The 57,671-nt window shown below is 37.3% G+C and carries 57 protein-coding genes, 1 pseudogene and 2 riboswitches (1 of these 60 running past the window's edge); of the genes and pseudogenes, 11 read left to right on the top strand and 47 right to left on the bottom strand.

Annotated elements, in window-relative coordinates:
* Positions 1–114 precede the first annotated feature (114 nt).
* The 16 genes from LZ480_RS08150 to LZ480_RS08080 all read right to left on the bottom strand — a co-directional run bounded on the left by LZ480_RS08150 (position 115) and on the right by LZ480_RS08080 (position 11,957).
* Positions 115–516 (bottom strand): Asp23/Gls24 family envelope stress response protein, encoded by a 402-nt coding sequence (locus LZ480_RS08150; protein WP_241368914.1) that lies wholly within the window; start codon positions 514–516, stop codon positions 115–117.
* Positions 517–642: 126 nt separating this feature from the next.
* Complete coding sequence (locus LZ480_RS08145; RefSeq protein WP_241368913.1) at positions 643–1,713, bottom strand: mechanosensitive ion channel family protein; 1,071 nt, start codon at positions 1,711–1,713, stop codon at positions 643–645.
* A 258-nt stretch (positions 1,714–1,971) separates the two neighbouring features.
* Complete coding sequence (locus LZ480_RS08140; protein ID WP_241368912.1) at positions 1,972–3,273, bottom strand: NCS2 family permease; 1,302 nt, start codon at positions 3,271–3,273, stop codon at positions 1,972–1,974.
* Positions 3,274–3,467: 194 nt separating this feature from the next.
* Positions 3,468–4,832, bottom strand: a complete 1,365-nt coding sequence (gene accC, locus LZ480_RS08135; protein ID WP_241368911.1) for an acetyl-CoA carboxylase biotin carboxylase subunit — start codon at positions 4,830–4,832, stop codon at positions 3,468–3,470.
* A gap of 18 nt (positions 4,833–4,850) precedes the next feature.
* The gene (gene accB, locus LZ480_RS08130; RefSeq protein ID WP_241368910.1) at positions 4,851–5,330 is read right to left on the bottom strand and encodes an acetyl-CoA carboxylase biotin carboxyl carrier protein; all 480 of its coding nucleotides are present in this window, start codon (positions 5,328–5,330) and stop codon (positions 4,851–4,853) included.
* Between the two features lie 194 nt (positions 5,331–5,524).
* Entirely contained in the window at positions 5,525–6,061 is a 537-nt protein-coding gene (locus LZ480_RS08125) for a SpoIIIAH-like family protein (protein ID WP_241368909.1), read from the bottom strand.
* Positions 6,058–6,444, bottom strand: a complete 387-nt coding sequence (locus LZ480_RS08120; protein ID WP_241368908.1) for a hypothetical protein — start codon at positions 6,442–6,444, stop codon at positions 6,058–6,060. The genes LZ480_RS08125 and LZ480_RS08120 overlap by 4 nt, the downstream gene beginning before the upstream one ends.
* A gap of 54 nt (positions 6,445–6,498) precedes the next feature.
* Positions 6,499–6,633, bottom strand: coding sequence for a hypothetical protein (locus LZ480_RS19865; RefSeq protein ID WP_255731345.1), 135 nt, complete (start codon positions 6,631–6,633; stop codon positions 6,499–6,501).
* Complete coding sequence (locus tag LZ480_RS08115; protein ID WP_241368907.1) at positions 6,630–7,541, bottom strand: stage III sporulation protein AE; 912 nt, start codon at positions 7,539–7,541, stop codon at positions 6,630–6,632. Before LZ480_RS08115 ends, LZ480_RS19865 begins: the two co-directional genes overlap by 4 nt.
* On the bottom strand, positions 7,541–7,918 hold the full coding sequence (locus LZ480_RS08110; protein ID WP_241368906.1) for a pyruvate formate-lyase: 378 nt from the start codon (positions 7,916–7,918) through the stop codon (positions 7,541–7,543). The genes LZ480_RS08115 and LZ480_RS08110 overlap by 1 nt, the downstream gene beginning before the upstream one ends.
* The gene (locus LZ480_RS08105) at positions 7,918–8,127 is read right to left on the bottom strand and encodes a stage III sporulation protein AC (protein WP_241368905.1); all 210 of its coding nucleotides are present in this window, start codon (positions 8,125–8,127) and stop codon (positions 7,918–7,920) included. The genes LZ480_RS08110 and LZ480_RS08105 overlap by 1 nt, the downstream gene beginning before the upstream one ends.
* 105 nt (positions 8,128–8,232) lie before the next feature.
* Entirely contained in the window at positions 8,233–9,234 is a 1,002-nt protein-coding gene (locus LZ480_RS08100; protein ID WP_241368904.1) for an NAD(P)H-dependent flavin oxidoreductase, read from the bottom strand.
* A 162-nt stretch (positions 9,235–9,396) separates the two neighbouring features.
* Positions 9,397–9,954: an elongation factor P gene (gene efp, locus LZ480_RS08095; RefSeq protein WP_241368903.1), complete on the bottom strand. Its 558-nt coding sequence runs from the start codon at positions 9,952–9,954 to the stop codon at positions 9,397–9,399.
* A gap of 17 nt (positions 9,955–9,971) precedes the next feature.
* Positions 9,972–11,033, bottom strand: coding sequence for a M24 family metallopeptidase (locus LZ480_RS08090; protein ID WP_332844032.1), 1,062 nt, complete (start codon positions 11,031–11,033; stop codon positions 9,972–9,974).
* A gap of 18 nt (positions 11,034–11,051) precedes the next feature.
* Positions 11,052–11,477 (bottom strand): type II 3-dehydroquinate dehydratase, encoded by a 426-nt coding sequence (gene aroQ / locus LZ480_RS08085; RefSeq protein ID WP_241368901.1) that lies wholly within the window; start codon positions 11,475–11,477, stop codon positions 11,052–11,054.
* A gap of 81 nt (positions 11,478–11,558) precedes the next feature.
* Positions 11,559–11,957, bottom strand: a complete 399-nt coding sequence (locus LZ480_RS08080; protein ID WP_241368900.1) for a DNA helicase — start codon at positions 11,955–11,957, stop codon at positions 11,559–11,561.
* 160 nt (positions 11,958–12,117) lie between these two features.
* On the opposite strand from LZ480_RS08080, the gene LZ480_RS08075 reads away from it, so the two are divergent.
* From LZ480_RS08075 to LZ480_RS08065, 3 genes are all read left to right on the top strand, one after another.
* Positions 12,118–13,056, top strand: a complete 939-nt coding sequence (locus tag LZ480_RS08075; RefSeq protein WP_241368899.1) for a DUF1385 domain-containing protein — start codon at positions 12,118–12,120, stop codon at positions 13,054–13,056.
* 149 nt (positions 13,057–13,205) lie between these two features.
* The gene (locus tag LZ480_RS08070; protein ID WP_241368898.1) at positions 13,206–14,921 is read left to right on the top strand and encodes an ABC transporter ATP-binding protein; all 1,716 of its coding nucleotides are present in this window, start codon (positions 13,206–13,208) and stop codon (positions 14,919–14,921) included.
* Positions 14,918–16,717, top strand: a complete 1,800-nt coding sequence (locus tag LZ480_RS08065; RefSeq protein WP_241368897.1) for an ABC transporter ATP-binding protein — start codon at positions 14,918–14,920, stop codon at positions 16,715–16,717. Before LZ480_RS08070 ends, LZ480_RS08065 begins: the two co-directional genes overlap by 4 nt.
* A 120-nt stretch (positions 16,718–16,837) precedes the next feature.
* Here LZ480_RS08065 and LZ480_RS08060 read toward each other — a convergent pair whose 3' ends face one another.
* Together LZ480_RS08060 and LZ480_RS08055 are read right to left on the bottom strand one after the other, a co-directional pair.
* Positions 16,838–18,373, bottom strand: coding sequence for a hypothetical protein (locus LZ480_RS08060; protein ID WP_241368896.1), 1,536 nt, complete (start codon positions 18,371–18,373; stop codon positions 16,838–16,840).
* Positions 18,366–18,878, bottom strand: a complete 513-nt coding sequence (locus tag LZ480_RS08055; protein WP_241368895.1) for a sigma-70 family RNA polymerase sigma factor — start codon at positions 18,876–18,878, stop codon at positions 18,366–18,368. The genes LZ480_RS08060 and LZ480_RS08055 overlap by 8 nt, the downstream gene beginning before the upstream one ends.
* A 130-nt stretch (positions 18,879–19,008) precedes the next feature.
* Here LZ480_RS08055 and LZ480_RS08050 point away from each other — a divergent pair, with 130 nt between their 5' ends.
* The 5 genes from LZ480_RS08050 to LZ480_RS08030 all read left to right on the top strand — a co-directional run bounded on the left by LZ480_RS08050 (position 19,009) and on the right by LZ480_RS08030 (position 22,757).
* Entirely contained in the window at positions 19,009–19,707 is a 699-nt protein-coding gene (locus tag LZ480_RS08050) for a response regulator transcription factor (RefSeq protein WP_241368894.1), read from the top strand.
* Positions 19,697–21,049, top strand: coding sequence for a sensor histidine kinase (locus tag LZ480_RS08045; protein WP_241368893.1), 1,353 nt, complete (start codon positions 19,697–19,699; stop codon positions 21,047–21,049). Before LZ480_RS08050 ends, LZ480_RS08045 begins: the two co-directional genes overlap by 11 nt.
* Positions 21,039–21,557 carry a PepSY domain-containing protein gene (locus LZ480_RS08040; RefSeq protein WP_241368892.1) on the top strand — a complete coding sequence of 173 codons (519 nt, stop codon included), beginning with the start codon at positions 21,039–21,041 and terminating at the stop codon, positions 21,555–21,557. Before LZ480_RS08045 ends, LZ480_RS08040 begins: the two co-directional genes overlap by 11 nt.
* 91 nt (positions 21,558–21,648) lie before the next feature.
* The gene (locus LZ480_RS08035; protein WP_241368891.1) at positions 21,649–22,194 is read left to right on the top strand and encodes a PepSY domain-containing protein; all 546 of its coding nucleotides are present in this window, start codon (positions 21,649–21,651) and stop codon (positions 22,192–22,194) included.
* A gap of 107 nt (positions 22,195–22,301) precedes the next feature.
* Entirely contained in the window at positions 22,302–22,757 is a 456-nt protein-coding gene (locus LZ480_RS08030) for a cAMP-binding protein (RefSeq protein WP_241368890.1), read from the top strand.
* A gap of 396 nt (positions 22,758–23,153) precedes the next feature.
* Here LZ480_RS08030 and LZ480_RS08025 read toward each other — a convergent pair whose 3' ends face one another.
* From LZ480_RS08025 to LZ480_RS07970, 12 genes and pseudogenes are all read right to left on the bottom strand, one after another.
* Entirely contained in the window at positions 23,154–28,526 is a 5,373-nt protein-coding gene (locus tag LZ480_RS08025; RefSeq protein WP_332844025.1) for a S8 family serine peptidase, read from the bottom strand.
* 339 nt (positions 28,527–28,865) lie between these two features.
* Positions 28,866–29,045 (bottom strand): annotated as a pseudogene (locus tag LZ480_RS08020) (endonuclease); the annotation flags it as partial.
* Complete coding sequence (locus LZ480_RS08015; protein ID WP_241368889.1) at positions 29,024–29,215, bottom strand: hypothetical protein; 192 nt, start codon at positions 29,213–29,215, stop codon at positions 29,024–29,026. The pseudogene LZ480_RS08020 and the gene LZ480_RS08015, both read right to left, overlap by 22 nt.
* Positions 29,216–30,125: 910 nt before the next feature.
* Entirely contained in the window at positions 30,126–30,740 is a 615-nt protein-coding gene (kynB, locus tag LZ480_RS08010; RefSeq protein ID WP_241368888.1) for an arylformamidase, read from the bottom strand.
* Between the two features lie 12 nt (positions 30,741–30,752).
* A complete protein-coding gene (locus tag LZ480_RS08005; RefSeq protein WP_241368887.1) occupies positions 30,753–32,099 on the bottom strand; it encodes a sodium-dependent transporter in 1,347 nt (448 codons plus the stop codon).
* Between the two features lie 34 nt (positions 32,100–32,133).
* On the bottom strand, positions 32,134–32,991 hold the full coding sequence (gene kynA, locus LZ480_RS08000) for a tryptophan 2,3-dioxygenase (RefSeq protein WP_241368886.1): 858 nt from the start codon (positions 32,989–32,991) through the stop codon (positions 32,134–32,136).
* Between the two features lie 12 nt (positions 32,992–33,003).
* A complete protein-coding gene (gene kynU / locus LZ480_RS07995; RefSeq protein ID WP_241368885.1) occupies positions 33,004–34,263 on the bottom strand; it encodes a kynureninase in 1,260 nt (419 codons plus the stop codon).
* A gap of 98 nt (positions 34,264–34,361) precedes the next feature.
* Positions 34,362–35,249: a hypothetical protein gene (locus LZ480_RS07990; RefSeq protein ID WP_241368884.1), complete on the bottom strand. Its 888-nt coding sequence runs from the start codon at positions 35,247–35,249 to the stop codon at positions 34,362–34,364.
* Complete coding sequence (locus LZ480_RS07985; RefSeq protein ID WP_241368883.1) at positions 35,242–35,718, bottom strand: RNA polymerase sigma factor; 477 nt, start codon at positions 35,716–35,718, stop codon at positions 35,242–35,244. The genes LZ480_RS07990 and LZ480_RS07985 overlap by 8 nt, the downstream gene beginning before the upstream one ends.
* A gap of 125 nt (positions 35,719–35,843) precedes the next feature.
* The gene (locus LZ480_RS07980; RefSeq protein ID WP_241368882.1) at positions 35,844–36,026 is read right to left on the bottom strand and encodes a hypothetical protein; all 183 of its coding nucleotides are present in this window, start codon (positions 36,024–36,026) and stop codon (positions 35,844–35,846) included.
* A 68-nt stretch (positions 36,027–36,094) separates the two neighbouring features.
* On the bottom strand, positions 36,095–36,643 hold the full coding sequence (locus LZ480_RS07975; protein WP_241368881.1) for a hypothetical protein: 549 nt from the start codon (positions 36,641–36,643) through the stop codon (positions 36,095–36,097).
* A complete protein-coding gene (locus tag LZ480_RS07970; RefSeq protein ID WP_241368880.1) occupies positions 36,592–37,155 on the bottom strand; it encodes a DUF4085 family protein in 564 nt (187 codons plus the stop codon). Before LZ480_RS07970 ends, LZ480_RS07975 begins: the two co-directional genes overlap by 52 nt.
* A 191-nt stretch (positions 37,156–37,346) precedes the next feature.
* On the opposite strand from LZ480_RS07970, the gene LZ480_RS07965 reads away from it, so the two are divergent.
* Positions 37,347–38,108: an alpha/beta fold hydrolase gene (locus LZ480_RS07965; RefSeq protein ID WP_241368879.1), complete on the top strand. Its 762-nt coding sequence runs from the start codon at positions 37,347–37,349 to the stop codon at positions 38,106–38,108.
* A 39-nt stretch (positions 38,109–38,147) separates the two neighbouring features.
* On the opposite strand, the gene LZ480_RS07960 is transcribed toward LZ480_RS07965, so the two are convergent.
* The 6 genes from LZ480_RS07960 to LZ480_RS07935 are packed head-to-tail and all read right to left on the bottom strand — an operon-like array spanning position 38,148 to position 42,963.
* Positions 38,148–38,858 (bottom strand): response regulator transcription factor, encoded by a 711-nt coding sequence (locus tag LZ480_RS07960; RefSeq protein ID WP_241368878.1) that lies wholly within the window; start codon positions 38,856–38,858, stop codon positions 38,148–38,150.
* Positions 38,859–38,876: 18 nt separating this feature from the next.
* The gene (gene phoU / locus LZ480_RS07955) at positions 38,877–39,530 is read right to left on the bottom strand and encodes a phosphate signaling complex protein PhoU (RefSeq protein WP_241368877.1); all 654 of its coding nucleotides are present in this window, start codon (positions 39,528–39,530) and stop codon (positions 38,877–38,879) included.
* Between the two features lie 17 nt (positions 39,531–39,547).
* Complete coding sequence (gene pstB / locus LZ480_RS07950; protein WP_241368876.1) at positions 39,548–40,363, bottom strand: phosphate ABC transporter ATP-binding protein PstB; 816 nt, start codon at positions 40,361–40,363, stop codon at positions 39,548–39,550.
* 12 nt (positions 40,364–40,375) lie between these two features.
* Entirely contained in the window at positions 40,376–41,200 is an 825-nt protein-coding gene (pstA, locus tag LZ480_RS07945) for a phosphate ABC transporter permease PstA (protein WP_241368875.1), read from the bottom strand.
* Between the two features lies 1 nt (position 41,201).
* Positions 41,202–42,116, bottom strand: coding sequence for a phosphate ABC transporter permease subunit PstC (pstC, locus tag LZ480_RS07940; protein WP_241368874.1), 915 nt, complete (start codon positions 42,114–42,116; stop codon positions 41,202–41,204).
* 22 nt (positions 42,117–42,138) lie between these two features.
* Positions 42,139–42,963, bottom strand: coding sequence for a phosphate ABC transporter substrate-binding protein (locus LZ480_RS07935; RefSeq protein ID WP_241368873.1), 825 nt, complete (start codon positions 42,961–42,963; stop codon positions 42,139–42,141).
* 598 nt (positions 42,964–43,561) lie between these two features.
* On the opposite strand from LZ480_RS07935, the gene LZ480_RS07930 reads away from it, so the two are divergent.
* Positions 43,562–44,434, top strand: a complete 873-nt coding sequence (locus LZ480_RS07930) for a DMT family transporter (protein ID WP_241368872.1) — start codon at positions 43,562–43,564, stop codon at positions 44,432–44,434.
* A gap of 297 nt (positions 44,435–44,731) precedes the next feature.
* Here the strand turns inward: LZ480_RS07930 and LZ480_RS07925 are convergent, their stop codons facing one another.
* The 4 genes from LZ480_RS07925 to LZ480_RS07910 all read right to left on the bottom strand — a co-directional run bounded on the left by LZ480_RS07925 (position 44,732) and on the right by LZ480_RS07910 (position 49,592).
* A complete protein-coding gene (locus LZ480_RS07925) occupies positions 44,732–45,169 on the bottom strand; it encodes a GNAT family N-acetyltransferase (RefSeq protein WP_241368871.1) in 438 nt (145 codons plus the stop codon).
* A 113-nt stretch (positions 45,170–45,282) separates the two neighbouring features.
* The gene (locus LZ480_RS07920) at positions 45,283–45,747 is read right to left on the bottom strand and encodes an HIT family protein (RefSeq protein ID WP_241368870.1); all 465 of its coding nucleotides are present in this window, start codon (positions 45,745–45,747) and stop codon (positions 45,283–45,285) included.
* A gap of 244 nt (positions 45,748–45,991) precedes the next feature.
* A complete protein-coding gene (locus LZ480_RS07915; RefSeq protein WP_241368869.1) occupies positions 45,992–48,559 on the bottom strand; it encodes a vitamin B12-dependent ribonucleotide reductase in 2,568 nt (855 codons plus the stop codon).
* Positions 48,560–48,812: 253 nt separating this feature from the next.
* Positions 48,813–49,592: a lipoate--protein ligase family protein gene (locus LZ480_RS07910; RefSeq protein WP_255731366.1), complete on the bottom strand. Its 780-nt coding sequence runs from the start codon at positions 49,590–49,592 to the stop codon at positions 48,813–48,815.
* A 154-nt stretch (positions 49,593–49,746) separates the two neighbouring features.
* Here LZ480_RS07910 and LZ480_RS07905 point away from each other — a divergent pair, with 154 nt between their 5' ends.
* Positions 49,747–50,130 carry a rhodanese-like domain-containing protein gene (locus LZ480_RS07905; RefSeq protein ID WP_241368868.1) on the top strand — a complete coding sequence of 128 codons (384 nt, stop codon included), beginning with the start codon at positions 49,747–49,749 and terminating at the stop codon, positions 50,128–50,130.
* A gap of 142 nt (positions 50,131–50,272) precedes the next feature.
* On the opposite strand, the gene gcvPB is transcribed toward LZ480_RS07905, so the two are convergent.
* The 7 genes from gcvPB to LZ480_RS07865 all read right to left on the bottom strand — a co-directional run.
* A complete protein-coding gene (gene gcvPB / locus LZ480_RS07900) occupies positions 50,273–51,757 on the bottom strand; it encodes an aminomethyl-transferring glycine dehydrogenase subunit GcvPB (RefSeq protein WP_241368867.1) in 1,485 nt (494 codons plus the stop codon).
* The gene (gcvPA, locus tag LZ480_RS07895; RefSeq protein WP_241368866.1) at positions 51,750–53,096 is read right to left on the bottom strand and encodes an aminomethyl-transferring glycine dehydrogenase subunit GcvPA; all 1,347 of its coding nucleotides are present in this window, start codon (positions 53,094–53,096) and stop codon (positions 51,750–51,752) included. Before gcvPA ends, gcvPB begins: the two co-directional genes overlap by 8 nt.
* A gap of 24 nt (positions 53,097–53,120) precedes the next feature.
* Positions 53,121–54,224 carry a glycine cleavage system aminomethyltransferase GcvT gene (gcvT, locus tag LZ480_RS07890; protein ID WP_241368865.1) on the bottom strand — a complete coding sequence of 368 codons (1,104 nt, stop codon included), beginning with the start codon at positions 54,222–54,224 and terminating at the stop codon, positions 53,121–53,123.
* Positions 54,225–54,386: 162 nt separating this feature from the next.
* A riboswitch (glycine riboswitch) is annotated at positions 54,387–54,489 on the bottom strand.
* A gap of 3 nt (positions 54,490–54,492) precedes the next feature.
* Positions 54,493–54,586, bottom strand: a riboswitch (glycine riboswitch).
* Between the two features lie 129 nt (positions 54,587–54,715).
* Positions 54,716–55,228, bottom strand: a complete 513-nt coding sequence (locus LZ480_RS07885) for a shikimate kinase (RefSeq protein WP_241368864.1) — start codon at positions 55,226–55,228, stop codon at positions 54,716–54,718.
* 412 nt (positions 55,229–55,640) lie between these two features.
* Positions 55,641–57,095: a stalk domain-containing protein gene (locus tag LZ480_RS07875; protein ID WP_305037313.1), complete on the bottom strand. Its 1,455-nt coding sequence runs from the start codon at positions 57,093–57,095 to the stop codon at positions 55,641–55,643.
* Between the two features lie 122 nt (positions 57,096–57,217).
* Positions 57,218–57,505 carry a hypothetical protein gene (locus LZ480_RS07870; RefSeq protein ID WP_241368863.1) on the bottom strand — a complete coding sequence of 96 codons (288 nt, stop codon included), beginning with the start codon at positions 57,503–57,505 and terminating at the stop codon, positions 57,218–57,220.
* Positions 57,506–57,600: 95 nt separating this feature from the next.
* On the bottom strand, positions 57,601–57,671 hold the 3' end of the coding sequence (locus LZ480_RS07865; RefSeq protein WP_241368862.1) for a hypothetical protein. The gene runs 271 nt beyond the window's last position; only the last 71 of its 342 coding nucleotides appear in the window; its start codon lies beyond the right edge, outside the window; it ends in the stop codon at positions 57,601–57,603.

The following is a 57,671-nucleotide window of genomic DNA, read 5'->3' as shown; positions in this document are numbered from 1 at the left end:
AGATTTCAAACACACCTTTTTATAAAAACCTTAGACTTTCATATCCACCATGAAAAAAGGGCTGTACAAAAAGTAAAAAACTTTTTATACAGTGCCCTTCTCAAGTATATTAAATTATTCAGCTGTTGCTGTTTCGAATTGGATTCCTGTCACATGAATATTAACTTCACTAGTTTCAATTGCTGTCATGTTTAAAATGGCTTGGCGAATTGTTGATTGTACTTCTTTTGCTACTTTTGGAATGGCATAGCCGTATTTTACAGTACAAAAAACATCAATGACAATATTGCCTTCTTCAGACATCGCAGATTTAATGCCTTTAGAGTGTACCTTTTTTCCGAAGCGCTCTACCACACCTGTCGTAAAATTGCCGCGCGTTGCTGCAACGCCCTCAACCTCAGTTGCTGCGATACCAGCGATGACTTCGATGACTTCTGGTGCAACTTCGATTTTACCTAATTCTTCTTTACCAACTGGTGTTGGCTGCACAAATGCTACTGGTTGTTTTTCTGCCATGTTCAAAACATCCTCTCTTATGTAAACTAATCATTTAAGGCTTACTGTTACCTAAGCTCAGTATACTACAATTACTTACATAGTGTTGGTTCAAAGCGCACTTTTTCCGAAAAAACATCTAAGTTTTCAATCGTTCCACACAAATTGCGCCTGAACAGGATCAACTTGAACAATTTCATATTTTTCACAGTAATGCTTTGCTACAAGTAAAATATCTTGGCGCACTTGCAGCATCAGCTGAGTATCATTTGTCGCAACAAAATAACGAATTAATACGCGGTAAGCACTCGGTCGAATTTCATCCACCGCAACATGGATAACTGTTTTTAAAGTTTTAGGATGTAAGGCAATTTGTTCGCGTAGTGTTTCCACAAATTGTACAATTTCCGCTTCGTTATTCTCGGTCGATAAAAATAAATAATGCTCCACTTTACGCTGTGTACGCTTTGATAAATTATATATCGGACGATTCACTAAATAGGAATTCGGCACATAAACAAGCCCTTTATCCGCTGTTTGAATAAGAGTGCTTCGCAAATTTATATCTTCAATCGTACCGTCAATTTTTTCATCACCGGTCATAACCCAATCACCAATTTGAAATGGTTTATCTAGCACTACACTCATACCACTAAAAATATGCGCTAATATGTCCCGGATACCAAAAGCGAGAGCAACACCCGTTAAACCAATCGCCGTTAAGAAACCATTTAAATTAAAGTTCCAAAGTGATGCAATCGTAAACATCGCAAGGACCATTACGATTACTTTACTCATCCGCAAGAAAAATGGAGTCAATAAATCTTGATCTTTTCCCGTTTCAAAGCGTTCCGGGTTTTTCAAATAAAAGCCTAACACGTCATAAAGCGCTTTAAATGCAAAATATATATAGACAGAATCAATAAACCTACTTAATTTCACATGATCAAACAAATTCACTTCCACTAAAAGCGAGCAGGCAAGTACAAGTACCATAAAAATGAGCGCATTACGCATGGAAGGGAAAATATTTTTCGCGATATCACTCATAACCGGATGCCCGCGCTCTTCTAACATACGAGCGAATTTAAATATTATTGGACGAAAAATAAATTGAATGAACAATACCCCAACAATTACAATTAATAAAGCTGTTACGCCATCTGCCCATGTTGGTGGTTTAACGTTTGGAATTAACCATTTAATTGAGTCCCACAAAATCTTCACCTACTTTTTTTATTGCGAAAAAAATCATACCATGTAAGAAATTGTTTTGACTAGGAAAAGCATCTATTTTCGCTATCCCCAAAATATTTTCAACAACATCGAAGCAATTGAAGCATTTGGTCATTTTACCTAAATCTTTTTAATCGATGGTACAAATCTAGTTCTGAGGGAGCCTGCTGAGCATTCAACGCGCTTTAACGAGAAAAAACAGAAAAACCACCCAAAATTTGCTTTTGGGTGGTAAATACATTAGTGCGGCATATAAACAAGTTGTAACACAAATAATACGGCAAAAATATAAACTAGTGGATGTACATCACGTGCACGTCCTTTAAAAATCATGACAAGCGGATAGCTAATGAAGCCAAGTGCAATCCCTGTAGAAATACTTGAAGTCAATGGCATCGTTAAAATAACTAAAAATGCTGGGAATGCATCTTCAATATCATCCCATTTCATGTTTTTCACAACACCAATCATTAAGCTCCCTACAATAATTAGCGCGGGAGAAGTGATTGCAGCGACACCTGATAATGAACCAACCAGTGGACCAAAAAATGAGGCAATAATGAATAACACTGCCACCGTCAATGAAGTTAATCCTGTACGACCACCAACGGCAACCCCAGAACCCGATTCCAAATAAGCTGTCGATGGGCTCGTACCAAACATCGCACCAAAAGTTGTTGCTAAAGAATCTGATAATAGCGCTTTACGTGCACGTGGTAATTTATCATCTTTCATCAAACCTGCTTGCTTTGCAACTCCAATCATCGTCCCCGTTGTATCAAATAAAGTAACTAAAATAAACGAAAACACAACGCCATATAGTCCGTATTCAATAACTTCACGAATCGCATTGATTGGATTGAATACTATTATTCCCTCAGGTAAATGCGGCATTGCCACGACTTTCTCAATCGTTAGTTGACCTGTCAGTATAGCAATAACCGCTGTGACAATCATCCCGATAAAGATTGCACCATTTACTTTTCGTGCCATTAATGCAACGGTAACAAATAAACCAATAATCGTAAGTAGTGTAGCAGGTTCTGCAATGTTACCTAGAGCCACTAAGTTCGAATCATTCGCAACAACAATACCTGACATACGCAAACCAATAAATGCGATAAATAAACCAATACCCGCTGTAATGGCTAATTTTAAGTTTTCTGGAATCGCCGTAATTAATTTTTCACGGAACGGCGTTAAACTAATCAAAATAAAGATTAAACCTGCCACAAATACTGCTGAAAAGGCCGTTAAATACGTAATTTCTCCATTTGAAGCTAAAACAACGGTATAAGTAAAATACGCATTTAACCCCATTCCCGGTGCAACTGCGATTGGATAATTCGCACACAACGCCATCCATCCTGTACCAATCACAGCAGCAATAATTGTCGCCATAAATACTTGATCAATCGGCACGCCTGCATCTGATAATATAATCGGATTAACGATAATGACATAAGCCATCGTTAAAAACGTTGTTAACCCTGCGAATATTTCACGCTTCACCGTCGTACCATTTTCTTTTAATTGAAACATATTCATTCCTTCTTTCAAAAACACGAACATTATTTAAGAACTCAACTATAGTATTCGTTTTTGAGATGAAATGCAATATATTTACCACAAATAATAAATGTTATACTATTTCGCTTAGTCAGACTTTTTAGCAAATAGAAAAAATCCCTCTAACACCATGTGTTAGAGGGAAATAATTTATGCATAAATTACGATTAAGCCTTTGATTTAGCGTTTAAAATATCGTTCTCTTCAAGGAATTTCGTATTGAATTTCGCAGATTGGAACACTTCGTTGTTCATAAGTGCTTGGTGGAAAGGAATTGTTGTGTTAATTCCAGGGCCAGCTACTTCGAACTCAGATAAAGCACGGTTCATTTTTGCGATTGCTTCTTCACGAGTATCCGCGTGAACGATTAATTTTGCTACCATAGAATCGTAGTACGGTGGAATTGTGTAGCCTGCATATACCGCAGAGTCAACACGTACACCGTAACCACCAGGAACAACATAAGTTTCTACCGTACCAGCTGAAGGCATGAAGTTTTTGTATGCATTTTCAGCATTGATACGGCACTCAATTGCCCAACCGTTGATTTTAATATCTTCTTGTTTGAATGGTAATTCTGCGCCAGAAGCGATTTTTAATTGTTGTTGAACTAAGTCAACACCAGTAATCATTTCTGTAACAGGGTGTTCTACTTGGATACGTGTGTTCATTTCCATGAAGTAGAATTTATCTTCTTGGTAATCATAGATGAACTCAATTGTACCAGCACCTTCATAGTTACAAGCTTTTGCAGCTTTAACTGCCGCTTCACCCATTTGAGCACGACGCTCTTCTGATAAAGCTGGAGATGGTGCTTCTTCAACAAGTTTTTGCATACGGCGTTGTACGGTACAGTCACGCTCACCTAAGTGAACAACATTGCCATGACCATCTGCTAAAACTTGAATTTCACAGTGACGGAAGTACTCGATAAATTTTTCTAAGTACACACCTGGGTTGCCGAATGCCGCAGCTGCTTCTTTTTGAGTAATTTCGATACCTTTTACAAGATCTTCTTCTGTACGTGCTACACGGATACCTTTACCGCCACCACCAGCTGTTGCTTTGATGATTACAGGGTAACCGATTTTCGCAGCCCATTCTTTACCTGTTTCGATATTTGGAACAATACCAGTACCAGGAACTAAAGGAACATTAGCTGCTTCCATTGTGTCACGTGCAACGTCTTTAATACCCATAATTTTAATCGCATCCGATGAAGGACCGATGAATTTAATTCCCGCATTTTCACATGCCTCTGCAAATGCTGCGTTTTCAGCTAAGAAACCGTAACCTGGATGGATACCATCAGCACCTGTTTTTTGAGCTACACCTAAAACTGCTGGGAAGCTTAAATAAGAATCTTTAGATAACTTTGGACCAATGCAATATGCTTCGTCAGCTAATTTTACGTGTAACGCATCTGCATCAGCTTCTGAGTATACTGCAACCGTTTGAATACCTAGCTCTTTACATGCACGAATAATACGTACTGCAATTTCGCCACGGTTTGCGATCAATACTTTTTTCATTGGTATATTCGCTCCTTATTATTCAGCTTTAACTAAGAATAAAGGTTGACCATATTCTACTAATTGGCCGTCTTTTACTAAAATTTCTACGATTTCACCTTTAATTTCAGCTTCGATTTCGTTGAATAATTTCATCGCTTCTACGATACAAACGATTGACTCATCGCCCACTTTATCGCCTACTTTTACGTATGCCGGAGAATCAGGGTTTGGAGATTGATAGAATGTACCAACCATTGGAGAAGTAATTTTATGAAGTTCAGCTGTATCTGCTACTGGTGCAGCTGGTGCTACTTCTACTTTTGGTGCTTCTACTACTGGTGCTGGTGCAGGAACAACAGCTGCTGGTGCTGCTTCTTTTTTAGGAGCTACAACTTCAGTAACACCATTTTTCTTTTTTAGTTTAACTTTTGCCCCATCTGCTTCGTACACGAACTCGTCAATTGAAGACGCGTCCACTAATTTGATAATTTCACGAATTTCTTGAACTTTGAACATTCTTAACTCTCCCTTTTAAAAAGTAATCATGGATACAAACCCTATTTTATAATTTTTCCGACTATTTTAAAACAGTTAATTTTACTTTTTAGAAAAATCGGTATAAAACACAACATTTCAATGATAAAACAATGATTTTTTTATCATACTGCTATATAACACATACATACTTTTTGCATCTTTATTCAAGGTTTTCAATTGAAAGGCTCGTAGTTAACAGTTACTTTTACATCTTCATCCATTTCAGTGAGAACCGTATAGACAATTTCATTTATCTGTTGTTTGGATACCTCATCTGACATCACCGTTACTTTAACATCCTGATCTTCAACTCGTACAAGTGCATCATCATAGCCTAAAGATTTTACAACCATCTCAAGCATTGCTTCTGACGATTCTAACTTAATTAGCTGCTCCATCTCATTAAATGCTGTGTTTTTTTCTTCGGCTGTAAGTTCCGCTGAAGCAACTTTTTGAGTTAATTGCTCACGAAGTTGACTGCGTTTATTGCTTGCTTCTAAACGCATTTGCTGGAACATCTCACTTTCTGATGTAACCATTTGTGAGCCATCTTGACTCACGCCTAAAATTTCTGTTTCACTAATAGTATCATTTGTAAAAACCTTTAATAAATTCGGTGTATTGCGATCTTCAAAAATATAAAACACGGAAATTACAGCCACTAAACTCGCTAATGTAAAGAACCACACTGTTCGTTTTTTTACTTTCACTTTGCTTCCTCCTTGGGTTGCATCGCGACCACTTGTATACGATGCGTTGGTATTTGTAGTACATTGCCTACTGTTTGCTTTAATAACCGCTGAACATGTACATCTTGTGCACCTTGTGCCACGATAATGACACCAGTAATGTTTTGTTGTTGTGTAACAGCTAAAAACTGTTTCTCTTTTTGTTGTTCATAATGAAAATATACAAATACTTGTCCAACATCCTCCATTTCACTTAATATTTTTGCCAATTGTTGCTCAGGTATATCCGTTTGTTCAGATTGACCACTCAAGCTCATCACCATGAAAATCGACAGAACAACAATCAATACGAAAACTATAAATAAAGGACGTTTTGCTCGTGATTTATCCACATTTGTAAGCAACTGCGCCCCCTTGCCTCATCGAATTCATCATAATGTATGAAGGTATACTTCCACTTATGCTAACAGTGACGCAATCGATGTAGTAAAAATTATATATAATGCCAACTTGACATATGTTTGCCATTCCTTTTCCTCAACAAAAAATAATAGGCTACTTCCTAACAACACAAATAAAAATAATTCAATCATGTACTCCCTCCAATAGACGTTTGTACAAAAAATATGCAGAGCAGTACAATGAAAACAATCGCAAAGCCTAATAAACCACTCACTGCACATGCAACAAATAACGTTTTACCTACATCATCAAATAATGCACTCAATCTTGTATTCGTAAAAGGTTCAATGATTGCACCAATTACCTTAAATGTAAGTGCATGTCCTAATAACATAATTGCTGGCGCAAATGCCGCACTAAAAACAACAGCCAAAAACGAAACACCTATAAAGGATGAAACGATTGATTGAGACTTTTGAAAAAAGGACAAACCTTCAACGATTAAATTACCTATTAGTGGGATATTTTGTTCGATCAATTTTTTAATTGGGGATTTGACGGCATCATTTATTTGAATGAGTGCAGCTCCTGAAAACGTCAATATCGATGTTAACGCTACTATCGCCGCAATGATAAAACTTAATACCGAGCTTCGTAGCAAATCTGACGCTCTTGCAAAAGAGATTGCAGGGAAAATTTTAGTGGATATATCAAGTAATAACGCAATAATCAATGAAGGTATGAGCAACTTTGTTGAGACAAATAATAAAAATTGAATTACAACAATTACAATTGGATTCCAGGCGAGTAATGTAAAAATGGATTGCATCGTTAACAGCATCACCGAAAGAATTGGGATTACCGCGACAAAAAAACTTTGCAAAATCGAAATCAATTCATATAGAACAACAAATGCATCAATCACTTGCTGTGCAAAGCTTACAATAAACAATAAAATAAAAAGTTGCTCAATAATGGCCATTTCATTTGGTAATAGTGCAACAAATAATAAATAAGCTCCTACATAAAGCAAACTTAACAGTATAATAGAAAAAATAGATTGAAGTGGCGTAGCTAATAGCCCTAGGAAATCTTCCATTACGATAGCCTCTCTAATAACTGAACAAAGGTTTGAAATGGTGGTGCAAACTCATTAACCCAATAAACAATAACAGTTAAGCGGACCGAAAGTGTAACTAACGATTCATAAGCCTCATACTCTAGCTGTTTCAATAAGGCACAAAATAAATCTTTACTTAAAAATAGCAGCGCCGTATAGAGTAACCCTTTACTATAGGGAACGCTATGAAATAATGTGGCAAGCTGCTGCCAAAGTGGATAAACTTGAGTACGGAATATAAATTGCATGATAAAAAAAAAGATAATAATAACGATGATACTATGGAGCTTTTCAAATGATTGTTTAATAAGAATAAGCAACAATAATAATACAACACTAGTAAATAGAATAATCATTAGCTAATAGCCATTAACCACTGAAAAAACACGGCGATTTCTTGAAAAAATAGTTTCAAAAAACGTAGCAATTCAATTGTCATATACAAATACGCAACGAAAAATAAAAAATACGAAAATTCCTTTTTCCCAAGCTGTTCAAAAAATATATGAAGAAGTGCTATCACAATTCCCACACCTGCAACGCGTAGCACATCTTGTAGTTCCACTAAGCCCTCCTCCTTTACGACAAACTATATGCAACACCAAAAAAATTAAGACCAAAAAAGCTGAATGAAAAGTAATTAACTTTCCATTCAGCTTAAAGAATTCTATTAAAATAAACTATCAATAATTTCCTGTACCGATGCTTTCTTTGCTAAATAACTGTTTTCGCCCATCCAAAGTGATAAATATTCAGGTTTATTTTGAATGGCGCTTTCTTTGCGGATTTGTAATGTTAAATAATGCTGTATTGGATATGGCGCTACAACAGCATTTTGCAGCTGTTCTGTAAATTTGTTTTTTAAGCCGCGTGCATATTTACCTGTAAATGCTTTTGTTAAAGTAGTTGACTGTTGTTCAGAATTAATAATCGCATTCTTATGAGTGTCACTCGCATCACATTCATGTGCAGTTAATAATGCTGTTCCAATTTGAACATAATCTGCACCTCTGCTAAACATTTGCTCGACATGCTCTTTCGTCATAATACCACCCGCGGCAATAACAGGGATCGTTAGTTTTTCCTTTGCACCTGCTACGAGCTCGACTGTTGAGATTAACTCAATTGATTCTGTGAATGAGCCACGATGTCCCCCAGCTTCACAACCTTGTACAACAACTGCATCTAACCCAGCTTGTTGTACAGCTTCAGCTTCTTCTACCGTTGTTGCTGTACCAATTAAGTACACTTCGTTATTTTTCAAACGAGTAATTACTTCTGCAGAAGGCAAACCAAACGTAAATGATACGATTCTTACTCCTTCATCTAATATAGCTTGCACTTGCCCTTCAAGCACTTCTGTTGATACAACACGCTGTGTATCTGGAATCCCTAATTCTTCATAGATAGGCTGCAATGCCCCGCGTGCCTCTTGTAAAATATTAATATCAATTCGTGGCTCTTCTTGTATAAATAAATTGACACTAAAAGGCTTGTCTGTAAGCTCCTTTACTGCCCGAATAAAATCTAGTGTTTCTACGCCATTTAAATAGCCTGCCCCGATTGAACCTAACGTACCCGCTTCGCTACACGCTGCAACAAATGCAGGTGTAGTAATTCCTGCCATCGGTGCTTGGATAATTGGTTTTACTAATTGAAATTTTGTAATCATAGCTGTTCACTCCTTTTCTTAATTATACTTAATCTCTACTTTCTTTGGGTGAAATTTGTAAACGTTTTCTATATTTTTCCCATATGTCCTAATAAGCCGTTTTCAAAGAGAATAAAAAAAGATAGAAATGCCGAATGACACAGCATTTCTATCTTTAATCAATTACGCACGTGATACGTAAGAGCCTTCAGTTGTGTTGATGATTAATTTGTCGCCTTGGTTTACGAAGAATGGTACGTTTACGATTAAGCCTGTTTCCATTTTCGCCGGTTTTGTACCACCTGAAGCTGTATCACCTTTAATACCTGGCTCCGTTTCAGCAACTTCTAAAGTTACTGTGTTTGGTAACTCGATACCAATTAATTCACCTTGGTAAGATTGGATGTGTAGCTCCATGTTTTCTAATAAGTATAATAACTCATCTTGAATTTGAGCTTCCGCTAAAGTTGTTTGGTCATAAGATTCCATGTCCATGAACACATGCTCGTCACCTTGTGCATATAAGTATTGCATTTTGCGGTTATCAATCATCGCTTTTTCTACTTTTTCACCTGCACGGAACGTTTTTTCTGTTACGTTACCATTACGTAGGTTACGTAATTTTGAACGAACGAATGCTGCACCTTTTCCTGGTTTTACGTGTTGGAATTCTAGTACGCGGAATAAGTTACCGTCTACGATAATCGTTAAACCTGTACGGAAGTCGTTTACTGAGATCATGAGTTATTTCCTCCAAATTATAAAATGATTAATTTTTTATCAGAATGATTTAGAATTTCATTTCCCGTTTCTGTGATTAAAATATCGTCCTCAATTCGAACACCGCCAACGCCCGGAATGTATACACCTGGCTCGATTGTTACAACCATATTTGGCTCTAACACAACTTCTGAACGGAAATTCAGTCCAGGACCTTCATGCACTTCTAAACCAATGCCATGGCCTAATGAGTGACCGAATGCTTCACCTAAGCCTTTAGATTTCAAATAATCACGAGACACAGCGTCTGCTTGTGCACCTGTCATACCAGGTCCTACTTTTTCAAGCGCTAAAAGTTGTGACTCTAACACAGCGTTGTACATTTCCACTAGCTGCTCAGAAGGTTGTCCTACAGCTACTGTACGTGTAATATCCGAAATGTAACCATTATAGTAAGCACCAAAATCAAGCGTTACAAAATCACCTGTTTCAATGATTTTATCAGTTGCTACTCCATGTGGTAACGCAGAACGTAGACCACTCGCAACGATAATATCAAAAGATGAGCTTGTAGCACCTTGTTTACGCATGAAAAATTCTAATTCATTTGATACATCAAGTTCAGTAATGCCTGGCTTGATGAAATTTAAAATATGTGTAAATGCATTGTCTGCAATTTCACATGCAACCTTAATAATATTAATCTCTTCCTGACTCTTAATCAAGCGAATTTTTTCAATAACACCTGAAAGTGGAACAAAATCAGCTTTTACAGAAGATTTATACACTTCGTACGTGCCGTAATGCATTGCGTCTTTTTCAAAAGCTAATGTTTTCACACCCATTATCGCTGCTTGGTTTGCTACTTCTTCAAAGATTGTCCCTTTATGTTGCTCAATACGGAAATCTTTTATTTGTGCTGCAGCTTGTTCTGTGTAACGAAAATCTGTAATAAAAACTGCATCATTTTGTGAAACGATAGCTACCCCAGCCGTTCCAGTGAAGCCTGTCATGTAACGACGGTTGTATTCATTTGTAATTAAAATTGCATCGACTTGGTTGTCGATTAATGCTTGACGTAATTTTGCTAGTTTCATAATTAGTACTCCCCTTTTCTACTATTGTAAAAACTTGCGTAATGCTAACTCATAGCCGAATGTTCCTAGACCGCATATCTGCCCAACACATTCTGCCGCTAGCTTAGATTCATGACGAAAAGCTTCACGTGCATGAATATTTGAAATATGTACTTCAATAACAGGTACATCCACTGAAGCAATGGCATCTCGTAGCGCAATACTTGTATGTGTATATGCGCCAGGATTAATTACAACGCCAGCAACTTCAGTATCTGCAGCTTCATGAATCCAGTCGATTAACTGTCCTTCATGATTGGATTGACGAAAATCTACTGTAGCCTCAAACTGTGCAACAAGTACTTCACATTTATGTTTTACATCATCTAGCGTTTCTGAACCATAAATTTCTGGTTCACGCTTGCCTAAACGATTTAAATTAGGACCATTTAAAACGAGATATTTCATTTTTAGCGCTCCTTTTTTACGTACTGCCCTTTATTTTATCACAGAGTTTTCAGACTTCAATACTTTCGAATTACGAAATAGTTATTTACGTATCGTAAAGGCGGTTTCCGATAAAAAGCGCATCGAAATAAGTAACAGTACAATAAATGGTACAGATAACTTTTTAATCGATGTCCATTCAATAGGAAGATTTCGAACTTGCCACTCAACAACTAATGCCATTACGAGTCCAAAAACGAGCGAAACAACTAAAGGAGAAACAAATATAGGTAGTTGAAATATAATTAATAAAACATACGCAACTGCAAACAGGATAAAAAATAGTACCATCCAACAAGCAAATGTCGTCCATTCAAACTTTTCGACTTTTTGTAAAAAGTGTATTGGATTCCACTTAATCAAATGAAATAAATGTAATCCTTTTAAACTTACCGTAAATACCAATGCTGCAACAACAGCAGTCATTAATCTTTGCATCATAACTCCCCTTCCATACGGACTAGTATGCACAATTCAAAAATTCCTATGCCGATACGTAGTGCTTTTCTACAAAATTTAGTACAATATGAAAATGAAACTTGCATGACGGACGTTAGTACTCTGCTGTGCAAAATAGAGAAAGAGAGTGGTGTACGTAAAAATGAGTAATAACGCGCCAGTATATGGTGGACAAGCACTCTTAGAAGGTGTTATGTTCACAGGACAAGATCATATGGTTACTGCAATTCGTCGAAATGACAATTCAATTGATTACTTCCATGTTAAAAAAGAGAAAAAGCCGATTTATCAAAAGCTGAAGAAAATTCCTATTGTTCGTGGGGTTGTGGCTTTGATCGAATCGGCAGGATTTGGTTCACGCCATTTGCAGTTTGCTTCAGATCGTTATGATGTAAACCCTGGTGAGGAAGAAGAAAATAGTGGTGAAGAGCCATCAAAATTAATGATGATACTAGGCGTTGCTGCAATTGGTGTAATATCATTTTTATTTGGGAAGTTCGTCTTCACGTTAGTGCCTATGTTTTTGGCTGAATTTTTTAAGCCATGGTTCCCTGGAAAAACGATACAAATTTTTATCGAAACCGGTTTTAAATTAATTCTATTATTAGCATATTTACAACTTATTACTATGACACCACTGATTAAGCGTGTATTCCAATATCATGGTGCTGAGCATAAAGTCATCAACTGTCATGAAGCTGGTTTAGAATTAACGGTCGAAAACGTACAAAAGCAATCACGTTTACATTATCGTTGTGGTTCAAGTTTTATTTTATTTACTGTTATTGTTGGGATGTTTACATATTTCTTCGTTCCAGTAGATCCTCTTTGGGTACGTTTAATGAGTCGCATTTTATTAATTCCTGTAGTAATTGGGATTTCATTTGAAGTGTTACAAGCAACGAATGCGGTGCGTGATGTTCCGGGGCTTCGCTTCTTAGGTTATCCTGGGCTTTGGCTACAATTACTAACTACAAAAGAGCCAAAAGATGAAATGGTTGAAGTGGCAATCGCGTCATTCAACAAGCTACACGAAGTAGAAAAAAATCCAGAAGTCGCTAAAACTTTAGCGCATGATTAATATGCCAAAGAGAATGTACAAGTTTGTATATTCTCTTTTTTGATTCTATAAAATTATTTAGCAACCCGAACTATTTACATTGAGTTCACAAAAATAATTTGGCATAATAAAAATAAAATTCAGTTTATTTCAAGGCAAGGAGTATTAACATGAAAACTGTTTTACAATTTGCGAGGCGTTATAAATGGCCCGCGCTGATTGCATTTTTCTTAATGTTACTAGAGCTTGCGAGCGATTTAATTCAACCGCTCTTTATGGCCAACATTATTAATAAAGGTCTGCTAGAGGATAACTTCAACAGTGTTGCATTTTGGGGTGGTAGCCTTTTTGTGCTTGCACTGTTCTCACTATTGAGTGGTGTCCTCAATTCCTTCTTTTCAGCACATGTTGCACATAGTTTCGGATTTGATTTACGAAAAGCACTGTATAGTAAAATTCAATCACTTACGATGGCGACTTACTTATCCTATCCATCGTCTAGTTTGATTACACGTTTAACAAGCGACGTTACGCAAACTATGAACATCGTCTTTATGATGCTTCGAATCGCCATGAAAGCGCCACTTATGGCCATTGGATCAATCATTATTGCATTTGTCATTAACGCAAAACTCGCATTTATTTTATGTATCAGTTTTCCTTTCTTAGTCATCTTTTTAGTATGGATGATTTCTATTGGAATTAAGTTATTTGCACAGGTACAAAATCGTCTAGATGGCGTAAATCGTCAGCTTCAAGAAGGATTACAGGCGGTACGTTTAATCAAAGCGTATATGCGTGGGAACTTTGAGGCTAGCCGGTTCCAAAGTGTCGCAGAAGACTTAAAATTCGATACAATAAAAGCGACACGCGTTATGGAAATTGCGCTACCAATTTTACAATTTGTAATGAATATTAGCTTACTAGTGGTCATTTGGGTCGGTGCGGATGCAATTCGAGCAAATGATATTTTAGCTGGGGATTTAGCTGCAATCATTAACTATGCATTCCGCATGACTTCAGCGTTTTCAATGTTTTCATTTATCATTATTGCTTATGCCCGTGCAAAGGCTTCAGCTGAACGAATCGAGGAAGTGTTAACTATTACGGATGGTACAGAAGAGATTCAAGTATCCAGCCCCCCCCTATTACAAAGCTTTAAAATTCGGTTCGACGATGTGTCGTTCCACTATCCAAAATCAACTGACGAAACATTACACAATTTATCATTTACAATTCAAAGCGGTGAAAAAATTGCCATTATGGGGGCAACCGGCTCAGGAAAATCAACAATCTTACAACTTGTTGAAAATTTTTATGAAGCAACCTCGGGAGCCATTTATATTAACGAGAAAAATATTCAGGATATTCCATTACAGCAACTACGCCATTCTATTGCCTATGTACCACAGCAATCGTTATTATTTTCGGGATCAATTTTAGAAAATTTACGTTGGGGGCGTCAGGATGCTTCATACGAAGAAATTATTGCCGCTACAAAAAAAGCACAAATTCACAATGCTATTGAATCATTTGAACATCAATATGAGACAATGATTGGTCAACGCGGTATTAACTTATCTGGTGGCCAAAAGCAGCGTTTAGCGATTGCACGTGCTTTACTAAAGCCATCATCACTTTTAATTTTAGATGATAGTACTTCTGCGCTTGATGTAAATACCGAGAAAAAACTTTGGCAAGCACTTGATGAAGAACCACTAACAATGCTGGTTGTTACACAAAAAATTCATACAGCCCAAACAGCAGACCGTATTTTACTAATTGAAGAAGGTAAACTAAGTGGATTCGGTACTCATGAGGAGCTTTTACAAACAAACAAATTATACAAGAAAATTGTGGCTTCTCAACAGGAGGTGCTTGCATGAGGAAATTTTTTAACTATGAACCGATTATTACGAAAGAACAAATTAAGCAAACAAGCGGCAAAAAGAAAAAAGGTGCTCGTGCGGAAAACTGGACGTACACGATTAAGCGTATTTTAGATTTCGTCGCCGAACAAAAAGCGCAATTAATGGTTGTTTTATTTTTAGTGGTGGTAAGTTCTGTACTGGCACTTATTGGTCCATTTATTATTGGCCGATTAATCGACCGTTTTATTGAAGGTGGCTCCCTTAGCACACTCGATCAATGGCTTTATGGCTTAGCGCTAACTTACCTACTTTATGGACTTGCAAGTTACTTCCAAAACTATTGGATGGTTAGCATTGCACAGCAAACCGTATATCGTATTCGTACGCAGTTATATGAGCATTTCTTTAAGCTGCCACTACGCTTTTTCGATAAACGCAAGCACGGTGAACTAATGAGCCGTGCAACAAATGATATCGAAACAATTAGCTCAACATTAAACAGTGCATTTATTCAAGTCATTTCTAGTATATTAACACTAACAGGTACTGTTGCCGTAATGCTTTGGTTGAGCCCACTGCTAACCCTTGTGACGATGCTTATAATTCCACTAATGTTTTATGGTATGCGCTGGATTACAAAGCGTACGAGCTTACTCTTTAAACAACAACAGGCCGCCATTGGGGAAATGAATGGTTTGATTGAAGAGTCGATTACTGGGCAACATGTCGTAAAGGCGTTTTCACAAGAACAAGAAATGCTAAGACAGTTTGATGAAAAAAATAACCGTATTCGAACAGTTGGATTTTGGAGTTTGACCTATTCTGGCTTCATCCCAAAAGTAATGAACACATTAAATAGTTTAAGCTTTGCTATTGTTGCCTGCATTGGTGGTATTTTCGCGTATTACGGACATATATCCATTGGAACGATTGTTATTTTTACGGAATATGCGCGTCAGTTTACACGTCCATTAAACGATTTAGCCAACCAATTTAATACCGTATTATCAGCACTTGCTGGGGCTGAGCGTGTGTTTTTAATTTTAGATGAAAAGCCTGACCAAATCGAAGGAAATAACGTAACCTTATCAGGTGATGTTCGTTTTGATAATGTATCATTCCAATACGATCAAGATGCTGTAAATCCTACCCTTTTAAACGTTTCATTTAATGTAGAATCCGGGCAATCTGTTGCGTTAATTGGCCAAACGGGTGCTGGTAAAACAACCATTATGCAGCTGTTAACAGGGCTATATGAAAAAACTGCCGGACGAATTTTATTTGATGGTGTGCCGATCGAGGAAATTTCGAAAGCCAATTTACGAAAACAAATGGCCTTTGTATTACAGGATCCGTTTTTATTTGAAATGTCGATTAAAGACAATATCCGTTATGGTAAGCTTGATGCAACCGACGAGGAAATTATCGAAGCGGCAAAAAAGGCAAATGCGCATAGCTTTATTGATAGGTTACCAAACGGCTATGATACCTTGATTTCGGGTGATGGCAGTCAAATTTCACAAGGGCAAAAGCAGTTAATATCTATTGCACGTGCCTTTGTTGCTAATCCGAAAATTTTATTATTAGATGAAGCTACAAGTAGCATTGATACTGTAACCGAACTGCATATCCAAGCCGCGCTTGAAAAATTAATGCAAGGTCGGACAAGTTTTATTATTGCCCACCGCCTCAATACCATTTCACAGGTGGATTACGTCATCGTACTAAACCAAGGGCAAATTGTAGAACAAGGTTCGCGTAACCAACTCATTGAGGAGCAAGGGATATTTGGTCAAATGTTGAATGTTTAACGATTTTGCACTACAAGAAGTCTAGGCTTATTAGAAAGTGCTTTCCTCAAATTACAATGGGAGTGCTAGAAATTAATTTTCTTGCACTCCCATTTTTGATTTCATTTTTAATAATTATTGCTAATCAAGATTTCCTGACACAGTTGTATAACCAACTCTCCATCCCTTATCAGTTTTAGAAACTTTGTATTGGTTAATAATGTTTTCAGACATCGGATCGGTAAATCTTAGCTTTGATTCGTCTTTTGTTAATTGTGCGTAACCCATTTCATAGATATCTTTTAATAAATGCTGTTTATTCGTCTTTACAACCTGTTTTTTCCATTGTTCATACGGCGGCACTTCTTCTGTAATGTCCATTAATGCGTACATCAATTGATAATCCTCTACATAATTTGCATATAAATACAAGCGGACAATAGTATTCACTGAGCTATCCTTTAACAATGCTTCTACATTTTCCTTGGAGCGCTGTAATTGAGCAAATAATTGTAGCTCCTCGACTGTTAATGTATTCGTTAACTGTGTTAAATCATAGCCAAGCACCGCACCCACTATTTGGCTCTTTTCGATGATGCCTTGATAGCCGTCACTCGCCCAGTTGTCTGGAATAACAAGAAGCTCATCACGATTTGGTTTATCATATATTTTTGATTGGCCTTTATAAATGCCGTTATCTCCGTCATATGTTGGCCACATGTAAAATGGACCGTCCAATGGTTGTATATATTCCCCTTTAATAAGAGTATCATCCACTAAACTAATGCTGCCCTCGTCCGTCGCTAAAATACGACTAATTTGTAGCTTCCCATCTTGTTTATATGCAATGACGTCCCCCATCTTATAGCTTTCCTGTACATAATAATATGGATCAATGACAAGTGGAAACTTTGTATATTCGTCATGACCACGATGCATCGTATTGTCCTCATATTGAACCGTTTGTAAATGTTCTTCGACTGGCTCAAGAATAGGAACTATCGAATCGACCCGTGCATTTATCGAACTTGCCATACGTGATTTTTTACCGTCAATTACTTCATAAACAGGTTTAAAAATGGAATCCTCAAAATGAAACCATATGCGCTGTCCAGCTGAATCTTCAACGATTGTTGCCTGTTTATCTCCTATACAAATAGCCTCAACCTGTTCATTTTCAATTAGTCCTATTTTTAATTGACCACTGTCGATTGCAAAATTTGTTACTGTAACCGGAAAATCTTCAAACAAAGTCATACGTTCGTCCGTCCACCAACGCTGTTCCTTTTCATTATAATGACCAAATGCAAATTGATATAATGATTCGCCATCAACAATTTCTTTCACAATGATAAACTCATCATTTTTAGAACGAACATCGTGCTGCTCATACAGTACTTCTGTATTTTGTAAATGATTATCTTGAATAAAGCTTTCGGCAAATGATTCGCTCGTCAACGATTGCTCTATTTCGGAAGTGACTGGTTGTTCTTGTTTTTGTTCAATCAACAGCAAAAACGAACTTGCCGCGACCACTCCTGCAACAGTCACTGCAGGAACCCATTTTTTTGATTTTCGATTCGGTGTATGGACTGCTTGAATGACCGCGCGTTTGCTTGCTTCACTTAATCCCTTTTTCGGCATTAACTTAGTACGTTCCTTTTGAAAGTTATTCATGTAATAATTCCCTCCAATCCTCATTTGTAATATGTATCTTTAACCTTACACGCGCTCGCCTTAATCTTGTTTTCACCGTATTGTCCGATAAACTAAGTAACATAGCGATTTCAGATGTCGTTAATTCTTCGTAATAGTAAAGGATGATCATTTCTCGGTACTTCATCGGTAAGTCTAAAACATATTGCATCAATTTACTTTGCTCTGCTAGATTTTGGAATTCATAACTAACCGGCTGTTTTTGTGCGATTACCTTCATCAGAGTCTTTTTTCGTGACGCGAAACTTCGTAAATAGTCATAACATTTATGAATGGTCATTTTCGTTAAATACGTTTTTACACTTGCACGCTGTTCATATTGATCAAATGTCTTAAAAAATTGAATAAATACTTCTTGTACAATATCCTCTGAACTGCTCCAATCCTTTACATACATAAAGCTCAGCTGCAGCAAGTAAGGGCTATGTGTATCCATATAGTGATGCATTTCTTCATTTGTTAACATGCTCTTGCCCCCCTTTCTCACCACTTAGACGAAACTTAGCAACATTTCCGGTTCAAAACCTGTCATACTTTCTTTGTATTTTTTCTAAACATCCACTACCATTAGATTAAAAGAAAGGCAGGTAAATGTCATGACGACTATATTAATCGTTGAAGATGAACAACAAATCGCGCGTGTACTCCAACTTGAGTTGTCATTTGAAGGCTATGAAACAATCGTGACGCACACCGGAACAGACGGTCTACTCGCATTTCATGATCAACCTGTTGATTTGATTTTACTCGATGTGATGCTTCCGGGAATGAATGGTTTAGACGTTTTGAAGCGAATTCGTAAACATAATGAAACAATCCCTATCATTTTATTAACGGCAAAAAGTGAAATCCAAGATAAAGTCAATGGGCTCGATTACGGAGCTAATGATTATGTGACTAAGCCCTTTGAATTTGAAGAACTGCTTGCTCGAATTCGTGTAGCGCTGCGTTTTACTACTAAAGCAGCACCTAAACAGGAGCAAGCTTTAGAATTTGAGGATATTACATTAAATGAACAAACACGTGAAGTATGGCGTGCTGGTCATTTAGTTGAGCTGACTGTTAGAGAATTTGATTTACTTGCACATTTTATGAAGCATCCAAGGCTTGTGCAATCACGTGAACAAATTTTAAATGCGGTATGGAGCTATGATTATTTTGGCGATACGAATGTCGTCGATGTCTATATTCGTTATTTGCGCCAAAAGCTTGACCAACCATTTCAGCTTCCGTCACTTCTTTATACAGTGCGCGGTGTTGGCTATGTATTAAAGGAAGCGGCGCATGAAGCTTAAAACAAAAATCAACATCGTCTCGATTTCCTTAACTATGGTTATATTAATTAGCAGTTTTACCGGCATTTATTTTTTATACGAACATTTTGCAATTACAACAGAAGCTGAGCACTTACAAACACGCGCGTTGGAGCTTACAACAGCAATTAGTGCACTAGAACAAACTGAAGGTATTGATATGGTATTTCGTGCTCATATTCCAACAGATGGTGCCATTATCGTACAAGATGCTAACGATAAAACGTTAATTCGTTTACAAACAACAGCCGAAAAAATTGATGTGGCAACACAAAAAAACGAGCTATACACAGTAAAATCATTTGGTAACATTCCATACATCGCGATTAGTACACCCATGATTTGGCCTGATGGGCAAATTGTCGAAGCAAAATTCATTCAACCGTTACCGACAATTACCGAAAATTTAAATCGCTTATTCATTATTTTACTATTAATGACCTTACTCGCCCTTGTACCAATCTTTTTAGCAAGCCAATTGCTCGTTCGATTAATCGTCAAACCCGTTACAAAGCTAACAACAACGATGGAACGAAATATTCAGCAATCTAGCTTCGAGCAATTAGCAGTAAACGAACGCTCAAAGGATGAAATCATGCAGATGACTTCAACGTACAATACATTAATGGCACAGCTTGAAGATTTGCATGACAAGCAGCAGCAATTTATCGGCAATGCGTCACATGAATTAAAAACACCTTTAACAGTCATTGAAAGCTACGCTAAGTTATTAAAACGACGCGGAACCGAAAATGTAGAAGTTACAGATGAAGCTCTACATGCAATTATTCAGGAAAGCGCTAATATGAAGCACTTAATTGAACAAATGCTCTCACTTGCAAAGTCAGCAGAAACGACAAAAATAACAGTTAGTAACTTCGAGCTTTCATCGTTTTTACAAACCATTGCTGCAAATGTACAAACCGCCTATCACCGAGAGATTCATCTGAAAGCACCAAATGTTGTTGTCATGACTGATGAATCGATGCTAAAGCAATTACTTTTTATTTTTATTGATAATGCGAGAAAATATAGTGATGGTTTCATTGAATTACATGCTTCTGTAGATGAGTATTTACACATTGAAATTCGAGACAACGGAATTGGTATTCCAAAGCAAGATTTACCACATATCTTTAACCGCTTTTACCGCGTTAATAAAGATCGGAACCGAAAAACAGGCGGTGTTGGTATTGGATTATCGATTGCACAAGAATTAGCGCTTCGCCTACACGCAACGATTCACGTAGAAAGTGAACTCGGTCAAGGAACAATTATTCAAATTACACTTCCGCTGCATGGAGGTAATCCGTATGAATCGTAAACGTGCTTTATTTATTGTTACTATGATTATTTTAACGATGTTTGTCGTCCTTGCCGTAAAGCAATTAACGACACCCAAACAATTGACTATTGCCGAAATATCGAAGCAAGTTGAACAAAGCTATAACGCAGAAATAGTATCAGTTGTTGAAAAGTCAGATGAATTTGTCACGTCATTTAAAAAGGACGGTTCAGTTTTTGAAGTCTCCGTAAACAATGAAACCGGTCAATTTTCTGAGCTAACGATCATCCAACAAAACAATGTACCCCCTACCGAAAATACAACCGAGGAACAGCCTAGTCAACCACAAATCCCAACAATCCTTACAGAGCAACAAGTGATCGAGATTGCACTAAATGAAATTTCTGGTGAAATCGATTCGGCTGATTTTGAGAATACAACAGATGGCGGGTACTATTTTGTAGAGATGGAGCAAGGCAATCAAGAAATAACGATCCAAATTCATGCCATTACCGGAAAAATTTTATCGATTCAATATGATGATTAATTTTCTCATCAAATTCTAATTTTTCTCTCATATTGTTCTCATCTTCATTTCTTATACTAAGCTTACAACCAAAACAAAGGAGAGAATAAATATGAAGAAAAAATTAGTTGTCATTCCTGCATTATTAGTAGCAATCGGCGGAGGTGTATTGCTTGCACAAAGCGATTACTTCGAGGCAGCTTCAGTAAATCCAGAAGTAACAGCTGGCGAGGCAAAGAAAATTGCGTTGAAGGAATTTACAGGCGATATCATAAGCTTTGACTTTGATTATGATGATGGTCAACCACATTATGAAATCGATATTGTAAAGGATAGTGAAAAAGCGGAATTAGAAGTGGACGCTATGAGTGGTGCGGTGAAAATTACAGAACGAGAAACAATTTCACAAAGTACAAACCAAAAAACTTCTTCTGTTACAAAGATACCTACAAATACAGCGACAATTTCGGAGCAACAAGCGCAAGAAATCGCATTAGCTCAAGCCAATGGTACAATAACAGAAATTGAATTAGATGACGATGATGACCATGGCTTTGTTTATGAAATCGAAATCCGCAACGGCAAAATGGAATATGATTTCAAAATTGATGCTACTACTGGCGCCATCGTTGAATACAAAGAGGATTTAGAAGACTAAAATATCACCTTTATGCAATGTTTCTGAGTTATTGTATTATGATAATGTCCTATTTTTTACCTTTCATTTTTGTTATGATAATACGAGAACATTTTAGAGGTGACAATATGAATGTAAAAAATATCAATCGTTTATTCGTACTGATAGGTCTTATTATTTTAGTGATTGCCGGGCGCTACGTTATTACGAGCCAAGAGGTGGTCGAAATGCCCAATGTACAGGTCGTTACACAAACGGAAGTTATCCCATCAGTTGCTGGGAGCTATTGCTGGCATTCCTCAGGTGAAGGAAAATGCGTAGATACAGCCGCGCCACACGAAATGTTTGAAGGTAAGCAGCTTCCTTACGTAAAAGTAGCACCAAACGAAATAATTGAATTTCAATATAGCCAAAAACCAACAAGTATCTCCATCCAACAATGGGTTCAAGACTTTGATTACAAGGAAATTTCCACTACTGCACGATTTACTGCCCCATCTGAAAAAGGGACGTACATCATTTCTGGAATGGCCCGCTTTAGTAATGGTGACCGAACAGATTCGATTGCGATTGAAGTAAAATAGGTGCAATTGGAAACAGGGTATTGATTTTGTGATCCCAAACTTTTGGTGTTAAGACAAATTAACTTGATAAATACGCATTTATCACCCTATATGTGAATAAAAATTGCTAAAATGCAATACTTTATAGCCAATACGTTTCGCGTTTGTATTTATACTATTTAAAATAGAAAACATACTATTAATAGTATGTTTTCTATTTTAGTTCAAATTATTAATTATTTTAAATTAGAGTTATTACGGATCTAGGTGTGAGAGAAGGTTAGTGGGATTAAGGAAAAGCCCCATGCAAGATTTTTCTCACATAGGGCTCTATCTTTCTAACTCCACTCAATATATTTTCATAAATTGTAGTGAATTATCTGATTTGTTTGTGCACCCGGTGCATGGTATCAACGATTAAATTCCGATCGGTGTAATACTCGAATGTAGCATAGAATCATTCAAAGAAGGCATAGTCGGAATAACGATTTCCTCCGTCAAGATTGGGTCCTCATTTAATAGATTTTCATTAAATAATGGATTGTCAAAAATATATGGACTATCCATTTTCACGAAATTCCCAACGTTCACATTCACAACTAATTCCATTTTCCCGTATTTCACCGTAATCGTTGTTGAACCTTCCGTTTTTCTCGGGCTGACTAAACCGTTAGTTACAGTTACGATTTTTTTGTCTGCAACAACATAATTTGCGGCTTGTGTTACATCTCTTTCGAAGACTGTTCCATCAGGCATTGTCGTCATCTCAGAGATATAAAGTTGCGCTTGTTGATTTAGGTTCAAATTAATGTCTGTTAAGTTTGTAACAAGTATCACTTCTGGTTGAGATACAGTCACATCTACAGTTACTTCCATTTTATTATATACTACCGTGATTATTGTCGTACCTGCTGCCTTTGCTCTTACCTTACCTTCTGAAACAGCCACAACTTGCCCATCTGCAACTTTATATTTCGCAGCCGTAGTTACATCTCTTTCTTTTACTTCTCCATCAACTGAAGTTGTTACTTCTTTAACCGTTAGTTGCGCTTCATCTCCAGCTAATAAATTTAGTTGTGTTTGGTCTACCGTAATTTCTACTTTCGGTTCTTTTACAGTGACAATTACAACAACTTCATTTTTTCCGTACTTCACTGTAACGGCTGTTTCACCTTCTGCTTTTGCCGTTATTTTTCCTTCTTTTACAGTAGCCACTTTATTATCAGCTACTTTATACGTAGCGTTTTGCGTTACATTTTTTTCTGTCGTTTGGCCATCTGCCGTCGTTGTAATCTCTTTTACTTTTAAGTTTGCTTCCTTACCAGCAAGCAATTCAACATGTGTTTTGTCTACTTCCAATGTCACTACCGGTACTATCACATTCACATCTACCGTTAGTTCATTGCCACCATATTTCACTGTAATTGTTGTATTGCCTTCATTTTTCGCTCTTACTAGACCCGTTTTTGATACAGAAGCGACATTCGTATTTGCCACTTTATACTCAGCAAAATTTGTTACGTCTGTTTGCTTCGTTTTGCCATCTGCTCCTGTTACAACTTCTTTAATTACCAGTTGTGCTTCTTTTTGAGGCTCTAAATCAAGTTGTGTTTTGTTTGCCGTCAATGTCACAGTTGGTTTTGTTACTGTTACATTCACCGATAGTTCATTTTTACCGTATTTCACTGAAATCGTTGTGCTACCCGCTTCTTTTGCAGTAATTAAACCGTTCTTAACAGTCGCTACATTTTCATTTGCCACTACATATGTTGCCTGTTTTGTTACATCTGTCTTTTTAACTGTTCCATTTGGTGCCGTTGTTTCTTCAGTAATTTTTAATTGTGATTCTTTGCCAGATTCCAGCGTAATATCAGTTTTGTTCGTCGTTAACGTAACGCCTTTTTCACTAACCGTTACATAAACTGTTAACTCGTTTTTACCATACTTCACTGTAATTTCTGTGCTACCGATATTTTTCGAAATGATTAAACCATTTTTAACAGAAACTACTTTAGAATCTGCTACTTTGTACGTTGCCGCTGTTGTTACGTCTTTTTGTTTTGTTGTGCCATCTGCTGCTGTTGTTACTTCCTTAATTGCCAACTGTGCTTCTTTTCCAAGCTCTAAATTGATTTCTGTTTTGTTTGCAGTTAGTGTTACAACGGATTCTGACACTGTTACATTTACTGTCAACTCGTTTTTACCGTATTTCACAGTAATTGTTGTCGTGCCCGCATTTTTAGCTGTAATTAAACCATTTTTCACAGACGCTACTTTAGAATCTGCTACTTTGTACGTTGCCGCTTTTGTTACGTCTTTTTGTTTTGTTGTACCGTCTGCTGCTGTTGTTACTTCTTTAATAACTAATTGCGCTTCTTTACCTTTTTCCAAATCAAATTCAGTTTTATTTGCAGTCAAAGTTACACCTGGAACAATAACTGCAGGATCCTCTACCGTTACATTTACTTTTACTTCATTTTTACCATGCGCAATCGTAATTGTCGTAGAACCTTTTGCAACTGCCGTTACCTCACCATTTACAACTGTTGCAACAGATTCATCTGTAACAACATACGTTGCTTCAGCCGTTACGTCTTTGTTTGTAGGATCTCCATTTGCAGGAGTTGTCGTTTCTGTAACCGTTACTTGACCCTTTTCCCCAGTTTTTAACTTTAATTCTGTTGGGCTAACGGACAATTTTACTTCTGCCTCAGGTTCTGGTTTTTCATAAATTAAAGCTTCTCCAACATTTCCTGCTTCATCTTTCACAATTACTTTCACAGCTTCTGTCTCATCTGTTACAGGGAATGCGAATGTACCATCTTGTGCTAAATTAAATGGAACCGCATCGGCTTCTTTTCCAGCAATTGTCGCAACATAAGACGCGTGTAGTTTTTCATTTAAATCAAAATCTAAATCATATAAATATAATTCTTCATTGTATTCAATATATTTATCAACGACTTTACCCGTTGCGATTTTTTCAGCAACAGAACCTGTAATTACTGGTTTTGTTGTTTTAACAACAATCGGCCCAACGTAATCTCCTATAACTGTTGAACCAGCCTGTGCTGAAAAGTCAATTGTATAAAGACCATCTGGAATCTTTGCAACACCTGTACCACCCCAAGGTCTGTATTGACCATTCACATTTAGTGTATACGACCCTTTTCCAAGAGAGCTACTCGCGTGTAAATACCCAATATAACCATCGCCATATTCTCCACCGTCAGGATTCATAATATCCCAAATCTCGATAAAGTTTGTTGTGACATCACCTGTCAGTGTGAATGAAAGCACCGCGGAATCTTTCACACCGTCCCCATTAAAGGATAGGTCTGTTCCAGTGATTGCCATATTTTTAATTTCTGTAGTAGGTGCTGCGGTACTAAAGTCAGCCGCGAATGGTAATGAAATTGCAGAACCTCCACCGTTAATGTGAATATAACCTAAAATTTCTGAACCACTTGGAGCTGTCGCTTTTGAAGCTGTTAATGTCACATTTAGCAACTGCTCTCCAGCTAAAGTAAATGTCGGTTTGTCAACAGTCACTTTAGCATCCCCAAATGACTTCGTAACATCAACTGTCACATCATAATTCCCGCCGATACCTTTCGTATCTTTTACTAAAATTTGTTTCGTAACCGATACGTTTTCAGTTAGAGGCTGAGGACCGAATGTCACAGTACCTTTCAAGTTATCAACAATTGTACCACTGCTATCTAGCACTGCTTTATCTAATGCATAAGCAAGTACATCTGGGCGAGCTGCAGCATAGGCATCTACGCGACCAGCACCTTGAGAGAAAACATCATATTTCGTTTTATCAAGTAGTTTTGCTGTATTTGAAAGTGCCACTTTTACATCAAATGCATTCCAAGAAGGATTTGCTTGTTTGATAAGTGCAGCAATTCCTGCGATATGCGGAGTAGCCATTGACGTACCTGTTTTACGATCATACGCTTCTGAATAAACTGCATCCGGAAAATCAGCTTTATACATTGGAATTGTCGACATAATGTTTGTACCAGGTGCCGATACATCTGGTTTAATATCAAAGTTTGGTGTAGATGGTCCGCGTGAACTTGAATCATTTACTTCATCGCCCGTTGTACGTGTTGAGCCAAAGTTGCCAAACGAAACAGTTCCAGCTCCTTGTTTTAATGCTGCTCGAATCGCCTCTCCATCTGTTTGAGACAAATCAAATGTTGGTAAAAGTTCAAACGAATCACCTAAAAATGCGCCCGATGGATTCGGTGCATTCGTACCACCTGCAAAGTTGTGAATAATCGTTGCCACTGCGCCATTATCTTTTGCGTGTGCAATTTTATCCACAAAGGCAATGCTACCACGAGAAATTAATGCCACTTTCCCTTTCACATCGATGCCGTTATAATCTTTTGCTTCCCCGTTTCCAGGAACAGCAACAATTTCAAACTCACCTTGAAGTTGTGTCGCTAAATCTCTTCCAAAAGTTGTCCCCATCAATTGCAATTGTTTCGTCAAATTATAACTTCCAACTGCAACATTGACTTTTCCATTATGCATTGTTTCTGGGTTCGATGTGTTACCTACTGCAATTCCTAAACGAGCTGTTGCTGGCGTACCCATTGTGCCACGATTAGGACCCTCATTTCCTGTAGCGATAACAGAAATTGTACCGGCCATCATCGCGTTATTAATCGCAAATGATCCACTATCTGTTTCTGTGTTCGCCCCTCCACCTAGTGAAAGGTTAATGACATCCATCTTTTCGATGACTGCTGTATCAATTGCTTTCACAATACCAGAAGTCGCACCACTTCCGTATGCGCCAAGCACACGGTAAGCATATAAATCTACTTTAGGTGCAATTCCTTTAATACCATATTCGTTCGCACCGATTGCAGCGATTGTTCCTGCTACGTGTGTACCATGTGACGTATAGAACGAATTTCCTTTCTCATTAATTTCAGGCATATGTGCTGGACGCTCAACTGGAGATGTTTCTGACGCATCATCATTTGCACGGTTTCTTGTGTAGCTAGAGGAATTTGGAATAAAGTTTTTTCCACCTTTATAAATTCCCGCAAACTCTGGATGATTAGCATCAATCCCTGTATCAAGTACAGCCACTTTAATGCCTTGCCCTTCAATTCCTTCGTTCCAAAGCTTTTCAATGCCTAGGAATGAAATACTTGTATTCATCATCGCTTCCATTTGCGTATTTTTCAGTGGATTCGATGGTGTAGTAGGTTTCGTTTTTAACGGTTTTTCTTCAGACGCATGAACAATAGTGTCAGGCTCAACTAGCGTAATCCCTTGAACTGTTAGTAATTTTTCTAAGTCATCCGCTTTAACTTTTGCTGAAAAACCATTTAATACCGTATCGAATGTGTATCCTTGCTGAATATTAATATTATTTAAAGCTAATTCCTTTAATACAAAATTTTGCTGTGCTTGGACTTTCGTTCTTACTTGTTTTTCCTGTGAAGAAGAGAACGCTTTTCCACTTAAGTTGTGTATGCCTTTTTCCAGTGCGACTGGTTTCTCAGACAAGTGAATAATTACGTCAACGCCTTGATTGCCAGAAAGACCTTGTAACTCTTTGTGTAGTTTTGGTCCTCCTTCTAACACATTTAATTGGTCGGCAATTGCTGCCTTTAATTGCATCGTGCTTTCGCTTTGTGTCGTTGGTTTAAATGGTTTTAGCTCGTTTGCTGATGCAGTTTGTAACGGACTAAACAACGAAAAAACCATCGTTAATACTAAGAACAAACTAAAGAATCGATTATTAAATTTACTCTTCACTAAATCTCCCCCAAATACAGATTTTTTGCTATATAGAATGAACGAAAGAATCCTTGCTATTTTTCTATTACGTATTCTTATAACGTAGGCACTCAATAGGCTGGTAAAGCACATTTTTGGTCACTTCGGCAAGAAAATAGATTGCTAAAGCTCCCTTGTTTAAGTGCGCTGTTTCTGAGGAAGGCGACGTTTTCTAGTATTTTTATTATTTTAATAAAGAGCTACATTCTTAAAGTTCAATTTATATATGAAATTATGAGTTTATTCAACTTCCTTACTACAAATATTTTTGTAGAATGAAAGCATCCTAAATAAGGCGTTTTACTAACGTATTTCGACTTAAGAAGCCTTTTGCAAAACGGGTAAGTCAGACATGCTCCAAATTAATTCAACCCATTCTGGATGATCGATGAATGGATTTCGATTGCCCTGCCATTTGAAGATGACTTCATTTCAATTTCTCTCAAACTCGTCAACAGGATCCAATTCATGCCATTTTAAAAGCACCGAAAGCTTCCCGCTGTCCCTGTTCCGTTATACAGCTCGAGCGCTTTATTGAAGCTGCTCCCCTCTACATATTCGGAAATAACTAAATCTGAAGCATTTGATGTACTCATAGCAGTTACTGTTGTTGCAAAGGCAGGTGTTATTAAACTCGCAACTAAGCTAATAGATAGAATAGTAATCATATATGCTTCAAATTTCTACAGCCCATTTAGGCTAATCTCCCTTCACTATAAACTTGCTTCAGTAGAAATCCTACACTTCTAAATGTGGGGGATGAATAACAAGTATTCACTGAATTCGTTGAGATTATTAAATCTCTGCTGAATCCAGTAATTTCCCCAACGGATGTCACAGATTTTTACGATGAGCTTTGGAACATGTTCCAATAAATCTGGACGCAAATACGTCGGACGTAATTGATCTTTAAAAAGCAGTTACTATTGGTTGTCAATACTCGGAAACCCAAATTAACGTGACAAATTACCATCGCTCCCTTGCCATTTACTTGCATCGAATCTACAGAAATTCAAATGCTCAATATTAATGGTAGCACCGTCATTAAATGAACTCCATAAGACCTTTTGGGGGCTAATGAGAGATTTTGTTGGATTTTAGGAATATGCTTAAATATTATTCGACTGTATTTTCTTGATCCTAGTATTCCTCGTAAAACTTCGACAAATTTAACTGAAAAAGTAAAAGCCTAAGATTTTATTTTACGGAAGCAAGCGCAATAAGTTAGTTGTGCAAAAGTATCTTCTTGCCCAAAGTTGCTAGTCCCCTTATCCCTAATTTAATTGTAAAAATTCCACTTGCTTCAAAACCCTGTCTGATTAGTTCTCTTCATCAAATCGCTTTTGAACTATTTAATATTTTGTATCCACATTTCGTGCTCCATTTTACATGGTGCTTTATTTAATTTTCCGCATGACTATGTTTTCCTTAGCCGTCCATACTTCCATCTCAATCTTTTAATATACAAGATGATAGAATACAATTATTTCCTACTCTAAAAATCGCCAATGTAAAAAATAGCCCTCCAAAGCATAATTGCTTGGATAGGCTATCTCTTATATAACTTGATATGTTGATTTACTTTTTTCGAATAACCGCACGAACTGGCGCACCATCAGCACCCTCAATTTTTAAGGGCAATGCTATAAAATCATAAAGACCAGGCTCAATACAACTTAAATCTAATCCTTCAATAATCTGTATTTGATGTGCATATAATGCATGATGAGCTTGCACTTCTTTACTCGTTAACGAATCAACCGATGGATTATCGACTCCGAGTAAGAAAACCCCTCGTTCTTTTAATAATGCGGCAACCTCGGCATCGATAATTGGAATATGCTGTGGAAAACAATCTGAAATTCGATCCACCGTCTTCAATAAAATGCGCTGTACACCTTGAAAGTCAATTGCTTGTAAAAAGGCCGCGCTAATAATTGAATGCGGTCGGCAATCAATTACTAAGCAGTCACCGATAAACGTATTGACGTCTAACTGATCGATGGTTGGCCCATTATTGTCAAAATGAAACGGCGCATCTGCATGTGTGCCTGTATGCAAAGACGTTTCGATTTTCCCTATATTCACAGAGCCGGTTTGCTGTTTCGTATAGGCTATTTCAAATGAAAACGGGGTGTCTCCTGGCCAATTTGGCATCCCCTTTTTCATTGTTTGTGTAATATCAATCCACACATTACATCACCTCTAGTATTGAATAATTAAATATCCAAGTACAACTAAAATTACTGTTGGTACTACGAAAGTCATTAAAAAACGATAAACTTTATAAAAACCTTCACCCATTTGACTTCCTTGTAAAAATTCCTTCTTTACTAGTTGCTTATCCATAATATGAATAATAAAAATCGCAATGAGTAAGTTGCCAATTGGTAAAATAACATTCGACACTACAAAGTCCGTAAAGTCAAAAATATTACGGCCAAAAATTGACACATCCCCTAACGTACTATACGTTAAAGTAGAAGGTATTGCCGCAATAAACACAAGAACCCCTATCACAATTGTAATTTTGGCACGAGAAACATTCCATTTTTCTACAGTAGCCGCAACAATAATCTCATACAAACTAAATGAAGATGTTAACGTTGCAAATAAAAATAATATTAGGAACAATGCTAAAAATAGTTCTCCGAATGGCATTTGTGAAAACGCAGCTGGAAGTACCATAAATAGTAATGGTGGCCCACTTGTTACTTCCATATCAAATGCGAACACAACTGGGAAAATCGCTAGACCTGCTAAAAACGATACAAAAATACTTAACCCTACTACTGAGCCAGCTGAATTTGGTAAGCTAACATCTTTCTTCAAATACGAGCTATATGTAACAAGACATGAAAACCCGACTGCTAATGCGAAGAACGACTGTCCTAACGCATATAAAATCGATTCCCCTGTAATGTTCGAAAAGTCAGGATATAAGAAGAATTTAATCCCTTCCATCGCCCCATCTAGCGTTACAGCACGCACAACTAAAATAAAGAACATGATGAATAATAGCGGCATCATAAATTTATTCGCTTTTTCAATCCCGTTTTGAACACCTAATGCAATAACGATAATGTTTGCAATCGTAAATAATGCAAGACCCACTAATGCGATCCACGGTGTACCTGTTACTTGTCCGAAAAATGCACCAGGGTCTAAATTCGGATCAATAACATTGCCAACAACTGACACGCCACTATATACAAAAATCCAGCCACCTACTACACTGTAAAATGATAGCAGTAAAAAGCAACCGATAATACCTAGCTTACCGATCCAAGCCCATGCTTTCGTATTGGGTGCTAATACTTTATAAGCGGTTACTGCTTCCTTTTGTGCTGCACGACCAATGATATATTCCGATAATAACATCGGTAAACCTATTAATAACGTTAATAGAACAAAAATTAAAAAGAATGCGCCGCCACCACTTTGACCGGCTACATAAGGCATTTTCCAAATCGCCCCGAGCCCAATCGCTGCACCAGCTGACGCTAATACAAACCCTAATTTACTTGACCATTGTCCTTTACTCTTCTCCATCTAACTCACTCCACTCTATCTATCTGTCTCTAAACTATAATGTTGTTCGTAAATCCCAAAGCTCTGGGAAAAAACGATGATCAAGCACTTGGCGTAAATAGTTCACACCAGAGGAGCCACCAGTGCCTATTTTAAAACCAATAATACGCTCAACCGTTTTCATATGACGGAAGCGCCATTGCTGTAATGCATCTTCAATATCTACTAACTTTTCTGCCAATTGGTATAAATCCCAATAGGTATCGATATTTTCATACACAGTTTTCCAGGCTGCCGCAACGGAATCGTCACCACTATATACTACAGAAAAATCACGATTAATCAATGCTGGATTTATTTCCAACCCTGCTTTTACGAGCGCTTCAATCGCTACATCGTATATACTTGGCGCTTCATAGGCCTGTTTTAATTCGTTTAATATCGCTTGATCTTTTTCATAAATTTTTAAGATATGCTTACTTTTATAGCCAAGTGCAAATTCGATTAGGCGGTATTGATAGCTTTGAAATCCTGAAGCTTTTCCGAGCGAATCACGGAACTGTAAATATTCAGCAGGTGTCATCGTTGCAAGAACATCCCATGCTTGAATAATTTGATGCTGGATTTTTGATACACGAGCGAGCATTTTGAACGCAGGTTGCATGTTCCCTTGCTGAATTGTTGTAATGGCAGCCTGTAATTCATGGATTATAAGCTTCATCCATAGCTCGCTTACTTGATGAATAATTAAAAACAACATTTCATCATGATGCTCTGATAAGCGCTTTTGACTCGATAATATGGCATCTAACCCTAAATACTCGCCATACGTCATATCATTTTTAAAGTCGGTATGAATGCCTTTTTCCGCACTGATTTTTTGTTCTAAGTCTGAAATCGATTTTTTGTCCATCAAATTTCCTCCTTATGCAATAACATCTCGTTTATTTTCAAATGATTCATACACTTTCTCATGCATAATGCGTTTTAAAATTTGAACAGCTTGCCACACTTCTGCAAATGAATTATATAACGCAACCGGCGCTAAACGAATGCCATTCGGTGCACGGAAATCAGGAATAACTCCTTCACCTTTTAGAGCCTTACAGATTCGTGCTGCCTCATCATGAACTAAAAATAAATGCCCGCCACGAGAATGATCTAGTGGGTTGCCGAAAGTGAAGCTATTTGGAATTTCCTGTTCAAGACAATCCATCATAAATTGGGTTAACTTCAGTGATTTTTCACGTATAGCATCTATCCCTACTTCACTAAACAACTCAAGTGAGCCTATAATAGGCGCTAAACTTAATACATGTGGCGTGCCAATTTGATATGCCCCCGCGTCGCTTGATTGCGTTAATGTAATGTCTAAATCAAATTGTTTATTTTTTTTCGATCCAAACCAACCCGCTAAGCCAGGTGCAGTGCCAAAATGTTTTTCATGCACAAATAGCCCAGCAACGGAACCTGGCCCACCGTTTAAATGCTTATAATTACACCAAAAAGCAAAGTCCGCACCAATGTCATGGAGCTTGTGTGGAATTGAACCGATTGAATGACATAAATCAAAGCCAACAATTATATTTTTTTCATGTGCAGCCTTCGTAATCTCCTGTAAATCGAGGACTTGACCACTGCGATAAAGGACCGCTGGCAATACCGCCACGGCAACATCATCCGTCATTGCCTCAATAATGTTTTTTGTAGTTAACGTTTGCCCGTCCTGTGATTTCACTAATTTCATATGGTTTTTTGACAAATCATGTAGCGTAAGCTGACTCTGAATTGCATATAAATCCGACGGGAAATTTAGTTCGTCTGCTAAAATTTTATTTTTGGTTTCAGTTGGTTTGAAAAAACTTGAAAGCAGCTGGTGCAAGTTCGTCGTTGTAGAACCTGTTAATACAACCTCTTCTTTTTTCGCACCAACAAGCGGTGCACAAAGATCCCCTAAATTTTCCGATAAATAAAACCACGGGTAGTCTCCAGAAGTCCAACCATCAATACCATGTTCCTTCCATGAATGTAATAATGTGAGTACACTTAATTCCGAACGCTTTGATAATAAACCAAGTGAGTTTCCATCAAAATAAATTTGACCGGGTTGTTTATAAAATTCTTCTGCATAGCTATTTAACGAATCTTCGTTATCGAATTGCTGCGCTGTTTCAATTGTAATCATCGAATCACCCTCTTACATTAGTTTATTTAATCGTAAAGTGAATTACATTATTTGTCAAAGTATTCCGAAAACAAAAGTAACTCTTTGTAAAGAAGTAACTACAGCTGAATGAATAGGTATAAATACGTAGGAAACATTAACGAAATATTGACAAACCGTAGCTTGCGCCAACCGTTGTTATCATACTTTTGTTCGATGATGATATTAATGAATGCGAAAACAAACCCTAACAAATAGATTCCTGCGATATGAATGTTTGCATTACTTGACATTCCTCCCACAAAAAACAAGAACAACACAAAAATATAACAAATTGTCATGATACTTTGCATATAATGCGAATGCATCGGTAGCTTTCGCTTCGGATCTTCTTCAACACGCATTTTTTTATCAATGTACATATTGCCACCAAACAGTAAAACAAAAATGATCACAAGCAAAAGATATTGCCACGTTTGGTAGCGAGTATTCATAAACGAAATAAAGCCTGAGCCCTCTGTAAATTCATAATAGAGGCCTTTGTGAACGTCTTTAATATATATTCTATTTGCTGTTAAATATTCATAGAAGACAAGATTGGAGCCATCGCTATAGGTAAATCGATAGGATTTAGACACTTTTGGCTTAACTGGTGGTTCTTCAATTTGTTGTAGAGTATCGAGTGAAGCTTGCATGGTTTTCAGCTCATCCTCAGCCATTGTCTGACTAACTCCTAAATAATAATTTGATTTCGGATCACCTTCACCATCTCTCACTAAAATTGATGTTAAATAGGCGTCTGAAGAAAGGTTTACGGTGTTATCCGGGATCGGCATTGTCGCAACTAACAATAACACGAGTAGCACTATTGAAAACGCTACTGCTGGTAATTGCCAATGGAATGGCTTTTTGTTTATTCTTCTTTGGATTCGTTCGAAATCAGCTTGTTTTTCAACCTCATCAATTTTTATGGACTGTAAGTGATTTAACTGTTTTTCATCAAGCATTGCGCACACCTCCTAACAGTTCACGTAACGCCTTTAATCCACGCGCGGTATCATTTTTAACCTTTACTTCCGTTGTATTTAATATTTGCGCTGTCTCTTTGACAGAATACTGCTCGATATAGCGTAAAATCACCACTTCACGGTAATTCGTTTTTATTTGCTGTAAAGCATTGTATAGCGTCTCATTTTCGGCATTTTGTAATGTAACTTCTTCTGGTAACTTGGCATTCGCTGGCGGTTCCTTTTTTAATGTAAAAAAGCCGATTAACTTTTTTCTGCGATAATGATCGTATACCAAATTCCGAGCAATTTTTAGTAAATACAGACGTTCATTAGCATCATAATTTTTTTGATAATAGCGGTAAAAGGTTTCTTGCAGTAAGTCATGCGCTAAATGGCAATCATTAGTTAAGTAAAGTATGTATTTATAAATCGCTTCATAATGCGTATCAAAGATGTCTCTTCGCAAAGTACCTCCCCCTTCTTAGTTGTATAAACGAATGACGATTAGTTTGGAATCAGTTGTTTTTTAAACTTTCAAATAAATTCCCAAAAAGAAAAACCTGAACATGGATTTCATGCTCAGGCTTCTTATTACACACCCATTTTACGGCGCGTATTGCTTGTTTTCTTCGATTGCTGGCTCTTCATTTTTTTCGCTGACGTGTCACCTTTTAAATTGTTTTTACCGCCACCCGCATTGTTCTTTTTCGCTTCTAATTGTTGCTTTACTAGCTCTTGTAAGCTTAAAGTTTTCTTTTCTGTTTGCTCAGACATTAGGCAAACCTCCTTTTTATTACATGTTAACTCAGTATAATGCAAAATGCCTCGTTTTGTAAAAGAAATTACGATAACCAGCGCTCTTTTACCTCCGCATCAAGTAGCCCAATTTTTTCAAAATGCTCAGCTATTACTTGCATAAGCATTTCCTCATGCTCTTCCACCTGTATGATACGGAGCACACGGTTAACAATAGGAGCGGCTTTACGATCTATTTCAAACATTGTATTAAATGCACGTACGCGTAAAACGGGATCCTCGCTTAAGGCGGCCTCTTCAAGTTCTTCAAGTAGAACCATTACACTAAAATGCGCGAATGGATTTTCATATAGATCACAGTAAATGCGCTCGATTACTTGCTCGGTCGTAGTACCTAACAATAAATCATTCATGTAAAACCCTGTCTCCCGCTGCTCTATGCTATGTATATCGAAATCAATGAATTCCTGATTTTCTACGATAAAATAGTGTAACGACGGTGTTAAATGTTCAATATAACTAAATACATCTGTATATTGCTCACGCTCGGTAAAAGCTTTTGGACGATAAACAAAGCTTGCCTTTACATCCGAGAAATCAATCGTCCATTCGTCATATGGAGAGCTGGACAGCACACGAAACCCGTAGCCATTTGATATCTCGATAAGTTCATCATACACATAGTCGCGCGCAAGCTCACCCGTTTCCTGTGCCTGCATAAACGTTGACGAATCATCGCTTTTGGTGTAAAGCCACCTCGCATATCAATGAGTAACGTCACATTGCCATCCTGACGCTTGATATTTAATATTGCGCCATCATGCAAAGAATCGTTAAAAACTTCAGCAGTTGCTTCATCGAATTTTGTTGCAATCAATAGACGATTTTTATACATGTTCTCGAAGTGGACCTGATGTGTGGCAATCGTTTGTTCACACCAGTTCAAATAATCCCGCCATTGATCTGACATGCTATATAATGTTCCGCTATCAATTGCTCCATGAAAGCGCTCCGGAATCCATTGTTTTTCAGCCTTTAACTCTTGCATTGAATACGTCAATCTATCTAAATCTATATCGCTTTCTGGAAAATATGCTATATGCGCTACATTAGCTTGATGCTGTGTTTCTTTCGATAAATAAAACATTCGAGCCTCCTTGATATTTTCAAATATTTTATTGTAGACTTTTAAGTAAGTAATACGAAAAGCTTAATAAGTCAGATTAAATCAAGAAATTGGTGATGAAATGTACTATAACTAATATACCAGTTCTTTACAAATTGTTCATAATAATTAATAAGCTATCATATAAAACATTTTAATTAAGGGGTGGTATTTTGAATGAAAAACTTATTGAAATAGATCATGCACAGCTTTGGACCGAAAAAAGAGGGGAAGGTAGTATTCCTGTCATCTTAATTAGTGGAGGACCTGGAACTTGTAATTATTTAGAACCTCTTTCTACTCTAATTGATGAGGTTTGTGAAGTAATTATGTTTGACCCTAGAGGCTGTGGTCGTTCTAGCGATGATGGCAATGGGTATGATTTGGCGTCTTGTCTTCGCGATATTGAATGGATTAGAAAAGCGTATGGATTTAAAAAATGGTTAGTCATTGGGCACTCATGGGGAGCAGATGTGGGACTGGCCTATTCACTATTATACTCGCGCTCTATATTAGGCTATGTTTCTATATCTGGGACTGGAATACAAAATGACCGAGATTGGAAAGACTCTTACAGTCGAAACAAAATAGAAATTGGTGAATTAACACCAAATTTTAAGTATGAGGTCAATACGATTGTCCACAGATCCCTAATTGATTCTTGGAGAACATTTATAAAAAATCCGAACTTACTCAAAGATATTTCACATCTAGATTTACCCACATTATTTATCTATGCAGAAAATGATATTCGCCCCTCCTGGCCAATTAAACAAATTTCTGCGCTTATTAATAATTCAAAATACATAGAAATTGAGGGTGCCGAGCATTATGTTTGGCTTAGTAAAAAGATTGCATTAGCAAAAATACTTCGAGATTTTATAAAAAACTTCGAATCATGCATTACACGTGATATTAATTTTCCCTTTGAATAAGCATGTTAATAACAAAATTTAATTTACAACAAAAGCCTCTTACGAATTGTAAGAGACTTCCTGAGCTTTATCATTAAAATAATAGCCGATGCCGCTTTTTGTCTTAATCCATTTCGGTGAGCTCGGCTGTTCTTCAATTTTCTCACGTAGTCTACGAATATGTACATCGACCGTACGCTTATCGCCTTTCGTAAAATCGAGCATTTCAATAATATCTTCACGGGATTTAATATCACCGGGTTGTTCTAATAAATGCAACAGTAGCTTAAACTCACGCTTTGTTAACGGGATTTCTACTTCTTCCTTATACACTTTAAACATGACAAGATCCACTTTAAACGGACCAATTACCAGCTCTGATACACGTACTTGCTGCTGTTGCTCTTTTTCATAGCGTTTCAAATGTAATCTTAGACGTGTCAATAGCTCGCGGAATCCAAACGGCTTGCGAATATATTCAGTAGCCCCCATCTCAAGTGCTAAAACAGCATCTAATTCATCTGTTCTTGAACTAATCATAATAATCGGGATGTCAGATTGATAACGAATTTGACGACATATCTCTATACCCTCTATATCTGGTAATGTCCAATCGAGTATTATTGCATCAGGCTCGTATTGTACGAGCGCATCTAGTCCAAGTTTACCGGATGTTTCGATACGTACTTCATAGCCATCTTTGATTAAATATAACTGCAATAAGTTTCCTAAATTTTCATCATCTTCAACGACTAATATTTTTTTCGTCATCAATGATTCCTCGCTTCTCTAGTTTAAGTCAAATAACTGTCCTTTAATAAAGTAAGCTGTTGATTCGGCCATATTTGTAATATGATCGGCCGTACGCTCGACAAAACGATTAATAAATAATAGCTGTACTACTTGCTCCGTGTCTTGCGGATGTTCTGATAAATAATTTGTTAAAACGGCATAGTTTTGATGATTCTTCTCATCTACCTTGTCGTCTAATTCACCAACTGCTTTTGCAAGTGCAATATCTTCCTCGATGAAAGCCTTCATCGCCTTTTTCAGCATGTCCATCGAAATATTTTTCATTTCGAATAAGCTTGTTTTCGAAATGACCGACTCTGTTTTACTAATTTTTATTGTCGCTTTTGCAGTGTTTACAGCAAAGTCTGCGATACGCTCGATATCTGAAGACATTTTAATCATGCTAACAATGCGACGAAGATCTCTAGCAACTGGCTGCTCTTTTGCCATTAACCAAATTGCCATTTGATTGATTTCATTTTCAAGCTCATCAATGTAGGCATCTCCCTCAATGACATCAAGTGCAACTGTCATATCTTGCTCCTGTAATGCTTTAAACGCCTTTTCCGTCGCTATAACAGTTAAATCTACCATTTTAACCATTTTATTTTGTAGCTCAAGCATATTTTTTTCAAAGTTTTCACGAATCATGTCCTAGCTCCCCCCTATTATCCGAAACGACCTGTTACATAGTCTTCTGTGCGTTGATCTTTAGGTGTTGAGAAAATAATATTTGTATCATCAAATTCCACAACCTCACCATTTAAGAAAAATGCCGTTTTGTCACTAATACGCGCCGCTTGTTGCATGTTGTGCGTTACTATGACGATTGTATAATCCTTTTTCATTTGTGTAATTAGTTCTTCTACCTTTAACGTTGAAATTGGGTCAAGTGCTGAAGTGGGCTCGTCCATTAAAATGACATCTGGCTTCATTGCAATAGCACGTGCGATACAAATACGCTGTTGCTGACCGCCAGAAAGGCCCAGCGCCGATGATTTTAAACGATCCTTTACTTCATCCCAAATCGCTGCACCGCGCAGTGATTCTTCAACAATACCATCTAATGTCTTTTTGTTTTTTATTCCCTGCATGCGTGGACCGTAAGCTACATTATCATAAATGCTCATTGGGAAAAGATTTGATTTTTGGAACACCATGCCCACTTTTGTTCGTAACTTAATGACATCATTAGATTCGTAAACATTTTCTCCATCAATATGAATATTCCCGATGACACGTACCCCATCAATCAAGTCGTTCATGCGATTTAGTGTACGTAAAAAAGTTGATTTACCACAGCCTGAAGGTCCAATTAATGCTGTTACTTCTTTTTCTTTAATATCTAAATTGACGTTAAATAACGCTTGTTTTTCACAATAAAATAGGTTCAAATCATTTACTTGAATTTTCGTTTCCTGTACATCTGTTAAAATTGCTGGCGAGCTGTTGAAAATCGCTGCTTCTGATACGGTCATAGTCATTGTTTTTGCTCCTTAATAATCTGCCTTGTTTAATTTTTTCGAAATATATGTTGCCGATAAGTTCAGTACTAAAATGATAACGATTAATACAATACCAACTGCCGCTGCTAAGCCAATATCACCCGCTTCTTGCGTTACTAAATACGAATGTACCGTTAATGTTCGTGCAGATGAGAAAATGCTTGATGGCATTGCTGCTACCGTTCCTGCTGTTAAGAAAATCGCTGCCGATTCCCCAACGATACGACCAATCGATAATATAATCCCCGATAAAATCCCTGGCATGGCACTTGGTAAAATTACTTTATATAATGTTTGTAATTTTGTTGTACCAAGCGCTAACGAGCCTTCACGATATGTTGCAGGTACTGTTTTTAATGCCTCTTCTGTCGTACGAATAATGACTGGTAAAACGATAATTGTTAACGTTAATGACGCCGCTATAATTGACATCCCTAATTTTAAAATGGCTACGAAAAATACCGCACCGAATAACCCATAGATGATCGAAGGTATCCCTGTTAAGCTTTCCGTTGCATAACGAATTATATTTACTAAACGACCTTGCTTTGCATATTCATGTAGGTAAACCGCCGCTAAAATCCCGATTGGCGTTGCAATCACTAATGAAATTAAAATGGTTAAAATTGTCGTTACAATCATTGGGAAAATCCCACCGTCACCTGATGGCGAATAATCTCCAAAAATAAAGTCAAAGCTTATATATGAAAATCCTTTATAAAAAATATAACCAACAATGACAACTAATACTGCGACTGACACAAAAGCTGAAGCCCATAATAAGCCGCGCAATATATTATCTTTTGTTTGACGCATATTACTTAGCTCCCTTCGCTGTAATGCGGGATAGTACAAAGTTTAATAGTAAGATAAATGAGAATAACACAATCCCTGTTGCAAATAGCATTTCCTGGTGTGTTCCTGCTGCGTAACCCATTTCAAGTGCAATATTCGTCGTCAATGGACGCACAGAATCGGTTAAGCTTGTCGGGATAATAAGTGAGTTTCCGGCCACTAAAATAACGGCCATCGTTTCGCCTAACGCGCGCCCTAAACCAAGCACAATCGCAGCCATAATCCCTGATTTTGCTGCCGGTACAACGACTTTAAAAATCGTACCAATTTGCGATACACCTAGTGCTAGAGAGCCTTCACGATATGTTTTCGGCACCGCACGAATTGCTGTTTCAGCTACTGTAACAATCGTTGGTAGCATCATGATTGCTAACACTAAAATCACCGCAATCAAGCTTTGTCCACGTGCTAAGCCTAAGTTATTTTGTAAAAAAGGTACGATAATCGCTAAACCGAACACCCCGTATAACACCGATGGAATCCCTGCTAATAATTGAATAGCGGGTGAAACAATTTTCGCTACTGACTTTGGTGCAATTTCTGCTAAAAAAATCGCTGTCAGTAAGCCCACTGGTACCCCAATAATAAGTGCGCCAATCGTTGCATAAATCGATGCGACAATCATTGGGAAAATCCCGAATTTATCTTCTGATGGAACCCAATCACTTCCAAAGATGAAATCTAAGAAACTATAACCACCTGTTACAAATGGGTTTGCCCCTTTATAAAATACGAAGCCTACGATAAGTAGTAGACTTACTACTGAAAGTAATGCACAGGCTAAGAAAATTTTTGATGATAAGCTTTCTAAAAAGTATTTACGTTTATTACCTTTACTTATTTGCTGTTGTACGTCATATTCTCTTTGTGTTGTCACAGCTTTGTCCTCCATGCCCACATTATTTCGTTAATGGAATCGCCCCTGCTGATTCCACAATTTTTTGTCCATCTGCACTTAATACATAGTCCATAAATTTCGTTGCTGCTTGTGGTACTTCCTTATCGTAGACAAATAAGAATGGTCTCGATAATTCATATTTCCCATCTAGTACATTTGCTGCCTGCGCTTGTACACCGTTAATTGCTAATGCCGAAACGGTTTCATCAATATATTCGAACGAAATAAATCCGACCGCATGTTTATTTGTTGCAACCGTCGTTTTTATATTTCCGTTACCACTTGCTACGATCGCATTTCGAATCAATTCACCAGATTCGTAGCCTACAATTTCTTGAAATGCATCGCGTGAACCTGATCCGTCCTCACGTGATACAACGACGATTTCCATATCCTTACCGCCAAGCTCTTTCCAGTTTGTGATTTCCCCTGTAAAGATTTGCTTCACTTGCTCCATCGTCAAGTCTTTCACTGGATTCGATGGATGGGTTACGACAACAATTCCGTCATACGCAATGACAAGTTGTTCAATTCCTGAATCGACTTCTTCTTGCTTTAAATCACGTGAACTCATACCAATTTGAGAAACGCCGTTAATAGCATTTGTTATCCCTGCTGATGACCCGATTTGGTTAATTTCTATTTTGACATCTTCTGTTTCTTCATATTTAATTGCTAATTTTTCTGCTAAAGGTCCGACAGATGTAGAACCCGAAATTGTGACAAGTTGTCCTCCTCCATCTGAACTCTCTGACTTCCCACCACATGCAGCTAGTAGCATAATTGTGATTGCAAATGTAATTATATAGATTGTCTTTTTCAACATGTTGCCATCCTCCAAGCATTTTCTATCTGCCTTAACAATAACGTTCAATTTTTAATGTTCTGTACGAAACGTGTAAACCTTCTGTAAATTGTGAAGAACAAAACAAAAATTGATAGAAAAAAGCATATTAATTTCAGAATAATCAATAAAAAACTTGGTTTTCTGTTAATATTTAGTGTATTTTTGTAAATACAATGCAAATTCACGAGGTTATTTTGTAATATATTCAATACTCACTTCATAAATATGGCGAAATGTTGAGCAAAATTTTGTGATAACTTTTTTATGTTGTGAAAGTTATTGTTCGCACATGAATTATCCGAAAAGTTTGTTTACATTGGATTTACAAAGATAAATTTTATTTACAATATTGCAATTGTTCTATTGAAACAAAAAGCAAATATATGTATTCCAGCACAAATACTGTATACTAATTAAAAAATTATGAAAGAAAGAAGTGAAAACGATGTTTTATACACCATTATTTGAAAAGGACGTACCAGTAATTCTTCTTCTTTCTTAACGGTAGAAGAAATTTTCTTCCGTTTTCGGACATGTATTTTACAAACGGAGGAATCATGAATGAATGAATGAATGAATGAATGAAAAATTAGTAGGCGCTCTATTTTTATCGCTCGCAGCAAGTATTTGGGGCGGGATGTACGTTGTTGTAAAGGTAGTAGTTGACGTTATACCACCATTTGAACTAGTGTGGATGCGCTATTTCATTGCGGCTATTACGTTACTCATCATCGGTTTCATAACAAAACAGATTTGGGCAATTGCAAGGAAAGATTGGTTAATTATTTTCATCGTGGCTCTCGTTGGGAATACGATCTCAATTGTGACACAGGAAATGGGCACGTTGCTTTCTAGTGCTCAAATGGGGGCTATCATTACTGCCACAACCCCTGCTTTTATGGTGTTATTCGCTCGTTTCGTATTAAAAGAGACGCTCACTTGGAAAAAGTGCTTTTCAATTGCGCTTGCTACAATTGGGGTTGCAATCATTGTTGGCAATGGTGCGATTGATAGCACTCTGCAACTTGGTGGTGTTTACTTACTCATTGCAGCACTTACCTGGGCATTCATGTCTGTGCTTATAAAAAAAATTCCTGCCAATTATTCGCAAATTGTCGTCACGACGTACACTTCAAGTATTGCCGTTATTTTATTGACCCCTATTGTTTTACCGAAACTATCGCAGTTAAATATTGAAGCAATGACACAGCCTTCGATTTGGGGAGGCTTACTATATTTAAGTATCATCTCTACTGCATGTGGCTTTTTACTTTGGAGCAAAGGTCTGCAACTCTTAAATGCTTCAAGTGGCGGCTTATTTTTCTTTTTGCAGCCGATTGTTGGTACATTTTTAGGCTGGGTACTACTCGAAGAAACTATTGGCTGGTCGTTTTGGATTGGAACAGTATTGATTTTTGTCGGGATATTTTTAGTAATAAAAGAAGAGTAATAATTACCTATCGTTGAAAAAGCGGCATATCAGTGCTATTTAAGTGTGGGGTTCGTTCAAGGGGGGCTGCTACTTGAAGGTCGTAAATTTGAAGATGAATATTTTTATTTGATTGAAATGGGCATGTTGAGAAGTGAATGGAATAGCAAAAAGTATTTCTACATGTGAGGTTATTTCCGAAAATAGTGAAAAAGGCTTGTCCGAAAAGTGATTTCTGGACAAGCACTTATGCGCCGAGGATAAAGTCGAATCCGTGACATCTTCCAGAGGCCCTAACCAATTTCAGCGGGGGGTTGGTCACCCACTGAAATAAGCTAAATCTTTCTTTAAATAATAATGCTCAAAATCTCTACCTACATTATTTATACTACCAAACACTTCGTAACCATTCTTTTTATAGAAATCTAATGCCTGAAAACTTAGAGTATCTACTTTAATGAAATCACATTTTTTACTTAAAGCAATTTCCTCTAGCTCTAATAACAATTTTGTTCCATATCCAGAATTTCTAAGATCCTCATCTACAATAAGGATATAAATCTCCAACCAATTCCAACATACGGCGCTCATAATTCCACCATATATTTTCCCACTATCATCTTTAATAAATAAACAGATTTCTTCATACCTATCTCTTAAGTCTATCGGAAAGTGTTTTAAATTAAATTTATACAGTTCATCTTCGAGATATTGTTTATCCGTTTTAGTTATCTCTCTAGTAATATGAAGTGACATTTGCAACTTTCTCCTTTTCTCCTACTAATTAATAAATTTAACTAACTTCTATAAAATGATGTAAAAACTTTCACTTTACTATTGTTATCCAGATAAATATCTAAATCATCAAATTATTTATTGATTAACCATGAACGTAACTTTTCTGCGTAATAAGGACGTTCATCAGGCATTGTAAAGACACCTTTTGTCATGTAAAGATTGTCACCTTCGTACCTTGGATATATATGAAGATGGTAATGCCATACGTCTTGATTTCCTGCTGGTTCATTATGTTGACGAGTAGAAATTCCATCACAACCATATGTATTTTTCATTGCAAATGCGGTTAATTGAGCTACACGATGAATTTCAGCAGCCATCTCTACCGGAAGTTCATAAATATTTTCAAAATGTTGATTGGGAACAACTAGAACATGTCCTTTATTGTTCGGCCACCATTTACTAGCAATAAATGCAGTAACATGTTCATTTTGGTATATGATATCTCTTTGTTTTGTTCCATTATTTTGTTTTTCTTTACCTGAAACAATTCGGCAAAATGGACATTCATAATCATTTGGCATATGTGTATGCAATTTATTTCACTTCCTTTCGATGATTCGATTTGACGAATACGTAAATACCAAAATAATCCTATTCTAATTATACAGAAAATGGTACCACTTTTTCATTAATAATTAAACTTTATTTAAACTCGATCATCTTTTTATAAACTGCACAATTATAAATAAAAATAAAAAACCGAAACTCCCTATTTTATATGATAGGGAGTTTCGGTTTAACTTTATTTCAAAGCTACAATTAATACGCTATTTTAAATTACAAGCCACATTTTAGCTGTGCACCACAGTTTGTACATGTGTTACAGCCGCCCATTTCTTCTACCGTACCTTGACGACATACTGGACATGTGTTGCCAACTTCCGACCCGATTGTTACGTCAGTGTCTGTTAATGGTTTAATTGTATCCACTAATACGACTTGACGCTTTACCTGTTCCTCGGCTTGCTTTAATTCTTCAAATTCTAATTGTTCATCACTATTTGCTTCTTCCGCTTTTAGTGTTAAAACTTGTGTATCACGAGAGCCGTCTACGTATACCGTTCCGCCTTTCGCACCGCCATTATAAAGACGCTCGTACACTTTTTGTACCTGCTCTACACCATAGCCTTTTGGTGCGTTTACTGTTTTCGAAATCGATGAATCAATCCAGTTTTGAATGATGCACTGTACATCGGCATGCGCCTCTGCTGAAAGCTCCATTGACGATTTGAACCAGCTTGGTAAATTATTTTCATCCACGCCTGGATTCGCCTCTAAATATTCTTTAACGATTTCTGCTTTTACTTCAATAAACTTCCCTAAACGACCTGAACGGTAATACGTGAAGCTGAAGTATGGCTCAAGTCCTGTTGCAACACCAACCATGGTACCTGTTGATCCAGTAGGTGCAACTGTTAATAGGTGTGAATTGCGAATACCGTTAGCAACTACGCCTTCGCGAATATGCTGTGGCATTTTTTTCATGAAACCAGTTTGGATAAAGGCTTCACGTAAACGCGCTGTTTCTTCTTCCGTATCACCTTGTAAGAATGGGAAGCTACCACGCTCTGTTGCTAACTCGATTGATTGCTCATACGCAGCAGTTGCAATCGTTTTGAAAATCTCATCTACTAGCTGGTTGCCTTCTTCCGAGCCGTACTCTTTTTCACAGTAGATTAGAAGATCAGCTAAGCCCATAACACCTAAGCCAACACGACGTTCGCCAAGGGCTTGCTTTTTATTATCCTCTAAGAAGTAAGGTGTCGCATCAATTACATTGTCTTGCATACGTACACCGACTTTTACCGTTTCACGTAATGCATCGTAATCAACTGTTTTTGTAACTTTGTTTGCAAACATCGCTAAGTTTACCGCAGCTAGGTTACAAACAGAATATGGTGCAAGTGGTTGTTCGCCACACGGATTCGTTGCAACGACTTGCTGACCATACGCTTTTGCATTTGTCATGTCGTTAGCATTATCAATGAAGAAAATACCTGGCTCTGCTGCATAAGTTGCACAAACATTAATTAAATTCCACAGCTCTTTTGCCTTAATTGTGCGGTGAGTGTGTACTGGGTAACCTAGCTTTTCCCACTCGCGAACATCGCCTACTTCATGCCATTTTTCGTTGTATTCAAGCATTTGCTGAGGTGTGTAATTCGCTACGTCTGGGAAACGTAATGGGAAATCCTCATCGTTTTCTACCGCATCCATAAATTCTTTCGTTAATGTTACCGAAATATTTGCACCTGTTAAGAAATCTGGGTTGTGGACTGAGTACGTACCACCATCGCGAAGCTTAGTTTCAGCATCACGAATAATTGCTTCATTAAAGCCACCAAAGCCTTCAATGTTTTTATAATTTACAATCCCTTGATACATCGCATCTTCTTGCTGAGTCAAGGGTTTGAATTTTAATTTTTCTTTTGCTAAACGAATGATTGATTCATCATTTGTATTTTCGATTAAATATCGCAAAATACGTGGATTTTGCATTTTTGAAATGATAAATTCCACAATATCAGGATGCCAATCAGCTAGCATAATCATTTGTGCTCCACGTCTAGAACCACCTTGTTCAACAAGATGCGTTAGCTTAGCAATATCATCCAACCAGCTAACTGAGCCACTTGATTTACCATTAACTCCGCGCGCTAAGGTGTTGCGAGGGCGTAGTGTTGAACCATTCGTACCAACACCACCACCGCGGCTCATAATTTCCATTACTTGCTTACGGTGATCACTGATACCTTCACGTGAATCAGCAACAAACGGCATTACGTAACAGTTAAAGAAAGTTACTTCAGTTTCAGAGCCAGCGCCATAAATAACGCGCCCTGCTGGTATGAAGTTCATCTTTACTAACTGTTCATAAAATTTTTCAAACCATTCTTGGCGTTTTTCCTCAGTTGTTTCAACAGCGGCTAAGCCCGTTGCATTACGCTTTGCAATTTGCTCATAATAAATTTCGAGCGGCTTTTCAATAATATCTAATGAACGTTCAATTATGCCTGTCGTTTGTTCCTCGCCTTCTAATACATGACGATAATCTTCTTCAATACGAATAGTGGCTGTTTTTTTGTCCTGATTAATAGCCTCGATAATTCCAAGTCCACGTGCTGGGAATTTAGGATCTTGTTTCACCGTTAAGACAACAAAATCTCCTGCTTTTAATGTTTTCTTTTCCGTATCTTTAAAAGAATAACGGTCAATCATGACAAGACGTGAAACACCTTTATGCGTAATGTGCATATCCGGCGTAATCGGATGCACTTGCGGAAATAGTTCAATATCTTGATTTAGTTGATTGACTGGGATGGATTGTTCTACAACACTTACCACCACGTAAGCCCCCTTTGAACGATTTATTAATTTTATAGTCCCCAACAAAAACGAGAATCAAACACAAGATATTGTGTTTGATTCAATAGGACTACCCTATATGTTGAGCTGGATTTATTTACTTAAAAAAGATTACAACATATATTTTTTTCAAACAAGGTCTTGATTTTTTTGAATTTCTGTTAACCTTACGTATATCAACGTTTCGAGACATAAAAATTTTTTTCAAAAAACTAAAACACATGTTCGTTTTTTATTTTCTATAATTCCACTCATCCGTACAATATTTATTTTTCATTAAATGTTCAACATATTGTTGTTGTGTTTCATTCAATTGATATGGTACAAGTTCAATATCAAGCGCTTCTTTAAAGCCATTTGAAAAAGCTTCAATACAATCCGCAATCGTAAATGGCTTATCAACAAATTGATTCATTGCTACTGCTTTTTCAGGTAATTTTTTTCGCATTCTCTCTTTTGCTTCATCCGACTCAAAATTGAACACGGAAAGTAATAGTTCTTCATCCAAATCTAGTAAAATAGCACCATGCTGCAAAATAACACCTTTTTGACGTGTTTGCGCACTACCCGCAACCTTTTTTCCTTCAACGACTAATTCATACCAGCTTGGTGCATCAAAACAAACTGCACTTTTTGGTTTCTTTAAATCCTCAAATTGTTCCTTCGTCTCTGGCACGCTAAAATAAGCCTCTAAGCCAAGTTTTTGGAATCCTAACAAAATCCCTTCACTAATAATACGATAAGCTTCTGTCACCGTTGCAGGCATATTTGGATAGCTTTCCGACACAATAACTGAATAGGTTAGCTCCTGATCATGTAACACTGCACGACCACCCGTAGGACGACGCACAAAGCCTAAATTTTGTTCTTTCACATTTTGTAAATTAATATCTTTATGTGCTCGCTGGAAGTAACCAATAGACACTGTTGCAGGGTTCCATTCATAAAAACGAATAACTGGTGGAATTTCACCCACACTATGCCAATCTAACAACGCTTCATCTAACGCCATATTATAAGCTGGGTGACACGGACCCGAATTGATAAAATACCATTGTTGTTTCAAAATTTCCTCGCCTCCAATTGTTCATTTTAACAAACTAGCTCGACTATCTCTAGTTATTCTCTTATAATAGAAATTACAGAAAGAAAGGGGCAATAACGCTGTGACAATTTTATACACAATTCTCGTTATCCTAGTTGTGATCGTTGCTTATATCGTGATCAACTCAATGCGCTTAAAAAAAGCCGTAATTAATTTAACACAAGAACAGTTTATCGAAGGCTACCGTAAAGCACAATTAATCGACTTACGCGAACCAAAAGAATTCGAAGCGGGTCATATTTTAGGTGCTCGTAACATTCCTATGACGCAATTAAACAACCGTCATAAAGAAATCCGTCCAGACTTACCAGTTTACCTATACTGCCAAAATACTGGTCGAAGTGCACGAGCAGCCTTAACATTAAAGAAAAAAGGCTACAGCCAAATTTACCAATTACAAGGCGGCTTTAAGACTTGGACTGGTAAAGTAAAATCTAAAAACTAATCCATAAAAACTCTCTAGCATTTTAGAGAGTTTTTTTCATGCACATTTATGAGTTTCTACTATTATATAGTTATTTCGTTAGAAGTCTTACCTGTGAACAAAAAAAAGAGCCAGAAGATTCCCTCTGACTCCTAAGTTTTTATTAAACTTCCTGTGCTACTGCTTCAGGTTTTGTGTATCGTAACACTGGTGTACGTGCAGCACGTGTCTCATCTAAACGGTTTACAACAGTTGTATGAGGCGCTTCTTGCACTAATGCAGGATTATCAATTGTTTCTTGCGCAATTTGAATCATTGCATCACAGAATGCGTCTAATGTTTCTTTAGATTCTGTTTCAGTTGGCTCAATCATAATCCCCTCTTCCACATTTAATGGGAAGTAAACTGTTGGTGGGTGGTAGCCAAAGTCTAACAGACGTTTCGCGATATCAAGTGTACGTACGCCAAGTTTTTTCTGACGACGGCCAGATAAAACAAATTCATGTTTACAATGACGGTTATATGGTAAATCAAAATGTTCTTCTAAACGACGCATCATGTAGTTAGCGTTTAATACCGCGTATTCTGTTACCGCTTTTAATCCGTCTGGACCCATTGAACGAATGTATGTGTATGCACGAACGTTAATACCAAAGTTACCGTAGTATGGTTTTACGCGACCAATTGATTGTGGGCGGTTGTAATCGAAGTGGAATGTACCATCTTCTAATTTCACTAAAACTGGCTTTGGTAAGAATGGAATTAAATCTGCTTTTACCCCTACAGGACCTGAACCAGGACCACCGCCACCGTGTGGACCAGTGAATGTTTTGTGTAAGTTTAAGTGTACGCAGTCAAAGCCCATGTCGCCAGGACGTGCCTTAGACATTACCGCATTTAAGTTTGCACCATCATAGTAAACTTTACCGCCGACACCGTGAACGATCTCAGCCATTTCTAAAATGTTTTCTTCAAATAAACCAAGTGTATTCGGGTTTGTTAACATCAAAGCTGCTGTGTCTTCACCAACAACACGACGTAAATCATCTAAGTCTACTAAACCGTCTTCATTTGATTTAATAGTAATTGTTTCAAAGCCTGCAACTGTTGCAGAAGCTGGGTTTGTACCGTGTGCTGAGTCAGGAACGATTACTTTGTTACGGTGACCTTCGCCATTTGCTTCATGGAACGCACGGATCATCATAAGTGCTGTCCACTCACCATGTGCACCCGCAGCTGGTTGTAATGTTACTTCATCCATGCCTGTGATTTCTTCTAATGAAGTTTGTAAATCGTATAATAATTCCATTGCACCTTGAGCTGTTGACTCATCTTGTAATGGGTGGATATTTGCAAACCCTGCATAGCGTGCAACGGCTTCGTTAATTTTCGGATTATATTTCATCGTACAAGAACCTAGTGGGTAGAAGCCTGAGTCTACACCGTGGTTACGACGAGAAAGTGCAGTATAGTGACGCATAATGTCTAATTCAGATACTTCTGGTAATTCTGCTACTTCAGTACGAACTAATTCAGCTGGAAGAAGCTCTGCAAGATCGAAATCAGGCACATCTAACGCTTCTAAATTATAGCCAACGCGACCTGGTTTTGTAATTTCAAAAATAAGTGATTGGTTTTCGTTAAGCATTGTAAGCCCCCATCTCTGCAACTAATGCATCAATTTCTTCTTTCGTACGGATCTCTGTAACTGCGATTAACGCATGATTTGCTAATTCCGGGTAAACGCGACCTAAATCGAAACCACCGATAATACCTTTTTCAATTAACTTTTTATTGATATCTGTAACGCTTGCATTTGTTTTCACAACGATTTCGTTGAAGTGCGCACCTTGATAAGCTACTTCAAATCCAGCTGCTTCAAAGGCATTTTTCGCATAGCGTGTTTTTACGATGTTTTGTTTTGCCATTTCTTGTACACCTTGTTTACCAAGTGCAGTCATTGCAACAGAAGCTGCTAATGCTAATAACGCTTGGTTTGAACAGATGTTAGAAGTCGCTTTGTCACGGCGGATGTGTTGCTCACGAGCTTGTAATGTTAATACGTAACCACGACGACCATCTTGGTCAACTGTCTCACCAACTAAACGCCCTGGTACTTTACGCATTAATTTGTTTGTTACTGCGAAGAAACCACAGTGAGGACCACCGAATGCTTCAGCGATACCGAATGGTTGTGCATCACCAACTGTAATGTCCGCGCCTAATTTACCTGGTGGTGTTAATACGCCAAGTGCTAATGGGTTTGAAGAAACGATAAATAACCCTTTTGCATCATGTGTAATATCCGCTAACGGCTGTAAGTTCTCCACTTGGCCAAAAAAGTTCGGATATTGAACGATTACACCAGCAGTTTGATCATCTACTAAGCCTTTTAATGCTTCGATGTCTGTTACGCCGTCTTTTGTTGGAATTGTAATAACTTCAATTGATTGACCATATGCATAAGTCGCAACAACATCTTTATATTCTGGGTGTACTGCACCAGAAACTAATAATTTTTTACGACGTGTATGACCTGCTGCTAACATACCAGCCTCTGCTAAAGACGTACCGCCATCATACATAGAAGAGTTTGCTAAATCCATACCTGTTAATTCAGCAATCATTGTTTGGAATTCAAAAATCGCTTGTAATTCCCCTTGAGAAATTTCAGGTTGGTATGGAGTATATGCTGTGTAAAACTCTGAACGAGAAATTACATGATCTACGATAATTGGTTTGTAGTGATTATATACCCCTGCACCAAGAAATGATACGTTTGATGCTGTATCTTTGTTTTTTGCTGCTAATTGTGCTAACTCTTTCATTAAAGCTGCTTCTGATTTTGCTTCTTTAATGTTGTATTGGCCTTTAAATCGTACTTTTTCTGGAATGTCTGCGAAAAGTTCATCGATTGTAGCAACACCAATAGTTGCTAGCATTTCTTGCTGATCTTGTTCCGTCATTGGTAAATAACGATGTTTCATTACATAACCCTCTTTTCAAAAGTTTTATTTATTACGTTTATAAAATGGTGTTTCAACAATTACTGCTTTTGCGAGTTTACCGCGAATTTCGATTTCTACTTCAATTCCGACTTCAGCAAATTTTGCGTCAATTAATACCAACCCGATGTTACGCTTTGTCATTGGCGATTGTGTACCAGTTGTCACGATTCCAATTTCTACGCCGTCTTTAAATACTTTATAGTCATGACGTGGAATCCCTTTATCAATCATTTCAATTCCAACTAACTTACGCGGTAAGCCCTTTTCTTTTAAATCGATTAATGCTTGTTGACCGATAAATTGTGGCTCTTTTGCTAATTTCACAGCAAAGCCAATTCCCGCTTCAAGTGGTGTAATGTCTTTTGATAATTCTTGGCCGTAAAGTGGTAAGCAAGCTTCAAAGCGTAATGTATCACGAGCACCCAAGCCTGCTGCTACAACACCTTTGTCTTTACCCGCTTCTAAAATTTTGTTCCAAAGGTCCTTGATTGCTGCTGGTGTACCGTAAATTTCAAAACCGTCTTCACCAGTATATCCAGAGCGGGATACAAGAACCGAATAACCCCCAACTGTTACGTTATCTTGGAATTTGAAATACTTAATAGTTGATAAATCTGTGTCCGTTAATGTTTGTAAAACTTCTTCAGATACAGGACCTTGCAATGCAATTTGAGCGTAGTCAGATGATGCATTTGTTAGTGTTACATCACCTTCAACATGTTGTTGTAACCATTCAAAATCTTTTTCGATATTTGCAGCGTTAACACAAAGCAAATAACGATTGTCTTCTAAACGGTACGTTAATAAATCATCTACAACGCCACCATTTTCGTAGCAAAGCGCACTATATTGAGCTCCACCAATTGCAATTTTTGAGATATCATTTGATAACATTTTTTGTAAGTAGCTTAACGCATCTGTACCTTCTACAAAAATTTCACCCATGTGAGATACATCAAATAGCCCTGCGCGATTACGAACTGCATCATGCTCTTCTTTAATTGATGAAAATTGAACAGGTAACTCCCAACCACCAAAATCAATTGTTTTGCCACCATATTTTGCATATTCATCGAAAAGCGGTGTACGTTTTAACTCATTTGTCATGTTCAAAGTCCTCCTTATTGTTATGTAATTTTTAGGTTATTAAATATTAAACCTACTGAAAAAACACTTTTCGTTCCAAATAATGTATTTCCTATGCGGATATGAGAGTTGAAAATCTCATATCCACAAAAAAAAGACAGACGAACCCCTTAACAAGAGATTCTCTGTCCTTGCACCTGAAAGTTACACCTATTGTTGAATTTCGATCACACAATAGGCTTTCCCCTTTGGTGGCTGTATTGTACTAATACAGCACTCTCCAGAGTTGCGTCCAATACGAGTCTTTTTGCCTGAGAGATTCATAGCACTTGCTACTTGCTCCTTCGGCGACGTGACTTCACGTTCTCTCCCCGTATCATCATCCGCGTTAGCTTCAATTAATTAAATCATTAAGATTACTCTCAGCAATATCCTAACATTGAACGCTATAAAAACGCAATCTTTTTTTAATTTCAGTTTAAAACCGAACGATGATTGATTTTACTGTTCTTTTATTCGCCTTTCAATCGATTTACTTGAAATGCAATATACTCAACAATTTGACGTAATGTACGACTTGCAGTTAAAACCTGGATATGACCTGCATCACGATAATATTTCCGTCTGTTGTTATACAGTATTTCTAATTCCTGCTCGGTGGACTTTTGGACAATTGGACGGTTTTTATCATTACGGATTCGCATATAAATGTCCTCAAATTTAGCATCCAGGAAAAATACTAATCCTGTATGGCGCATAATTTTTCGATTTTCTTCATTGACTGCTACCCCTCCGCCAGTGGCAATTATGCATGCTTCATCTCGAAAACTTTTCAAAAATTCCGTTTCTATTTCGCGGAACCGCGCCTCTCCGAATTTTTCAAAAAGTTCAGGAATCGACATTCCCTGTTGTCGGACAATTTCATGATCCATATCATAATAAGGCATTTTCAAGTAATAACTTAACCGTCTACCAATTGCACTTTTTCCGCACCCCATAAATCCTACTAAATATATTTTTCGCATGCCAATCACCTTCTTCTAATTACGAACTACTCCATCTAACTTTACTCACTATTTAGTATATTTATCGTAGCACGAACGTAAATAGATTCCAATGAATTATATATATTTATGATAACAAATTAAAAAATTTATTTGAACATATCGTTATACTACAATAAACGCTTGTTAATGTTGATTTGATGCGGTTTACAATTAGTTTTATTTTTTCTGCCGAAAAATATTCGGTTTTAAGGAAAAAATATTAAACCGATTACAACCGAATGAAGGATGTTGAAGTGGGGTACATTTGGGGGTGCTCTATTTTTATGCAAGTTTATTTATAAAAATAAAAAAAGATCGCATAGGCAGGTGCGAATACATATTTCTTCTTATTAAAAACCTTCCACCAATTAAGATGGAAGGTTTTTGTTATTTACTCACATGCCCAGCCGTCATTGTCTCGGTCCATTTTAGACTGATAAGCAGGATGGTCAGATGAAACGCCTTTTGGATAATCTACACGTAATTCTGAGCAATTTTTATATGTTTTGCTTGGTAGTGTAGGTGTTGTCGGTGGCTCAGGTTCCGGTTTCGGTTCTGGCTTAGGTTCTGGTTTTGGGTCCGGCTTGTCGATGTCACCAGGCACTACAAATTCTTTGCCATCCAATTTATAGCCATTACAATCCATAGTAGCTACAATTGTACCGTCTTGAGCTGTAGAATACGCTTTCGCTCCAACCGCTTTAATGTTAGCTAATACTTCTTGATGAGGATGGCCGTAAGAATTATCTTTACCATAAGATAAAATTGCAACTTCTGGATTCACGGCTTTCAAGAAATCTAACGAGCTACTTGTGTTAGAACCATGATGCCCTACTTTTATAATTTGAGCAAAGAACGATTCATAATTATCTACAAGTTCACTTTCAATTTCTTTACTTGCGTCACCCATTAATAAGTACTCTGTTCCACAGTACCCTCCACCAACAACTAAACTTGCATCGTTAGTATCTTCGGCATCAGGGTTAGCATGAAGAATTTGTAAATATGCGTCCGTATCGTTATCATATTCTAAAATTTGTTCATACTCCGGCACTACATATTTAATGTTTTTCTTGTCGATAGCTAATAACATATTTTCGTAAGTTTGAGATGTGTGTGTTTTTCCTGAATCAACGAAAGTACCAACTGTAAATGCATTTAATACATCTACCATACCGCCGATATGATCAGCATCAGGATGTGTTGCAATTGCATAGTCTAACTTTTTAATGCCTAGTGATTTTAGATACGCAACTACTGTTTCGCCATCTCCATCTGTCCCTGCATCGATTAATGCATTTTTACCGTCTGCTAGTTGTATTAAAGTAGCGTCACCTTGACCAACATCGATAAAATGCACTTTCATAGGCTTTTTAGTAGTTGGTTTATTCGGTTCATCAACTACAACATCATTTGATGCAGTAATATTAATAGTTTTTGTTGCTTGATTCCACTTAACTTCAGCGCCGAGAGCCTCCCCGATGAATCGAAGTGGTACAAGTGTGCTGCCGCTAACAACTTGCGCTGGCACATCAATGTTTACTGTTTTCCCATTTACTTTAGTTGCTTTTGAGCCGATTTTAAGCCAAATTTTAGTCGTACCTTTTGTTGCATCAATTGTTTTAGATGTTTGGTCCCACTTAACCTCTGCACCTAAAACTTCAAAAATACCTCGCAACGGTACTAGAGTACTACCGTTTTTTAATACTGCCTTGTCACTGTATGATTGTTTTGCATTATCGACATAAATCGTAATGCCACTCGATGCATCAGCCTCTTCAACGTTTGCAAACGAAAAAGAGAAAAATACTAGCACTGATGCAAGTAAAATTTTTAAACTTTTCATATTTGTCCTCCTACCGAAATTGTATTTCGTGTTAATTATGTATTTATATGACAAATAATACAAGGATAAAAATAAGCCCTCCGCAGATGATGGGAAGGCATTAATTATGTTTATCCATGATGTCACGACCAATAACGGTCCTTGTCCTCCATTGCTTTTGTCGCAAAATCCTCTACTAATTTAAGAGTGTCCTCTTTTGTCTTGTTGATGCCGTTGCAAGTGCCGTTTGTAGTTAGCTCATCGCTCAATCTGATAACTTCGTAATTTGCTAAATAGGTCTCGTGCGGATTCACACCGAAAATATTTAAGTGAATATTTACGATAGCTTGGTGACTCAATAACTCCATACGGTATATTTCCGTTTTGTACTCTCCTACTCGCTGTAACAATGAATTGGGTAATGCGTACATGCATCTCGCCTCCTTTACATCAACTTACAGTATTTAATATGCAAAGTAAATGAAATGCGCGAAACTGTCTATTTGGACGTAAAAACTCCCCCCAATTAAAACTTTTGGGTGAGCATATTTTCAACTTCATTTTTTAGTTGTTTATTATTATATTTCAAAACCCCTT

It is taken from the genome of Solibacillus palustris, assembly GCF_022549215.1.
GTDB lineage: Bacteria > Bacillota > Bacilli > Bacillales_A > Planococcaceae > Solibacillus > Solibacillus daqui.
Note: the sequence above shows the minus strand (reverse complement) of the source record. Positions and strands in the feature narration are given on the sequence as shown.

What these genes read in the sequence shown, in the direction of transcription:
- LZ480_RS08150 (WP_241368914.1), bottom strand. Translation starts at nt 516, where the DNA reads ATGGCAGAAAAACAACCAGTAGCATTTGTGCAGCCAACACCAGTTGGT.
- LZ480_RS08140 (WP_241368912.1), bottom strand. Translation starts at nt 3,273, where the DNA reads ATGTTTCAATTAAAAGAAAATGGTACGACGGTGAAGCGTGAAATATTC.
- accC (WP_241368911.1), bottom strand. Translation starts at nt 4,832, where the DNA reads ATGAAAAAAGTATTGATCGCAAACCGTGGCGAAATTGCAGTACGTATT.
- accB (WP_241368910.1), bottom strand. Translation starts at nt 5,330, where the DNA reads ATGTTCAAAGTTCAAGAAATTCGTGAAATTATCAAATTAGTGGACGCG.
- LZ480_RS19865 (WP_255731345.1), bottom strand. Translation starts at nt 6,633, where the DNA reads ATGATTGAATTATTTTTATTTGTGTTGTTAGGAAGTAGCCTATTATTT.
- LZ480_RS08115 (WP_241368907.1), bottom strand. Translation starts at nt 7,541, where the DNA reads ATGGAAGATTTCCTAGGGCTATTAGCTACGCCACTTCAATCTATTTTT.
- LZ480_RS08110 (WP_241368906.1), bottom strand. Translation starts at nt 7,918, where the DNA reads ATGATTATTCTATTTACTAGTGTTGTATTATTATTGTTGCTTATTCTT.
- LZ480_RS08100 (WP_241368904.1), bottom strand. Translation starts at nt 9,234, where the DNA reads ATGATTACAAAATTTCAATTAGTAAAACCAATTATCCAAGCACCGATG.
- efp (WP_241368903.1), bottom strand. Translation starts at nt 9,954, where the DNA reads ATGATCTCAGTAAACGACTTCCGTACAGGTTTAACGATTATCGTAGAC.
- aroQ (WP_241368901.1), bottom strand. Translation starts at nt 11,477, where the DNA reads ATGAAATATCTCGTTTTAAATGGTCCTAATTTAAATCGTTTAGGCAAG.
- LZ480_RS08080 (WP_241368900.1), bottom strand. Translation starts at nt 11,957, where the DNA reads ATGATGCAAAGATTAATGACTGCTGTTGTTGCAGCATTGGTATTTACG.
- LZ480_RS08075 (WP_241368899.1), top strand. Translation starts at nt 12,118, where the DNA reads ATGAGTAATAACGCGCCAGTATATGGTGGACAAGCACTCTTAGAAGGT.
- LZ480_RS08070 (WP_241368898.1), top strand. Translation starts at nt 13,206, where the DNA reads ATGAAAACTGTTTTACAATTTGCGAGGCGTTATAAATGGCCCGCGCTG.
- LZ480_RS08065 (WP_241368897.1), top strand. Translation starts at nt 14,918, where the DNA reads ATGAGGAAATTTTTTAACTATGAACCGATTATTACGAAAGAACAAATT.
- LZ480_RS08060 (WP_241368896.1), bottom strand. Translation starts at nt 18,373, where the DNA reads ATGAATAACTTTCAAAAGGAACGTACTAAGTTAATGCCGAAAAAGGGA.
- LZ480_RS08055 (WP_241368895.1), bottom strand. Translation starts at nt 18,878, where the DNA reads ATGTTAACAAATGAAGAAATGCATCACTATATGGATACACATAGCCCT.
- LZ480_RS08050 (WP_241368894.1), top strand. Translation starts at nt 19,009, where the DNA reads ATGACGACTATATTAATCGTTGAAGATGAACAACAAATCGCGCGTGTA.
- LZ480_RS08045 (WP_241368893.1), top strand. Translation starts at nt 19,697, where the DNA reads ATGAAGCTTAAAACAAAAATCAACATCGTCTCGATTTCCTTAACTATG.
- LZ480_RS08040 (WP_241368892.1), top strand. Translation starts at nt 21,039, where the DNA reads ATGAATCGTAAACGTGCTTTATTTATTGTTACTATGATTATTTTAACG.
- LZ480_RS08035 (WP_241368891.1), top strand. Translation starts at nt 21,649, where the DNA reads ATGAAGAAAAAATTAGTTGTCATTCCTGCATTATTAGTAGCAATCGGC.
- LZ480_RS08030 (WP_241368890.1), top strand. Translation starts at nt 22,302, where the DNA reads ATGAATGTAAAAAATATCAATCGTTTATTCGTACTGATAGGTCTTATT.
- LZ480_RS08015 (WP_241368889.1), bottom strand. Translation starts at nt 29,215, where the DNA reads ATGATTACTATTCTATCTATTAGCTTAGTTGCGAGTTTAATAACACCT.
- LZ480_RS08005 (WP_241368887.1), bottom strand. Translation starts at nt 32,099, where the DNA reads ATGGAGAAGAGTAAAGGACAATGGTCAAGTAAATTAGGGTTTGTATTA.
- kynA (WP_241368886.1), bottom strand. Translation starts at nt 32,991, where the DNA reads ATGGACAAAAAATCGATTTCAGACTTAGAACAAAAAATCAGTGCGGAA.
- kynU (WP_241368885.1), bottom strand. Translation starts at nt 34,263, where the DNA reads ATGATTACAATTGAAACAGCGCAGCAATTCGATAACGAAGATTCGTTA.
- LZ480_RS07990 (WP_241368884.1), bottom strand. Translation starts at nt 35,249, where the DNA reads ATGCTTGATGAAAAACAGTTAAATCACTTACAGTCCATAAAAATTGAT.
- LZ480_RS07980 (WP_241368882.1), bottom strand. Translation starts at nt 36,026, where the DNA reads ATGTCTGAGCAAACAGAAAAGAAAACTTTAAGCTTACAAGAGCTAGTA.
- LZ480_RS07970 (WP_241368880.1), bottom strand. Translation starts at nt 37,155, where the DNA reads ATGTTTTATTTATCGAAAGAAACACAGCATCAAGCTAATGTAGCGCAT.
- LZ480_RS07960 (WP_241368878.1), bottom strand. Translation starts at nt 38,858, where the DNA reads ATGACGAAAAAAATATTAGTCGTTGAAGATGATGAAAATTTAGGAAAC.
- phoU (WP_241368877.1), bottom strand. Translation starts at nt 39,530, where the DNA reads ATGATTCGTGAAAACTTTGAAAAAAATATGCTTGAGCTACAAAATAAA.
- pstB (WP_241368876.1), bottom strand. Translation starts at nt 40,363, where the DNA reads ATGACTATGACCGTATCAGAAGCAGCGATTTTCAACAGCTCGCCAGCA.
- pstA (WP_241368875.1), bottom strand. Translation starts at nt 41,200, where the DNA reads ATGCGTCAAACAAAAGATAATATATTGCGCGGCTTATTATGGGCTTCA.
- LZ480_RS07935 (WP_241368873.1), bottom strand. Translation starts at nt 42,963, where the DNA reads ATGTTGAAAAAGACAATCTATATAATTACATTTGCAATCACAATTATG.
- LZ480_RS07930 (WP_241368872.1), top strand. Translation starts at nt 43,562, where the DNA reads ATGAATGAAAAATTAGTAGGCGCTCTATTTTTATCGCTCGCAGCAAGT.
- LZ480_RS07925 (WP_241368871.1), bottom strand. Translation starts at nt 45,169, where the DNA reads ATGTCACTTCATATTACTAGAGAGATAACTAAAACGGATAAACAATAT.
- LZ480_RS07910 (WP_255731366.1), bottom strand. Translation starts at nt 49,592, where the DNA reads ATGGCGTTAGATGAAGCGTTGTTAGATTGGCATAGTGTGGGTGAAATT.
- gcvPB (WP_241368867.1), bottom strand. Translation starts at nt 51,757, where the DNA reads ATGCTTAACGAAAACCAATCACTTATTTTTGAAATTACAAAACCAGGT.
- gcvPA (WP_241368866.1), bottom strand. Translation starts at nt 53,096, where the DNA reads ATGAAACATCGTTATTTACCAATGACGGAACAAGATCAGCAAGAAATG.
- gcvT (WP_241368865.1), bottom strand. Translation starts at nt 54,224, where the DNA reads ATGACAAATGAGTTAAAACGTACACCGCTTTTCGATGAATATGCAAAA.
- LZ480_RS07885 (WP_241368864.1), bottom strand. Translation starts at nt 55,228, where the DNA reads ATGCGAAAAATATATTTAGTAGGATTTATGGGGTGCGGAAAAAGTGCA.
- LZ480_RS07875 (WP_305037313.1), bottom strand. Translation starts at nt 57,095, where the DNA reads ATGAAAAGTTTAAAAATTTTACTTGCATCAGTGCTAGTATTTTTCTCT.
- LZ480_RS07870 (WP_241368863.1), bottom strand. Translation starts at nt 57,505, where the DNA reads ATGTACGCATTACCCAATTCATTGTTACAGCGAGTAGGAGAGTACAAA.